Origin of the sequence: Pseudomonas sp. IPO3778, assembly GCF_013386825.1 — a bacterium.
GTDB lineage: Bacteria > Pseudomonadota > Gammaproteobacteria > Pseudomonadales > Pseudomonadaceae > Aquipseudomonas.
Window position 1 is genome coordinate 57,672 of sequence record NZ_JACARC010000011.1, and the last position, 57,671, is coordinate 115,342.

48 protein-coding genes (2 of these 48 cut by a window edge) are annotated in these 57,671 nt (G+C 62.1%); 34 read left to right on the top strand and 14 right to left on the bottom strand.

The window, feature by feature from the left end; translation table 11 throughout:
• The 3 genes from HX855_RS03480 to pgm form a co-directional block, all read left to right on the top strand.
• Nucleotides 1-878, top strand: partial view of a hypothetical protein gene (locus HX855_RS03480; RefSeq protein ID WP_256352975.1) — the 3' portion only. 544 nt of this gene lie to the left of the window's left edge; 878 of the gene's 1,422 nt are visible here — the last part of the coding sequence; its start codon lies beyond the left edge, outside the window; its stop codon occupies nucleotides 876-878.
• Between the two features lie 24 nt (nucleotides 879-902).
• Nucleotides 903-2,309, top strand: coding sequence for a PLP-dependent aminotransferase family protein (locus HX855_RS03485; protein ID WP_177084955.1), 1,407 nt, complete (start codon nucleotides 903-905; stop codon nucleotides 2,307-2,309).
• 119 nt (nucleotides 2,310-2,428) lie between these two features.
• Nucleotides 2,429-4,075, top strand: a complete 1,647-nt coding sequence (gene pgm / locus HX855_RS03490; protein WP_177084957.1) for a phosphoglucomutase (alpha-D-glucose-1,6-bisphosphate-dependent) — start codon at nucleotides 2,429-2,431, stop codon at nucleotides 4,073-4,075.
• Between the two features lie 152 nt (nucleotides 4,076-4,227).
• Here pgm and HX855_RS03495 read toward each other — a convergent pair whose 3' ends face one another.
• Nucleotides 4,228-4,923 carry a pirin family protein gene (locus HX855_RS03495; RefSeq protein ID WP_177084959.1) on the bottom strand — a complete coding sequence of 232 codons (696 nt, stop codon included), beginning with the start codon at nucleotides 4,921-4,923 and terminating at the stop codon, nucleotides 4,228-4,230.
• A 218-nt stretch (nucleotides 4,924-5,141) separates the two neighbouring features.
• Here HX855_RS03495 and HX855_RS03500 point away from each other — a divergent pair, with 218 nt between their 5' ends.
• The gene (locus tag HX855_RS03500) at nucleotides 5,142-7,601 is read left to right on the top strand and encodes a UvrD-helicase domain-containing protein (protein ID WP_177084961.1); all 2,460 of its coding nucleotides are present in this window, start codon (nucleotides 5,142-5,144) and stop codon (nucleotides 7,599-7,601) included.
• 29 nt (nucleotides 7,602-7,630) lie between these two features.
• Here HX855_RS03500 and HX855_RS03505 read toward each other — a convergent pair whose 3' ends face one another.
• Nucleotides 7,631-7,903: a DUF1652 domain-containing protein gene (locus HX855_RS03505; protein WP_003217129.1), complete on the bottom strand. Its 273-nt coding sequence runs from the start codon at nucleotides 7,901-7,903 to the stop codon at nucleotides 7,631-7,633.
• A 262-nt stretch (nucleotides 7,904-8,165) separates the two neighbouring features.
• On the opposite strand from HX855_RS03505, the gene HX855_RS03510 reads away from it, so the two are divergent.
• From HX855_RS03510 to HX855_RS03530, 5 genes are all read left to right on the top strand, one after another.
• On the top strand, nucleotides 8,166-8,981 hold the full coding sequence (locus tag HX855_RS03510) for an AraC family transcriptional regulator (RefSeq protein ID WP_177084963.1): 816 nt from the start codon (nucleotides 8,166-8,168) through the stop codon (nucleotides 8,979-8,981).
• 49 nt (nucleotides 8,982-9,030) lie between these two features.
• On the top strand, nucleotides 9,031-10,437 hold the full coding sequence (locus HX855_RS03515) for an FAD-binding oxidoreductase (RefSeq protein ID WP_177084965.1): 1,407 nt from the start codon (nucleotides 9,031-9,033) through the stop codon (nucleotides 10,435-10,437).
• A gap of 27 nt (nucleotides 10,438-10,464) precedes the next feature.
• Complete coding sequence (locus HX855_RS03520) at nucleotides 10,465-10,806, top strand: cupin domain-containing protein (RefSeq protein ID WP_177084967.1); 342 nt, start codon at nucleotides 10,465-10,467, stop codon at nucleotides 10,804-10,806.
• A gap of 60 nt (nucleotides 10,807-10,866) precedes the next feature.
• Nucleotides 10,867-11,946, top strand: coding sequence for a polyamine ABC transporter substrate-binding protein (locus HX855_RS03525; RefSeq protein ID WP_177084969.1), 1,080 nt, complete (start codon nucleotides 10,867-10,869; stop codon nucleotides 11,944-11,946).
• Nucleotides 11,947-12,260: 314 nt separating this feature from the next.
• Entirely contained in the window at nucleotides 12,261-12,743 is a 483-nt protein-coding gene (locus tag HX855_RS03530; RefSeq protein WP_177084971.1) for a M10 family metallopeptidase C-terminal domain-containing protein, read from the top strand.
• 69 nt (nucleotides 12,744-12,812) lie between these two features.
• Here the strand turns inward: HX855_RS03530 and HX855_RS03535 are convergent, their stop codons facing one another.
• Nucleotides 12,813-13,607 carry a helix-turn-helix transcriptional regulator gene (locus tag HX855_RS03535; protein ID WP_177084973.1) on the bottom strand — a complete coding sequence of 265 codons (795 nt, stop codon included), beginning with the start codon at nucleotides 13,605-13,607 and terminating at the stop codon, nucleotides 12,813-12,815.
• A gap of 196 nt (nucleotides 13,608-13,803) precedes the next feature.
• Here HX855_RS03535 and HX855_RS03540 point away from each other — a divergent pair, with 196 nt between their 5' ends.
• The 10 genes from HX855_RS03540 to HX855_RS03585 all read left to right on the top strand — a co-directional run bounded on the left by HX855_RS03540 (nucleotide 13,804) and on the right by HX855_RS03585 (nucleotide 31,306).
• Entirely contained in the window at nucleotides 13,804-15,168 is a 1,365-nt protein-coding gene (locus tag HX855_RS03540) for an APC family permease (protein ID WP_177084975.1), read from the top strand.
• A gap of 9 nt (nucleotides 15,169-15,177) precedes the next feature.
• Entirely contained in the window at nucleotides 15,178-16,278 is a 1,101-nt protein-coding gene (locus HX855_RS03545; protein WP_177084977.1) for a P1 family peptidase, read from the top strand.
• 364 nt (nucleotides 16,279-16,642) lie between these two features.
• On the top strand, nucleotides 16,643-18,076 hold the full coding sequence (locus HX855_RS03550) for a serralysin family metalloprotease (RefSeq protein ID WP_177084979.1): 1,434 nt from the start codon (nucleotides 16,643-16,645) through the stop codon (nucleotides 18,074-18,076).
• Between the two features lie 74 nt (nucleotides 18,077-18,150).
• Nucleotides 18,151-18,522 (top strand): AprI/Inh family metalloprotease inhibitor, encoded by a 372-nt coding sequence (locus tag HX855_RS03555; protein ID WP_177084981.1) that lies wholly within the window; start codon nucleotides 18,151-18,153, stop codon nucleotides 18,520-18,522.
• A gap of 102 nt (nucleotides 18,523-18,624) precedes the next feature.
• Nucleotides 18,625-20,349: a type I secretion system permease/ATPase gene (locus HX855_RS03560; RefSeq protein ID WP_177084983.1), complete on the top strand. Its 1,725-nt coding sequence runs from the start codon at nucleotides 18,625-18,627 to the stop codon at nucleotides 20,347-20,349.
• A gap of 97 nt (nucleotides 20,350-20,446) precedes the next feature.
• Nucleotides 20,447-21,781: an HlyD family type I secretion periplasmic adaptor subunit gene (locus HX855_RS03565; protein WP_177084985.1), complete on the top strand. Its 1,335-nt coding sequence runs from the start codon at nucleotides 20,447-20,449 to the stop codon at nucleotides 21,779-21,781.
• 2 nt (nucleotides 21,782-21,783) lie between these two features.
• A complete protein-coding gene (locus tag HX855_RS03570) occupies nucleotides 21,784-23,121 on the top strand; it encodes a TolC family outer membrane protein (protein ID WP_177084987.1) in 1,338 nt (445 codons plus the stop codon).
• Between the two features lie 344 nt (nucleotides 23,122-23,465).
• Nucleotides 23,466-26,423: an autotransporter serine protease gene (locus HX855_RS03575; protein WP_177084989.1), complete on the top strand. Its 2,958-nt coding sequence runs from the start codon at nucleotides 23,466-23,468 to the stop codon at nucleotides 26,421-26,423.
• Nucleotides 26,424-26,552: 129 nt separating this feature from the next.
• Nucleotides 26,553-29,663: an autotransporter serine protease gene (locus HX855_RS03580; protein ID WP_177084991.1), complete on the top strand. Its 3,111-nt coding sequence runs from the start codon at nucleotides 26,553-26,555 to the stop codon at nucleotides 29,661-29,663.
• 212 nt (nucleotides 29,664-29,875) lie between these two features.
• Nucleotides 29,876-31,306, top strand: a complete 1,431-nt coding sequence (locus HX855_RS03585; protein ID WP_177084993.1) for a lipase — start codon at nucleotides 29,876-29,878, stop codon at nucleotides 31,304-31,306.
• A 264-nt stretch (nucleotides 31,307-31,570) separates the two neighbouring features.
• Here HX855_RS03585 and HX855_RS03590 read toward each other — a convergent pair whose 3' ends face one another.
• On the bottom strand, nucleotides 31,571-31,855 hold the full coding sequence (locus HX855_RS03590) for a hypothetical protein (RefSeq protein WP_256352976.1): 285 nt from the start codon (nucleotides 31,853-31,855) through the stop codon (nucleotides 31,571-31,573).
• Between the two features lie 195 nt (nucleotides 31,856-32,050).
• Between HX855_RS03590 and HX855_RS03595 the strand changes: the two genes are divergently transcribed.
• Entirely contained in the window at nucleotides 32,051-32,212 is a 162-nt protein-coding gene (locus HX855_RS03595) for a hypothetical protein (protein ID WP_177084997.1), read from the top strand.
• A 188-nt stretch (nucleotides 32,213-32,400) separates the two neighbouring features.
• Here HX855_RS03595 and HX855_RS03600 read toward each other — a convergent pair whose 3' ends face one another.
• The gene (locus HX855_RS03600) at nucleotides 32,401-32,625 is read right to left on the bottom strand and encodes a YgdI/YgdR family lipoprotein (RefSeq protein WP_177085000.1); all 225 of its coding nucleotides are present in this window, start codon (nucleotides 32,623-32,625) and stop codon (nucleotides 32,401-32,403) included.
• 188 nt (nucleotides 32,626-32,813) lie between these two features.
• On the opposite strand from HX855_RS03600, the gene HX855_RS03605 reads away from it, so the two are divergent.
• Nucleotides 32,814-34,463, top strand: coding sequence for a VRR-NUC domain-containing protein (locus tag HX855_RS03605; RefSeq protein ID WP_177085001.1), 1,650 nt, complete (start codon nucleotides 32,814-32,816; stop codon nucleotides 34,461-34,463).
• Complete coding sequence (locus tag HX855_RS03610; protein WP_177085003.1) at nucleotides 34,460-36,748, top strand: ATP-dependent DNA helicase; 2,289 nt, start codon at nucleotides 34,460-34,462, stop codon at nucleotides 36,746-36,748. The genes HX855_RS03605 and HX855_RS03610 overlap by 4 nt, the downstream gene beginning before the upstream one ends.
• On the opposite strand, the gene HX855_RS03615 is transcribed toward HX855_RS03610, so the two are convergent.
• Both HX855_RS03615 and HX855_RS03620 read right to left on the bottom strand, forming a co-directional pair.
• Complete coding sequence (locus HX855_RS03615; RefSeq protein ID WP_177085005.1) at nucleotides 36,708-37,916, bottom strand: serine hydrolase; 1,209 nt, start codon at nucleotides 37,914-37,916, stop codon at nucleotides 36,708-36,710. The genes HX855_RS03610 and HX855_RS03615 overlap by 41 nt on opposite strands.
• A 59-nt stretch (nucleotides 37,917-37,975) precedes the next feature.
• Complete coding sequence (locus HX855_RS03620; protein WP_177085007.1) at nucleotides 37,976-38,935, bottom strand: oxidoreductase; 960 nt, start codon at nucleotides 38,933-38,935, stop codon at nucleotides 37,976-37,978.
• Nucleotides 38,936-39,031: 96 nt separating this feature from the next.
• Here HX855_RS03620 and HX855_RS03625 point away from each other — a divergent pair, with 96 nt between their 5' ends.
• Both HX855_RS03625 and HX855_RS03630 read left to right on the top strand, forming a co-directional pair.
• On the top strand, nucleotides 39,032-39,994 hold the full coding sequence (locus HX855_RS03625) for an AraC family transcriptional regulator (protein ID WP_177085009.1): 963 nt from the start codon (nucleotides 39,032-39,034) through the stop codon (nucleotides 39,992-39,994).
• Entirely contained in the window at nucleotides 39,951-40,892 is a 942-nt protein-coding gene (locus HX855_RS03630) for an alpha/beta fold hydrolase (protein ID WP_177085011.1), read from the top strand. Before HX855_RS03625 ends, HX855_RS03630 begins: the two co-directional genes overlap by 44 nt.
• Here the strand turns inward: HX855_RS03630 and HX855_RS03635 are convergent.
• Nucleotides 40,855-42,321, bottom strand: coding sequence for a HAMP domain-containing sensor histidine kinase (locus HX855_RS03635; RefSeq protein ID WP_177085013.1), 1,467 nt, complete (start codon nucleotides 42,319-42,321; stop codon nucleotides 40,855-40,857). The two genes, HX855_RS03630 and HX855_RS03635, sit on opposite strands and share 38 nt — an antisense overlap.
• A complete protein-coding gene (locus HX855_RS03640; RefSeq protein ID WP_177085015.1) occupies nucleotides 42,318-43,028 on the bottom strand; it encodes a response regulator transcription factor in 711 nt (236 codons plus the stop codon). The genes HX855_RS03635 and HX855_RS03640 overlap by 4 nt, the downstream gene beginning before the upstream one ends.
• A gap of 298 nt (nucleotides 43,029-43,326) precedes the next feature.
• Here HX855_RS03640 and msrB point away from each other — a divergent pair, with 298 nt between their 5' ends.
• The 3 genes from msrB to msrA all read left to right on the top strand — a co-directional run bounded on the left by msrB (nucleotide 43,327) and on the right by msrA (nucleotide 46,469).
• Complete coding sequence (gene msrB, locus HX855_RS03645; protein WP_177085017.1) at nucleotides 43,327-43,839, top strand: peptide-methionine (R)-S-oxide reductase MsrB; 513 nt, start codon at nucleotides 43,327-43,329, stop codon at nucleotides 43,837-43,839.
• 29 nt (nucleotides 43,840-43,868) lie between these two features.
• A complete protein-coding gene (locus tag HX855_RS03650) occupies nucleotides 43,869-45,626 on the top strand; it encodes a cytochrome c biogenesis protein DipZ (RefSeq protein WP_177085019.1) in 1,758 nt (585 codons plus the stop codon).
• A gap of 147 nt (nucleotides 45,627-45,773) precedes the next feature.
• Nucleotides 45,774-46,469, top strand: coding sequence for a peptide-methionine (S)-S-oxide reductase MsrA (msrA, locus tag HX855_RS03655; protein WP_177085021.1), 696 nt, complete (start codon nucleotides 45,774-45,776; stop codon nucleotides 46,467-46,469).
• A 110-nt stretch (nucleotides 46,470-46,579) separates the two neighbouring features.
• Here msrA and HX855_RS03660 read toward each other — a convergent pair whose 3' ends face one another.
• From HX855_RS03660 to HX855_RS03670, 3 genes are all read right to left on the bottom strand, one after another.
• Nucleotides 46,580-47,005 carry a nuclear transport factor 2 family protein gene (locus HX855_RS03660; protein WP_167664290.1) on the bottom strand — a complete coding sequence of 142 codons (426 nt, stop codon included), beginning with the start codon at nucleotides 47,003-47,005 and terminating at the stop codon, nucleotides 46,580-46,582.
• Nucleotides 47,006-47,277: 272 nt separating this feature from the next.
• Nucleotides 47,278-48,228 carry an alpha-E domain-containing protein gene (locus tag HX855_RS03665; protein ID WP_012724311.1) on the bottom strand — a complete coding sequence of 317 codons (951 nt, stop codon included), beginning with the start codon at nucleotides 48,226-48,228 and terminating at the stop codon, nucleotides 47,278-47,280.
• A gap of 2 nt (nucleotides 48,229-48,230) precedes the next feature.
• Nucleotides 48,231-49,640 (bottom strand): circularly permuted type 2 ATP-grasp protein, encoded by a 1,410-nt coding sequence (locus HX855_RS03670; RefSeq protein WP_177085023.1) that lies wholly within the window; start codon nucleotides 49,638-49,640, stop codon nucleotides 48,231-48,233.
• Between the two features lie 422 nt (nucleotides 49,641-50,062).
• On the opposite strand from HX855_RS03670, the gene HX855_RS03675 reads away from it, so the two are divergent.
• The 3 genes from HX855_RS03675 to HX855_RS03685 all read left to right on the top strand — a co-directional run bounded on the left by HX855_RS03675 (nucleotide 50,063) and on the right by HX855_RS03685 (nucleotide 51,061).
• A complete protein-coding gene (locus HX855_RS03675) occupies nucleotides 50,063-50,608 on the top strand; it encodes a hypothetical protein (RefSeq protein WP_177085026.1) in 546 nt (181 codons plus the stop codon).
• Nucleotides 50,609-50,690: 82 nt separating this feature from the next.
• Nucleotides 50,691-50,909 (top strand): hypothetical protein, encoded by a 219-nt coding sequence (locus HX855_RS03680; RefSeq protein ID WP_177085028.1) that lies wholly within the window; start codon nucleotides 50,691-50,693, stop codon nucleotides 50,907-50,909.
• An 11-nt stretch (nucleotides 50,910-50,920) separates the two neighbouring features.
• Complete coding sequence (locus HX855_RS03685; RefSeq protein WP_003217070.1) at nucleotides 50,921-51,061, top strand: hypothetical protein; 141 nt, start codon at nucleotides 50,921-50,923, stop codon at nucleotides 51,059-51,061.
• Between the two features lie 3 nt (nucleotides 51,062-51,064).
• On the opposite strand, the gene HX855_RS03690 is transcribed toward HX855_RS03685, so the two are convergent.
• Nucleotides 51,065-52,411: a sodium:proton antiporter gene (locus HX855_RS03690; RefSeq protein ID WP_177085030.1), complete on the bottom strand. Its 1,347-nt coding sequence runs from the start codon at nucleotides 52,409-52,411 to the stop codon at nucleotides 51,065-51,067.
• A 67-nt stretch (nucleotides 52,412-52,478) separates the two neighbouring features.
• Nucleotides 52,479-53,399 carry a LysR family transcriptional regulator gene (locus HX855_RS03695; protein WP_177085032.1) on the bottom strand — a complete coding sequence of 307 codons (921 nt, stop codon included), beginning with the start codon at nucleotides 53,397-53,399 and terminating at the stop codon, nucleotides 52,479-52,481.
• 112 nt (nucleotides 53,400-53,511) lie between these two features.
• On the opposite strand from HX855_RS03695, the gene HX855_RS03700 reads away from it, so the two are divergent.
• The 4 genes from HX855_RS03700 to HX855_RS03715 all read left to right on the top strand — a co-directional run.
• Entirely contained in the window at nucleotides 53,512-54,495 is a 984-nt protein-coding gene (locus HX855_RS03700; protein ID WP_177085034.1) for an aldo/keto reductase, read from the top strand.
• Between the two features lie 70 nt (nucleotides 54,496-54,565).
• A complete protein-coding gene (locus HX855_RS03705; protein WP_177085036.1) occupies nucleotides 54,566-55,327 on the top strand; it encodes a CDP-diacylglycerol diphosphatase in 762 nt (253 codons plus the stop codon).
• A 167-nt stretch (nucleotides 55,328-55,494) separates the two neighbouring features.
• Nucleotides 55,495-57,489 carry an aminotransferase class I/II-fold pyridoxal phosphate-dependent enzyme gene (locus HX855_RS33630; RefSeq protein ID WP_177085038.1) on the top strand — a complete coding sequence of 665 codons (1,995 nt, stop codon included), beginning with the start codon at nucleotides 55,495-55,497 and terminating at the stop codon, nucleotides 57,487-57,489.
• A 24-nt stretch (nucleotides 57,490-57,513) separates the two neighbouring features.
• Nucleotides 57,514-57,671 carry the 5' end (the start) of a transporter substrate-binding domain-containing protein gene (locus tag HX855_RS03715; RefSeq protein WP_177085040.1) on the top strand. Its footprint extends 679 nt past the window's final position, so 158 of the gene's 837 nt are visible here — the first part of the coding sequence; it begins with the start codon at nucleotides 57,514-57,516; its stop codon lies beyond the right edge, outside the window.

Below are 57,671 nucleotides of genomic sequence, written 5' to 3' on the forward strand. Positions count from 1 at the left end.
TGACCACGTGGCACGGCGGGGTGCACGCACTGGTCAGCGCAGACTCTACCCGCAAGCAGCGCGAGTACCTGGCATGGCTGAAGAAGGCGGCGCTGTCGGCGGGCGCCGCGGTGCCTGCGCGCCAGCCGTTGGTGCTCAGCGGGTTGTTTGCGCGCATGGACGAGTGGAGCGCCGAATATCACAGCGATGTATACGGCGAGCACCACGAGGCGGTTGATCAGTGCGACAAGGACCACCACCGCCACCTGGCCTATATCGGCATTGCCGACCTGCTGGATGCGGTGGAATACGCCAGCGGGCCGCTATTGAGGCAGTTTCTGGGCTATCGACCGGACGAGTTTGGCTTTCATTTCAGCCACCCGGGCTACGTGAACCCGTTGCTGATGGCCCATCTGCGCGGCCTGCAAGCCGAGTGCCTGCGGGAGCTGGATTATGAGGAGGGGGCCTGGGGGTTTACGCAGCAGGCCACGCTGTTTATGCGGCGCAAGCAGATTCCCGAACACCGGATTGAAAAAGCCGCCAGCCCGGAGGGCCGTGCCCTGTCGGCCAGCTACGCCCATGAGCAGTTCGGGCTGGACGAAAACCAACTGAGCTGCCTGATGTTTTCGCCGTTTATCCGTCACGGCGAGCGTCTCGAAAGCTTTTTGCGCCAATGCCATCCGGGCATGCTGGTGGCGCTCCCTGAGCTGCACAAGGCATTACAAGGCAAGCCTGTGGCCGAGATGCTGGTGCAATGGGCGACCGACATCAGCGGTTTGCCCATCAACCTGCTGCAACACCTCTACCGCAAGCGGCCGGCCACCGCGATTGTGCAGATGACCGCCGCGCCGAAGCGAGGTGCACCCGCCCTGGCAACCTGCCAACTGGCCGGGCGTTAAGGGCGTGCCGGCGGGTCAACAGCGATGAACCCCAAGGACGTCAGGCAAACCGACTTTGCCTACCAGGCGGTGTATCGCTACATGATTAATCTCATCAACGAAGTCGGCACCGACGCCCGGGTGAAACTGCCGTCATTGCGCCAGCTGTCGGAGCGTCTGAATGTGTCGATCTCGACCATTCAATACGCCTATTCCTTGCTGGAGAAGGAAGGCCGGGTCTATTCGGTGGCCAAATCAGGCTACTACGCCTGGCCGGTAGTGCATAAACCGGCAGGCAGCAGCGGCGGCGATCTGCTGGAACGGGTGTATGCCAGTGCGCGGCGTCCGGGAGCCCTGGTGCTCAGCGCCGATGAACCGGCACTTGGCGCGTCGCTGGACGGGGCGCTGTTGCTGATGGAGCGTGAGCTGCTGCGTCACTACCCGCGGCATTTGCAGCCCTGGTCGCAGCCCTGCGGGGTCTGGGAGCTGCGTGCGGCGCTTGCGGCGCGTTACACCTCGTCGCCCACTCGCTGCTGGCAAGCGGATGAGGTGTATATCGGCGCCGATCTGCGCGGGGTCCTGGAGATCCTGATTGAGGTGTTGGGGCTCAAGGGCGCTACGATCATCGTGGAATCACCGTGTGACTGGCTGATTCTGCGGTTATTTCAGGGGGAGGGCGTCAGGATCATTGAAGTGCCGTTCACGGCGGACGGAGGCCTGGACCTGACGCTGCTGGAGCAATCCCTCAGCAATGAACCGGTGCAACTGGCGCTGCTGTCGTCGGGCGCCAGCCTGCCATCAGGCAGCGTTATGTCCCACCATGATCGCCTGCAGTTAGTGCGGTTGTTGAACCAGCATGGCTGCTGGCTGTTAGAAAATGACAGCCATGGCGACCTGGGTTTCGAGCACCCGATTACCCCACTGCGGGACGTGGCCAACCCCGAGCGGTTGATGGTGTTTTCCACCTTCGAGAAGACGCTCGGGCCGGAAGCACCCTTTGGCTATTTGCTGTCCCGGCACTTGAGCGGCGAGTTGCAACGCCAGTTCCTGCTGCGCGCGTTCCGCTTGTCGTCCATCCGCCAGCGGGCGATTGCCCGGCTTTATCACAGTGGGCGGATCGACCAGCACCTGCGGGAGTTGCGACCCCAGCTCAAAGAGCAGGCCCGGCTAATGAGCCTGCGCCTGGACGAGCACCTGGGGGACCAGGTGAGCTACCGAATGCCGGCGGCCGGTGCGACCTTCTGGCTACGTTCCAGGCTGGCGGTGGACATGCGCCAGGTGTTCCAGCGCCTGCTCGCGTGCCAGGTGGTGATCGCCCCCGGGGAGTTATTCAGCATCAGCGGCCTGCACCGTCAGCATCTGCGGGTGAGCCATACGTTCGACAGGGCCCACAACCTGGAGGACGCACTGGGCGAGCTGTCCCTCGCCTTAAAGCAGGCGCAGACTGGGTAAGTGACCGGGCGCTGAATGAAATTTCGCTGATTGTTGTAGGATTTATAACGTCGCGGAGCAGTCCAACTCTCAGTAAACTGCACTCTTTTTCCGAATCCTTCTCTTTCAGAGGTTTATGCATGACTCTCAGTCCTTTTGCGGGCAAGCCGGCACCAGCTCAACTGCTGGTAGACATCCCGCGACTGGTAACGGCCTATTACACCGGCCAGCCTGATGCAGCGATCTCCACCCAACGCGTCGCCTTTGGTACCTCCGGGCACCGCGGCAGCTCGTTTGACCTGAGCTTTAATGAATGGCACGTGCTTGCCATCAGCCAGGCCATTTGCCTTTACCGTGAAGCCCAAGGCATCAACGGCCCGCTGTTCGTCGGCCTGGACACCCATGCGCTGTCTACCCCGGCCGGCGCCAGCGCCCTTGAAGTACTGGCCGCCAATGGCGTGCACGTGATGCTTGCCGAAGGCGATGAATACACCCCGACGCCGGCGATTTCCCACGCGATTATTTGCTACAACCGCGGCCGCACCAGCGGCCTGGCCGACGGCATCGTGATCACGCCGTCCCATAACCCGCCACAAAGCGGCGGCTACAAGTACAACCCGCCCAACGGCGGACCGGCCGATACCCATATCACCAAGTGGATCGAAGCCAAGGCCAACGAACTGCTGGCCAATAAACTGGCCGGGGTCAAACGCATCACCCACGCCCAGGCGCTGAAGGCGGACACCACTCATCGTCACGACTACCTCAACACCTACGTGGCCGACCTGGTCAACGTCATCGACTTCGATGCGATCCGCAACGCGGGCCTGCGCCTGGGCGTCGACCCGCTGGGCGGAGCAGGGGTGCGCTACTGGTCGGCCATCGCCGAACATCACCGCCTGAACCTGGACGTGGTGAATACCGACGTGGATTCGACCTTCCGCTTCATGAGCGTCGACTGGGACGGCCAGATCCGCATGGACCCGTCCTCCAGCTACGCCATGCAGGGTTTGATTGGCCTCAAGGACCGCTACGACGTGGCGTTCGCCTGCGACCCGGACCACGACCGCCACGGCATCGTTACGCCGTCCGGTGGTTTGCTGGCGCCGAACAACTACCTCGCGGTGTCCATCGACTATCTGTTCCAGAACCGCCCAGAGTGGCGAGCGGACGCAGCCGTAGGCAAGACCGTGGTCAGCAGTGGCCTGATTGACCGGGTTGCCAAACGCATTGGCCGTCGCCTGTACGAAGTGCCGGTGGGCTTCAAGTGGTTTGCCGACGGGCTGTTCGACGGCTCCCTGGGCTTTGGCGGTGAAGAAAGCGCCGGCGCCTCGTTCCTGCGCAAGGACGGCAGCGTCTGGAGCACTGACAAGGATGGCTTGATTCCCGCCCTGTTGGCTGCAGAAATGACCTCGCGCAAAGGCCAGGACCCGAGCCAGATCTACCGTGGGCTGACGGACGCACTGGGCGAACCGTTTGCCATTCGTGTGGACGCCAAGGCCACGCCGGCGCAGAAAGCCCTGCTGGGCAAGCTGTCGCCGGACCAGGTGACCTCCACGCAGTTGGCGGGGGAAAGCATCCAGCAGATCCTCAGCCACGCGCCGGGCAACGATCAGGCGATTGGCGGGCTGAAAGTCATGACCGAAAACGGCTGGTTCGCGGCGCGGCCATCGGGCACCGAAGACATCTACAAGATCTACGCCGAGAGCTTTATTGGCGAAGATCACCTCAAGCAACTGGTGGAAGAGGCGCAGGTGTTGGTGGACGGGGCGATCTCGTCTAACTGACACCCCAATTGCACCTGTGACTGATTAACCTGTGGCGAGGGAGCTTTTGTGGCGAGGGAGCTTGCTCCCGCTGGAGCGCGTAGCGCTCCCAAGATTTTGGGGCCGCTTCGCACCCCAGCGGGAGCAAGCTCCCTCGCCACATTTAAATTCGGTCAAGCCAGGTCGACCAACACGATCTCGCTGTCTTCAACCGCCGTCACCCGCAACACCTGCTCATCCTCAACCGCCACACCGTCTCGAGCGTGTGCACGCAGGCCATTGACGTCAATCACCCCGGTCGCCGGCACCAGATACGCCCGGCGCCCGCTGTCCAGCCGGTACTCGGCACTTTCACCGGCTTTCAAATTGGCCGCCACCAGGCGGGCATCGGCACGAATGCGCAGGCTTTCGCTGTCTCCGGCCTTGCCACTGGCCAAGGTCACAAAACCTTCGCGCTCACCCTTCGGAAATGGCTTGGCGCCCCACGACGGCGGCAAGCCTGCCTCGTTGGGTATAATCCAGATCTGGAAAATCTTGGTCGGGGTGGCTTCCAGGTTGTATTCGCTGTGGGCGATCCCGGTACCGGCGCTCATCACCTGCACGTCGCCAGCCTCGGTACGGCCCTTGTTGCCCAGGTTGTCGGCATGGCTGATGGCACCTTCACGCACATAGGTGATGATTTCCATGTCACGGTGCGGGTGTTGCGGAAAACCGGTGCCGGGGGCGATGAGATCGTCGTTCCACACCCGCAGGTTGCCCCAATGCATGCGCTTGGGGTCGTGGTATTCAGCGAAGGAAAAGTGGTGGTGAGCGTCCAGCCAACCGTGATTGGCGCCGCCCAGCGTATTGAAAGGTCGAAGTTCAAGCATGATCGTCTCCTGTGGATGGTGGCCATGATCCAACAGGCCAAGATCGATAAAAAGCGTAAAAAATGCAGCAATCCTATCGAATGCTTCGATGCCGATGCTCAGGGCTTATCTTCACTTCATCGCCTAACTGCATGAGCGCAAAGCAATTGGCTGGAACTGAGGGGCGTTTGCGGCGAACATAGGGGCCTTGTCCGAGTTAAAGCATCGCAGGAGTCCGCGTGCCGCAACACACCCCCGATCTGCCTCCCGAACTGCGGCCCCTGGCCGAAATGCCCCTGTTGAAACGGCTCGCCGCCCGATTATTCGGTCACGGCCTGACGCGCCTGCGCGCCCAGCACCGTTTCTCCTGGCTGCACGGCCAGGCTGACGGCTTTCGCAGCGGCCACACGGCGGGGGTGGAGTACGGTTATCAGGAAGGCAAGGCGGATGGCCTCGAGGAAGGCCGCCAGGTCCTGCTGATTCGCGACTTCCGCCCGGATGAACACACCGCGCCGGGGGTTGACGACAGCCTGTTCGATGACTGGCGCCTGCCGCTGACGGCTGAACTGAAAAAACGCATCAAGGCCGACGTGGCGCGCCTGCTGCCGGCACACGCCCAGCCGAGCGCGGCCCAATGGAAGATGATTTTCAGCGATACGCCGTCCACCTCGGTGATTGCTGGCGCCGGCGCCGGCAAATCCACCTCGCTGGTGCTGCGTATCCTGCTGCTGACCCATTACCTGGGCTTTGAGCTGAGCTCGATGACCGTGGTGACCTTCACCCGCGAGTCGCGCAAGGACTTCATCCACAAGCTCATGGAGATTCTCGCCTTGTGGGGCCAACCCCTTGGCATGAAAGAAGCCCAAGCCGTGGTGCGCACCTTTCACTCGCGCATTCTGCCGATGGTGCGCAGCCTGCCGGGGCTTGAGCGGCTGCAAGCCTTCGAGAACCTTAACGCGCGCACCGAGGCAGGCTTTGACGAGGCCGACAGCAACCCCTTCGAACTGCGGATCAACGACGCCCAGCGCCAGCAACTGAATGCCTGCTATCACCAGCTGCATGGCCGTCACGCGCGCTTTCGCGAACTGATTGCCCCGTTGGCGCGTCATGCCCTGCAACTCAGGGAGCTGGAGCGCGACCATCCGGATGTGCAGAAGCGCATGGCGGTGACCGAGCTGGCGGCCAAGCGCGATGAAGAGCTGTGTGATGTGATCGAAGACCTGTGGTTTCGCGCCGGTGCCTGGCCGATCAAGGGCATCGAGCCCAATCGCCAGACCTTTGATATCAACGGCGCGCAGTTTCATTGCCATGGCTACATTGCCGAACTGGACGCCTGGGTCGTACTGGGCTTCGACCCTCGGGAAAACGCCCAGGTCAGCCGTCCCGGCTCGAAGCTGTCGGTGCGTGCCGAGTGGGCCGTCAAGCGTACCCTGTTTCAAGCTTTCTGCCGTAAACCATTGATATGGTTAGAAAGCTACGAATCATCCAAGCGCCTTTTGAGCAGCTTGGCAGGTGACGCAACCGCAGGCCCGGGCTTCGATTACAAGGTCAAGGGCGAGCTGGGTTCAGCGCCGCTGCTGGACAGCTTTGTCGCTGCCGCCGGGTTTATCGAGAACCTGGGGCTGGACGTGCCCACCGCCGTGGGCAAGATGAGTTTTGCCAAGGATGACCCGGACCGTTTCTACTTCGAGGCGCTGAGCATTTTCTGGAAAGCCCTGGAAGACCACTTGCTGGACCAGTCGCCCCCGGTCATGACCTACAACCGGATGTTTTCGCTGTTTGGCGAAAACACCCCGGAAAACCTCAAGCTGCTCAGCGACAGTCTGCTGCGGCCGATGTCGCACCTGATGATCGACGAGTTTCAGGACGTATCGCCGCAGATCGTTTCCTGGATCCGTGCCAGCCTGCGGGAGATTCGCAGCCGTGGTCCGGCCATGCACGTGGGCCGTGGCGCCCAGCGTTCTTCGCTGTTGTGCGTGGGGGATGACTGGCAGTCGATCTATGGCTGGCGGGGCAGTTCGCCCAAGTATTTTATGGCGTTCAACCAGGAATTCCCGTCCCCCACGACCACGCGGGTGATGCTGGGCGAGAACTACCGCAGCCATCAGCACGTTATCGATGCGGCGGAACACATTGTGCGGGCGGCCCCGGCCATCAGCGGCAAGAAGGCCAAGGCCAGCGGCACACCCAAGGCGCTGGTGCCGGTTAGTGTGCGTGATCGTGACGACGCGGCCCTGGGCCAGCAACTGCTGGCGCACTATCAAAAGGGCGATTCGATATTAATGTTGTATCGAAAAAGCAGCGATAAGCTGTTGATTCAGGAACATATTCAGTCTGTAGTTAATCTGGATTCCAGCTTGCCGTACGATGCCCGCCGGCTCAAACAATTGACCTACCACAGTGCCAAGGGCTTGCAGGCAGACGCCGTGTTCCTGCTGGGAGATTGTCAGCACCTGACCAGCTCGCCCTACAAGAACCAGGTTTACCGCATGGCGGGCCTGGGCAAGTACGGTGATACCGAGGCTTACGACAGCGCGCAAAAAGACGAAGTGCTGCGCCTGGCCTATGTCGGGATCACCCGGGCAGTGAGCCATTGCTACTGGTATGTCGAAGCACAGGATGGCCAAGGGGTGAATGTGCCGAAGGCCTCGGACCGGGTGGCCGGGGATAAAGCGTTTTTTGATGATCAGCGAAAATGAAAAAGGGCCACCCCAGGGTGGCCCTTCTTTTATGCCCGCAGCGACAGCGGCGGCACAAATGACTCCAACTCATCCTCGACCGCCTCGATGATCCGCTCCACGTCGGCCGCGTTCATGACGGTGGCGCAGGGGATGCCGGCAATCGCGATCAGGGTTTCTCCGCTGGCGCGGTCGAACAGGCGGGCGATCATGCTGCCGGGAGCGTCCATGCTCGCCTCAAAGCCCATGGGATGAAAATGCCAGCGCATCAGCTGGCAGGCGTTGGGGAACGTTACTTTGTTCATATTGCCCACCTTGTTCATTGAGCGCTTCCTTTAGCTCGCTGCAGGGGCGCCATGACCGTCACTGGTCCTGGCCGTCGTGAGCACTAAAAATAGCATTCGTTCGTATCCGGTATGGGAGTTTTTTTATCCCGTTCGGCAGTTGTTTTCAGGAAGTTTGATGTAGGTCATGTCCTGCACGGCAATGGGCGAAAGGCCACTGGTCGGAAGTGCCAATTGGTCGTTGAGCCTGTGCCTGGAGTTGGGCAAGCTGCTTTTTTTTTAAGTTGGCTTAGAGTTTGCCATGCAAGACATCATTCCGGATGACCACCAGAACACCCAGACCACGGCCAAGTTGGTTCTGCGTCACCACCTGTGTTGGAGGGATAGAGACCTGGATGGGGTGATGTCCTACTACCACCCGGACATCCAGTACCACGATTTCTTCCAGAACCGCGTCGTGGGGGCAGAGGACCTGCGCGAGTATTTGCAAGCCAGCATGCCCCGTGGCGCCGATGAAGCCATCGAACACACCGACCGCATCCGCGCCGACGGCGACACCGCGTTCATCCAGTACCGCATTACCTTGCGCGGCGGCCAGGGCCTGGTGTCGTTTCGCACCAGCGAAGCCATCACCGTGCGTGACGGCCTGATCTGGCGTGTCAACGAATACGCGTCCCTGGTGCACGAACAGTCCGCCAGCCGCAGCGAGACCACACGCCCGACCGTCAGCCGCCTGGGCCTGTCGCCCCAGCAGTTGAGCTACATGGCCAACGACCTGCAACAGTACTTCCAGCGCCAGCAACCCTACCTGGACCCCGAGTTGGACCTGCAACGGGTGGCGAAGGAGTGCGGGTACAGCCGCAACCAGATGTCCTACCTGTTGAACCAGGTGCTGGGCCAAAGCTTTTACCGCTACGTCAACCAGGCGCGCCTGCAGCACCTGCTGGCAGCGCTGGACAACGCCACTCCGCCGATCCGCATCGACGAACTGGCGTTTGCTGCCGGCTTCAATTCAACGTCGGCGTTCTATAGCTGCTTCCGCCAGCACACTGGCCAGTCGCCCAAGGCCTACGTCAAACAAATTTCCCTGCGTGCACGCGCGCAAGACAGCCCCTGAGGCCAGGCTCTAGGATCACTGCCATCGAAGTGTGGTGGTGGAGCTTGGCATGCCTGCATGGCGCAATATCAGTTTATGGATGGACCAGCTGGACGAGCCGCTGGTGGCGCGCCCAGCCCTGGAGCACGACCTGGACGTCAACGTGGCCATTATCGGCGCCGGCTACACCGGGCTCTGGACCGCGTATTACCTGAAGCGCCAGGCCCCCGAGCTGAAGATCGCGATCATCGAAGCGCAAACCGCCGGGTTTGGAGCCTCGGGGCGTAACGGCGGCTGGCTGATGGGCAACCTGCTGGGGGAAGACCGGCTGCTGGCGGGGCTGTCCCCGGAGCAGCGCCGGGCCTCGTTTGACCTGCTGCACGCCATCCCCGATGAAGTGGCCCAGGTGATCGCGCGCGAAGGCATCGACTGCGACTACCGCAAGGGCGGCGTGCTGTATTGCGCCGCACGCTACCCCGAACAGGAAGCGAGCCTGCGGGCCTACCTGGCCAAACTCCACGCCCAGGGCCTGACCGACGACGATTACCGTTGGCTCGGCCCGCAGCAGTTGGCCGAACAGATCCGCATCGCCAAGCCGTATGGCGGTATCTACGCCCCCCACGTCGCCACCATCCACCCGGCCAAGCTGGTGCGGGGCCTGGCGCGGGTGGTGGAGCAGATGGGCGTCACGATCTACGAAAACAGCCCCGTGACCCACTGGCAGTCCGGCAGCCTGCGCACGGCCAACGCGTCGGTGCGCGCCTCATGGGTGGTGCCGGCGGTGGAGGGGTATGCCACGACCCTGGCGCCGCTGGGGCGCTATCAGTTGCCGGTGCAAAGCTTGATTGTCGCCACCGAACCGTTGCCGGCCAGCACCTGGGATGAGATCGGCCTGAACCGGGGCCAGGCGTTCGGCGAAAGCAGCCGGCAAGTCACCTACGGCCAGCGTTCAGCCGATAACCGCCTGGTGTTCGGTGCCCGTGGCGGTTATCAGTTTGCCGGCAAGCTGCGGCACAACTTCGACCTCACCGACAGCGAAATCGAGCTGCGTCGCTACCTGTTTGGCGAACTCTTCCCACAACTCAAGAAAGTTCGCATCACCCACGCCTGGGGCGGCAACCTCGGCATGTCCCGACGCTTCAAGCCCCACATGCTTTGCGATCACGCCGCGGGCATCGCCCTGGCCGGTGGTTATGGCGGTGAGGGCGTAGGGGCCAGCAACCTGGGCGGCCGCACCCTGGCCGACCTGATCCTGGGGCTCGACACGGAGCTGGTGCAGCAGCCGTGGGTGATCCAGCCGGGCCGGTTGGACGGCCTCAAGGCCTGGGAGCCGGAACCGTGCCGCTGGCTGGGCTACAACGCGATCATTCGCAGCTTTGCCCATGAAGACCAGGTGCTGGCCAACCCCAACACCGCGCCGTGGCGCCGTAAGTTGGCCAGCGGGGTTGCCGGGTTCATGGAAGGTTTCATGCACTAAGCCGTTTCAATCACCACAGGTATGAACATGAGCATTACCCAGTTCAAAGACACACTCAGCGCCCATTTGCCGGATTCCTCGCCCGTCGCGGTGCCGCTTGGCACGCCAGTGGCGGTGGCCTCGACCCTGAGCGTGGAGCGCAGCGACGGCGTCGAAACCGGCATCTGGGCATGCACGCCCGGGCGCTGGCGCCGGCAGATCGTGGCTCAGGAGTTTTGCCACTTTATCCAGGGACGTTGCACCTTCACCCCCGACAACGGGGAAATGCTCCACATAGAAGCCGGCGACGCACTGATGTTGCCGGCCAACAGCACGGGTATCTGGGACATCCAGGAAACCGTGCGCAAAACCTATGTATTGATCCTCTGATGCTTTGATCTTTGATCGCCTGCCATAAAAACAGCCCTAAAACCGCCAGGAAATCGAACCATGAGACCCATTGCCCTGTTGCCGCTGGTATTCGTCGCCACCCTCAGCCAAGCCGCCGAGACGGTGAAGATCTACAACTGGTCGGACTACATCGCCCCCGACACCACCAAGAACTTCGAGAAAGAAACCGGGATCGGCTTCACCTACGACGTGTACGACAGCAACGAAACCCTCGACGGCAAGTTGATGACCGGCAAATCCGGCTATGACGTGGTGTTTCCTTCCAACCACTTCATGGCCCGGCAGATCCAGGGCGGGGCGCTGAAGACACTCGACAAGAGCCAGTTGCCCAACTGGAAGAACCTCAACCCGGTGCTGCTCAAGGCCCTGGAAAACAACGACCCGGGCAACGCCCATGGCTTCCCGTACCTGTGGGGCAGCACCGGCATCGGCTACAACATCGACAAGGTCAAGGCCGTGCTGGGGGACAACGCCCCGGTGGATTCCTGGGACCTGATCTTCAAGCCCGAAAACATGAAAAAGCTGCAGAAGTGCGGCGTGGCGATCCTCGACAACGGCCCCGAACTGCTGCCGGCGGCGCTCAACTACCTGGGCCTGCCGCCCCACAGCAAAAAGCCTGAAGACTACAAAAAGGCCGAGGACCTGCTGATGAAAGTGCGGCCGTACGTGGCCTACTTCCACTCCTCGAAATACACCGCAGACCTGGCCAACGGCGACATCTGCGTGGCGGTCGGCTTCTCCGGCGACATCCTCCAGGCCGAAAGCCGCGCCAAGGAAGCCAAGAATGGCGTGAACATCGGCTACAACATTCCCAAGGAAGGCGCCGCCATCTGGTTCGACATGGTCGCCATGCCCGCCGATGCCCCGGATGAAAAATCCGGCTATGCGTTCATGAACTACCTGCTGCGCCCGGAAGTGATGGCCAGCATCACCAACTACGTGCACTACGCCAACGGCAACGCCGCGGCAGACAGCCTGGTGGACCCGGCGATCAAGAGCGACACCAAGGTGTACCCAAGTCCGGAAATGATGGGCAAGTTGTTTGCGCTGGAAGCGATGCCGCTGAACATCGACCGGGTTCGTACGCGGGTGTGGAACACGATTCGTACAGGTCGTTGAGTGGCAATATCTCGTTGATCGTTCCCACGCGCTGCGTGGGAATGCATCCTGTGACGCTCCGCGTCACGATTTAAGAAGGCTGTGCGAGTTCCCACTGTATTGATTCGGAGAGTTTCATTAGTTATTCGTCACACGGTGTTATACAAGCAGGCTGGAAAATACTTTTATTAGCGTGGAAAGTTCGTGACCGAAGTGGGGCGGCAATTACCCTGTTGACTGGCTGCTTTATTGAACTAAGGCAGCCGGTGCTACGCGGTGACTATTGCTCGCTGGCTTCATCAGGAAACTTCACGTTTAGATAAAAGGTAATTCATATGCTCGTAGAAAGTCTTCCCGTAGGCGGAACCTGGACCTACCCCGAACCCTCCAGCACGGCCCGCCCAACCTTGCGTGGTACAGACGCAAGCGAACGACTGGAGGCCAATCGTGGCCAGGATTCCGTCATTATCGGCGGCGGTGGTGGCGACCAACTCGTCGGGCATGTAGGCCGTAACAGTTTCAAGTATGAAAAGCCCACCGACTCACTGGCGAGTGACCCAGACCGGATTTTCAACTTTAATCCCAAAGACGACCGGCTTGATCTTTCGAAGATGCTCAAGAAGTTGAATATAACCCAAATCAAACGAACAGAAGGGCCGCCCCAACAGGTCGGGGATATGCAATTGACGTATTTGCGGCCCCAGGAAGTGGGCGTGCTGACGATTAAAGTAACGCCCGAAGGCGAGCACTTTGCTGTGCATGTCGACGGCGTTCATTTAACGGAAAAAAACATCAAGCTATTTAATAAACCCACGTAGACCCGGACCGTTTGCTGTTAGCGCTCAAGCATGACGTGCCGGGCTGCTCCGGCTTGAGCGCTGACCGGCTCAAGGGTTTTCCAGATCATGCCCCAACGACTGGATAAACAACGAAAACAGCTCCGGTTGTGACGAGATGTCCAGCTTGGCGTACAGATGCCGACGGTGAACCTTGACCGTGTCCGGCGAGATATTCAGCCGCTCGGCCATCGCTTTCGACGAAAACCCGCGCAGCACCAACCGCGCAATTTCCAGCTCCCGCTCCGACAACACCCCACTGCCAAAATGACTCAGCGCATCGCGAATCTGGCTGGCCATGGGGGCGGGTGCCGCTATCCGTTGGGTGCTTTGCTGCCAATGCTGCTGCATCAGCGGCAACACCCAGGCCGACAACGTAGTCATCAACCCCGTTTCCTCGGCGGTAAACAACCGCTGCATGCCCAACGACAGCGACAACGTCCCCGCACCGGGCAATTGCAGAATGAACTGCACCTCGTCTTCCAGCACGTTGTCGTGGAAATAATTGAGGAAGTATTCACTCTGGCGAAAGTGGTCCGGCGCGACTTCTTCCAGCCGGTACACACCACTGGCATAGCCTTCCCGGCAGGCCTGGAAAAACGGGTCGAGCAAGTACAAGCCATTGAGGTACACCAACATCGATGCCGGCTTGCTGCTCGGCTGCGCGTCGTATTCCTCCAGGGCCTGGGGCGGGCCGTCGGTGGGGTAGACGATGGCCAGGGCATTATCGAAAGGCAGGCATTGGTGCAACAACAGCACCAGTTGCTTCCAGAAACGCTCGGTGCCGATCTGCGCCACGGTGCGGCCCAGCCCCGCGTGCATGCCGACTTCCCTGAACAGGCTCATGTGCCGCTCCACACAAAGAATGAGGCCGCAAGGGTTCGACGTTTGCCCCGCGCCGTCAAGGGGAGTACTCCAATAGGGGAATTGGCCGCTCCAGGCACAGCGTTTAAGTTGGCCGTCAGTCAGCGGGGAACATACCCCGCGTCGCTTTGCCTTTTCGTTTCTGCCTCAAACCAAGAACAATCAAGAGGATAACGATATGAGTGCTCCTTCCACGCCCGACGGCGTGCTGAAACCCACCCTCAGCGTATTCGACGTGGTAGCCATCACCGTCTCGGCGGTCACCCCGGCCAGTTCAGTCTTCGTGATCGCACCGTTCGCCATCCAGCAGGCCGGCAGCGGGGTGTTCCTGGCCTTTGTGATGGCCGCGTTACTCGCGCTGATGTTCGCCTTTTGCTACGCCGAACTCGGCCGCGCCCACAACAGTGCCGGCGGTGAGTACGTGTACGCCAAGCGGGTGTTCGGCGGCATGGCCGGTTATGCGACGTTCCTTACGGTGCTGGTGATGTTGCTGTTTATCCCGCCGGTGCTGGCCACCGGCGCGGCAACTTACCTGAACAACGCCCTCGGCACACAATTCGACTCGCAGACCGTGGCCCTGGTGATCGTGGTGTGCAGCTACGCCCTGGGCATCCTGAATATCAAGCTCAATGCCTGGATCACCGGTACCTGCCTGCTGCTGGAAGTGGCGGCGTTGCTGGTGATTGTGTTTATCGGCTTCGGCAACCCGGTGCAGCCGGTCAGCGTGTTGTTGCAACCGCAAATCGTCGAGAACGGCCTGTTGCACCTGGCGCCCTGGGCCCTGGTGATTGGCGCCGTCGGCATTGGCCTGTTCTCCTTCAATGGCTATGGCCCGGCCGTGTTGCTGGCGGAAGACATGAAGTGCGGCGGCAAGGGCGTGCACAAGGCGGTGCTCTGGTCCCTGGGACTGGTGGTGGTGATTGAGCTGGTGCCGATCACCGCACTCTTGATCGGTGCGCCGTCCCTCAGCGCGATGATCAGCAGCCCCGACCCGATCGGCTACCTGTTGACCAGTCACGGCAATGAAACCCTGTCGCGCCTGGTCAGTGCCGGGATCTTCCTGTCGGTGTTCAACGCCATCGTCGCCATCGTGATCCAGATTGGCCGGGTGGTGTTCAGCAGCGGCCGCGATGCGCTGTGGACGCCGACCATCAATAAGCTGTTCACCCGGATTCATCCACGCTGGGATTCACCGTGGTTGGCTACGCTGTTCCTGGCGGTGCCTTCGGCGTTGCTCAGCTTCAGTTCCAACCTGGCGGACCTGACGTCCTTCAGCGTGCTGCTGATCATGCTGGTGTACCTGATCGTCGCGTTGAGCGCGTTGATGAGCCGGGTACTGCTGCGTGACCGTGAGCACCCGTATCGCATGCCGTTGTGGCCGGTGCCGGCCTTGCTGGCGGTGCTGGGCGCCGGCTACCTGTTGGTGACCTTGGCGATTGCTGCCTCGGTTCGCGACATCATGATTATCATCGGCCTGCTGGCGCTGTCGGTGATCCTGTATTGCATCAGTGGCCGGTTGAGTCCGGCGTTTCAGAAATTGTAAGGAGTGGTTATGCGCGCACGTCAATTGGGCATCACGTTGGGGCTGGGCACGCCCGGTGAGTTGAATGCCATCACCGACGTTCCAGGGGTTCGGGTCGGTCACAGCACGATCAAGGCCTGCATCAATGGCAAACAGGTGCGTACCGGTGTGACGGCGATTCAGCCCCGGCCCGGTGCCGCGCGGTATCAGCCGTGTTTCGCCGGCTACCACGTGCTCAACGGCAATGGTGACGCCACCGGCCTTGAGTGGATCAGCGAGTCGGGTTTGTTGACCACGCCGTTGGCAATCACCAACACCCACAGCATCGGCATTGTGCGCGACACGCTGATCGCCCTGGAGCGCGAAAGCCTGGCAGACCCGGCGGTGTACTGGTGCATGCCGGTGGTGATGGAGACCTACGACGGGTTGCTCAACGATATCTGGGGCCAGCACGTCGGCCCGGAGCATGTGCGCGAGGCGTTGGCCAACGCTGAAACCGGGCCGGTGGCGGAGGGCGCCGTGGGCGGTGGCACCGGGATGATCTGCCATGAGTTCAAAGGGGGCATTGGCACCGCGTCGCGGCGGCTGTCGGCGGAGCAGGGCGGCTGGACCGTGGGCGTGCTGGTGCAGGCCAACCATGGCAAACGCCAGGAGTTGCGGGTGGACGGGTACCCGGTAGGCCGGCAGTTGATGGACATCCCGTCACCGTTTGCCGATCGCGGTACACCCGGCATGGGCTCCATCGTGGTGATCATCGCCACCGATGCGCCGTTGTTGCCCCATCAATGCCAGCGCCTGGCACAGCGGGCGTCCATCGGCATTGCACGCACCGGCGGTGGTACTGAGGATTCCAGCGGGGACCTGTTCCTGGCGTTCGCCACCGGCAATCAGGATTTGCCGGTGGCCGATTACGGGCGCAAGGGTTTGCCCCTCAGCACGCGGCTGGACATGGTAAATAACGACCACATTTCGCCGTTGTTTAGCGCGGCGGCGGAGGCCGTGGAGGAAGCGATCATTAATGCGATTCTGGCCGGCGAAGAAATGACCACCGACCACGGTGTGCGGGTACCGGCACTGGACGCGCAAACACTCCTGCAGGCACTGCGCCAAACCGGCTGGCGCTATCAATAAATAGATTAAGTCTTGTCCCGGTAATACGGGACAAGTACTTAGATGGTGGCCATTCAATACTAGCAATGACACGGTGACACTTTCTTAGTGCACCTCAATCAATACTTTGGATCCATTCTTAATAAAATGCCTTTAGGAGTATTTAATATTTAAATAGCTGGATTTTTATAACGGCTTATTTGCCAGTGTTTGCAGGTTTTGTTCGCTTGGCCAACTTTTCCCTTGGATAAAAAGCGCTGGACGAATGATTTCAGGTTGTGTCAGTTTTCTTTCGCCTTCAAAAGGGGCGAGTGATCGGACTTACTCGCCAGAGTGGGTCCTGTCGGACAAAAACTGTTCCACTTGCAAACAAGGAAGTACGTTTATGTCAAAAGTAAAAGACAAAGCTATTGTATCGGCGGCTCAAGCAAGTACTGCCTATACGCAAATCGATAGCTTTAGCCATCAATATGACCGCGGCGGCAACCTCACGGTCAATGGCAAACCGTCCTACACCGTTGACCAGGCAGCCACCCAGTTGCTGCGTGACGGCGCCGCCTACCGTGACTTCGACGGCAACGGCAAGATCGACCTGACCTACACCTTCCTGACCTCGGCCTCCTCGAGCACCATGAACAAACATGGCATCTCCGGGTTCAGCCAATTCAACGCCCAGCAGAAAGCACAGGCCGCACTGGCCATGCAATCCTGGTCGGACGTGGCCAATGTCACCTTCACCGAGAAGGCTTCCGGCGGCGACGCCCACATGACCTTCGGCAACTACAGCGGTGGCCAGGACGGCGCTGCCGCGTTCGCTTACCTGCCAGGCACCGGCGCGGGCTATGACGGCACCTCGTGGTACCTGACCAACAACAGCTACACGCCGAACAAGACCCCGGACCTGAACAACTATGGCCGGCAGACCCTGACCCACGAGATCGGCCACACCCTGGGCCTGGCTCACCCTGGCGACTACAACGCCGGGAACGGCAACCCGACCTACAACGACGCGACCTATGGACAGGACACGCGCGGCTACAGCGTCATGAGCTACTGGAGCGAGAGCAACACCAACCAGAACTTCAGCAAAGGCGGGGTGGAAGCCTATGCGTCCGGCCCGCTGATCGACGACATCGCCGCGATCCAGAAGCTCTACGGCGCCAACTACAACACTCGCGCCGGCGACACCACCTACGGCTTCAACTCCAACACCGGGCGTGATTTCCTCAGCGCCACGTCATCAGCCGACAAGCTGGTGTTCTCGGTGTGGGACGGTGGCGGCAACGACACCCTGGACTTTTCCGGTTTTACCCAAAACCAGAAGATCAACCTCAATGAGGCCTCGTTCTCCGACGTTGGCGGCCTGGTGGGCAACGTTTCCATCGCCAAGGGCGTGACCGTCGAGAACGCGTTCGGCGGATCGGGCAACGACCTGCTGATCGGTAACGCGGCAGCCAACGTCCTCAAGGGCGGTGCCGGCAACGACATCCTCTACGGCGGTGGCGGTGCAGACCAGTTGTGGGGCGGCGCAGGCAACGACACCTTCGTGTTCGGTGCCAGCTCGGACTCCAAGCCAGGTGCGGCCGACAAGATCTTCGACTTCACCTCGGGCTCGGACAAGATCGACCTCACCGGCATCACCAAAGGTGCGGGCTTGACCTTCGTCAATGCCTTCACCGGTCACGCCGGCGATGCGGTGCTGTCCTACGCCTCGGGTACCAACCTGGGCACCTTGGCCGTGGACTTCTCCGGGCACGGCGTGGCGGATTTCCTCGTCACCACCGTTGGCCAGGCAGCGGTCAGCGACATCGTGGCCTGATTCACGGGTAAAGGAGGGCGGCGCACACGCGCTGCCCTCTGCCCTTGCATCCACCCCTTGAACGGGCGAAGGTGATGACGTTATTTCGCAGTACAGTGGCCTGGTGTACCCAGGTGTTGCTTATGTCGGCAGGAGCCACAGCAATGGCAAGCAGTCTGGTTTTACCTACGTCGGCGCAGTTGGCCGGGCATTGGGCGTTGCACCAGCAAGAGCAGGTGTGTGCGCTGGATTTGATTGAACAGGCCAACGCGCTCGGCGGTGATGTAGCGTGCGCCGGACAATGGCTGGGGGAAGCGCCCGTTAGTTGGACGCCGACTCCCGACGGTATCTGGTTGATGAATGCCGAGGGCACGGGCATTACCCATTTGAATCGCCAGAAAGAAGGCGAGTATCAGGGGCACGCCAAATCCGGTGCCGTGTTGTTATTACAGCGCGCACCCGAGTAGTGGGTTATATCGATATAACTTAAGTTTTAATGTTTGCCCGTCCCTTAATGGGGCGCTTGGCAAACTATTGCGCGTCATTCGGCTCAGGGAAGATCAGGCAACATGGCGAAGACCACTCCCGTTGCACCCTTGTTCAAAGCACTCGGCGACTACAAAAGTATTCTGATCAGTATTGGCTGCTTCACGGCATTGATTAACGTATTAATGCTGGTGCCCTCGATTTATATGTTGCAAGTCTACGACCGCGTGCTGTCTTCACAGAACGAAACCACCCTGGTGATGTTGACGCTGATGGTGGTGGGCTTCTTCGCGTTTATCGGTGTGCTGGAAGTGATCCGCAGTTTTATCGTGATCCGCATTGGCAGCCAGTTGGAGCGGCGTTTCAACCTGCGGGTGTACAAGGCCGCCTTCGAACGCAACCTGCAACGGGGTGAAGGTCACGGCGGGCAATCCCTGGGGGACTTGACCCACATCCGCCAGTTCATCACCGGGCCTGCGCTGTTCGCGTTTTTCGACGCGCCGTGGTTTCCGATTTACCTGTTTGTGATCTTCCTGTTCAACGTGTGGCTGGGGGTGTTGGCCAGCGCCGGGGCGGTGCTGCTGATCGGGCTGGCGTGCCTCAACGAGTACCTGACCAAAAAGCCCCTGGGTGAAGCCAGCGGGTATTCCCAGCAATCCACTCAATTGGCCACCAGCCACCTGCACAACGCCGAAACCATCCAGGCGATGGGCATGCTCGGTGCGTTGCGCAAGCGCTGGTTCAAGGTGCATTCGCAGTTCCTGGGCTTGCAGAACAAGGCCAGCGACACCGGTTCGATCATCAGTTCCCTGAGTAAATCCCTGCGCCTGTGCTTGCAATCGCTGGTGCTGGGCCTGGGCGCGTTGCTGGTGATCAAGGGCGACATGACGGCGGGGATGATGATCGCCGGCTCGATCCTGATGGGCCGGGTGTTGAGCCCCATCGACCAGTTGATCGCCGTGTGGAAACAATGGAGTTCGGCCAAGCTGGCCTATCAGCGTCTGGACAGCCTGATGCGTGAGTTCCCGCCCCAGGGCGAACAGATGGCCTTGCCGGCGCCCAAGGGCCAGGTAAGTTTCGAGCAGGTCAGCGCCGGCCCGCCCGGGCGGCGTGTGCCGACCTTGCATCAGGTCAGCTTCAACCTGGCGGCCGGTGATGTGCTCGGCGTACTGGGTGCATCCGGCTCCGGCAAGTCGACCCTGGCCCGTGTGCTGGTGGGCGTGTGGCCCACCCTGGCGGGCACCGTGCGCCTGGACGGTGCTGACATCCATCGCTGGGACCGTGACGACCTCGGCCCGCATATCGGCTACTTGCCCCAGGACATCGAACTGTTCAGCGGCAGCATCGCCGACAACATTGCACGCTTTCGCGAAGCCGACCCCCAGTTAGTGGTGCAGGCTGCCCAGCAAGCCGGCGTGCACGAACTGATCCTGCGGCTGCCCCATGGCTACGACACCGTGCTCGGCGACGAAGGCAGTGGCCTGTCCGGTGGCCAGAAACAACGGGTCGCCCTGGCCCGTGCGTTGTATGGCGGCCCGCGGCTGATCGTACTGGATGAGCCCAACTCCAACCTCGACACCGTGGGCGAAGCCGCCCTCGCCAGCGCGATCATGCAGATGAAGGCCCAGGGCAGCACGGTGGTGCTGGTGACTCACCGTTCTTCAGCGCTGGCCCAGGCCGACAAACTGCTGGTGCTTAACGAAGGCCGCTTGCAGGCCTTCGGCCCCAGCCAGGACGTGCTGCGGGCACTGTCCGGCCAGCGAGAACAGCCTAACGGTAGGAGCGAGCTTGCTCGCGAAAGTCGTTAACGATGACGTGGGCATCCTGAATCAACGCGGCGCCCTCAGGTTCTTCGCGAGCAAGCTCGCTCCTACAGTTTTTCATCAAGCCGCAAGGATCAGGCGCATGAGCAGCGACAGCAGCATTCAAATCAATCGCGATTACGAACAGACTCACCCCGAACACGACGCCCGTTTCTTTGCCCGCATGGGCTGGCTGCTGACGGTGGTCGGTGCGGGTGGTTTCTTCCTGTGGGCCAGCCTGGCGCCGCTGGACCAGGGCATTCCGGTACAAGGCACGGTGGTGGTCTCGGGCAAGCGCAAGGCGGTGCAAACCCTGAGCCCCGGCGTGGTCAGCCGGATTTTGGTGCGTGAAGGCGAGGCGGTGAAGCAGGGCCAGCCGCTGTTCCGCCTCGACCAGACACAAAACCAGGCCGACGTGCAGTCCCTGCAAGCCCAGTACCGCATGGCCTGGGCCAGCGTGGCGCGCTGGCAGAGCGAGCGTGATAACCAATCGACCATCACTTTCCCGGCGGAGCTGAGCGGTAACCCGGATCAAGCCTTGGCATTGGTCCTGGAAGGCCAGCGCCAACTGTTCAGCAGCCGCCGCGAAGCCTTTGCCCGGGAACAGGCCGGGATTCGCGCCAACATCGAAGGCGCCACCGCCCAACTCAACGGCATGCGCCGCGCCCGCAGCGACCTGACCGCCCAGGCCCAATCCCTGCGGGACCAGTTGAGCAACCTGCAACCCCTGGCCGACAACGGCTACATCCCGCGCAACCGGCTGATGGAGTACCAGCGGCAACTGTCCCAGGTGCAACAGGACCTGGCGCAGAACACCGGCGAAAGCGGCCGGGTGGAGCAGGGCATCCTTGAGTCACGCCTCAAGTTGCAACAGCACAGCGAGGAGTACCAGAAGGAAGTCCGCAGCCAGTTGGCCGACGCCCAACTGCGCAGCCTGACCCTGGAGCAGCAGCTGACCTCCGCGGGTTTCGACCTGCAGCACAGCGAGATCAATGCGCCGGCGGATGGCATCGCCGTCAATTTGGGCGTGCACACCGAAGGCGCCGTGGTGCGTTCCGGTGAAACCCTGCTGGAAATCGTGCCCCAGGGCACGCGCCTGGAGGTGGAAGGGCATTTGCCGGTGCACCTGGTGGACAAGGTCGGCACCCACTTGCCGGTGGACATCCTCTTCACCGCCTTCAACCAGAGCCGCACGCCCCGGGTGCCGGGGGAGGTGAGCCTGATCTCCGCCGACCAGATGCTCGATGAAAAAACCGGCATGCCTTACTACGTGCTGCGCACCACCGTCAGCAGCAGCGCCCTGGAGAAACTCCATGGCCTGGTGATCAAGCCGGGGATGCCCGCCGAGATGTTTATCCGCACCGGCGAGCGCTCCTTGCTTAACTACCTGTTCAAGCCGCTGCTGGACCGCGCCGGCTCGGCGTTGACCGAGGAATGAACATGAAACCGATGTTCATCGCCTTGCTACTCGCCTGCAGCAGCGCCCAGGCCGCCATGGGGCCGTTCGATGTCTACGAACAGGCCCTGCGCAACGACCCGGTGTTCCTCGGCGCCATCAAGGAGCGTGATGCCGGCCTGGAAAACCGCACCATTGGCCGCGCCGGCCTGCTGCCCAAGCTGTCGTACAACTACAACAAGGGCCGCAACAACTCCCAGGCCACGTTGCCGGACGGCCGTGGCGGCAATTATCACGATGACCGCAACTACAACAGCTACGGCTCCACCTTCACCCTGCAACAGCCGCTGTTCGACTACGAGGCCTATGCCAACTACCGCAAGGGCGTGGCCCAGGCGCTGTTTGCCGACGAGAGTTTTCGCGACAAGAGCCAGGCGCTGCTGGTGCGGGTACTGAGCTATTACACCCAGGCATTGTTTGCCCAGGACCAGATCGAGATTGCCCGCGCCAAAAAGAAGGCATACGAGCAGCAGTTCCAGCAGAACCAGCACCTGTTCCAACAGGGCGAAGGCACCCGCACCGATATCCTGGAAGCGGAATCCCGCTACGAGTTGGCCACCGCCGAGGAAATCCAGGCGCTGGATGAGCAGGACGCCTCGCTGCGGGAGCTGGGTGCGCTGATCGGCGTGCAAAGCGTCAACATCCACGACCTGGCCCCGCTGAACCCGGGGTTTGCCGCCTTCACCCTGACGCCGGCCAACTACGACACCTGGCACGAACTCGCCCTGACCAACAACCCGACCCTGGCCTCACAACGCCAGTCCCTGGAAGTGGCGCGCTATGAAGTGGAGCGCAACCGTGCCGGGCACTTGCCGCGGGTGACGGCCTACGCCAGTTCGCGGCAGCAGGAATCCGACAGCGGCAACACCTACAACCAGCGCTACGACACCAACACCATCGGCGTGGAGATCAGCATGCCGCTGTACGCCGGTGGCGGCGTCTCGGCGTCCACCCGCCAAGCCAGTCGTGCGATGGAGCAGGCCGAGTACGAGCTGGAGGGCAAGACCCGGGAAACCCTGATTGAACTGCGTCGCCAGTTCAGTGCCTGCCTGTCGGGCGTCAGCAAGCTGCGCGCCTACCAAAAGGCCCTGACTTCGGCGGAAGCGCTGGTGGTGTCCACCAAGCAAAGCATCCTCGGCGGGGAGCGGGTCAACCTCGATGCATTGAACGCCGAGCAGCAGCTGTACAGCACCCGTCGCGACCTGGCCCAGGCGCGGTACGACTACCTGATGGCCTGGACCAAATTGCATTACTACGCAGGCAACTTGCGCGACACCGACCTGGCCAAGGTGGATGAGGCGTTTGGCCCTATGAGCCGCTGATGCCTGGATGAGTATTGCTGGGTGCAAGGGGGCTTTTGGGGTGGGGGAGCTTGTTGTGGTGGAGGGAGCTTGCTGTGGTGGAGGGAGCTTGCTGTGGTGGGGGAGCTTGCTGTGGTGAGGGAGCTTGCTGTGGTGAGGGAGCTTGCTGTGGTGAGGGAGCTTGCTGTGGTGGGGGAGCTTGCTGTGGCGAGGGAGCTTGCTCCCGCTGGAGTGCGTAGCGCTCCCGCTTTTTTTGGGGCCGCTACGCAGCCCAGCGGGAGCAAGCTCCCTCGCCACAGCAAGCTCCCTCGCCACAGGTGGCAGCCTCGCTACAGGTATTTCAACAATAAGAAAAAGGACTTTTCATGATCACTGATTCACCTCGTTTCAAACCCTTCACCGCAGGCTCCTTGCTGCTGCTGTCCGTGGCGGCCCACGGGCAGTACCTCGAAACCGGCAAACCGGGCGATCCCGCCAGTTGGCGTTCGGCCGAGTTCCAGAGCGACTGGGGCCTGGAGCGTATGAAAGCCAACGAGGCCTACGCCAGCGGTATCACCGGCAGTGGTGTGAAGATCGGCGCGCTGGACTCGGGTTTTGACCCCAACCATCCTGAAGCCTCAAAAGACCGTTATCACGCGGTCACCGCCAGCGGCACCTACGTCGATGGCAGCCCGTTCAGCACCACCGGTGCCCTCAACCCCAACAACGATTCCCACGGCACCCACGTGACCGGCACCATGGGCGCGGCCCGTGATGGCGTGGGCATGCACGGCGTGGCGTACAACGCGCAGATCTACGTCGGCAACACCAACGCCAACGACAGTTTTCTGTTTGGTCCCACACCGGACCCCAAGTATTTCAAGGCGGTGTACAGCGCCCTGGTGGATTCCGGCGTGCGCGCGATCAATAACAGCTGGGGCAGCCAGCCCAAGGACGTCAGTTACCAGACCCTGGGCGACCTGCACGCGGCCTATGCCCAGCATTACAACCAGAACACTTGGCTCGACGCCGCCGCCGAGGTGGCCAAGGCCGGGGTGATCAACGTGTTCAGCGCCGGCAACAGCGGCTATGCCAACGCCAGCGTGCGTTCGGCCTTGCCGTATTTCCAGCCGGAACTGGAAGGCCACTGGCTGGCGGTGTCGGGCCTGGACAAGGCGAATAACCAGAAATACAACCAGTGTGGCATCGCCAAGTACTGGTGCATTTCCACGCCGGGGGCGTTGATCAATAGCACCATCCCGGAGGGCGGTTATGGGGTGAAATCCGGCACGTCGATGTCGGCGCCCCACGCGACGGGCGCATTGGCGCTGGTGATGGAACGCTACCCGTACCTGAACAACGAACAGGCCTTGCAAGTGTTGTTGACCACCGCCACACAGCTCAACGGCGCGGTCACTGACGCACCCACCGCCCAGGTCGGCTGGGGCGTGCCGGACCTTGGCCGGGCCATGCACGGGCCCGGGCAATTGCTGGGGCAGATGAATGTGACGTTGGCAGCCGGGCAGGGCGACGTGTGGAGTAACGGAATCTCCGACAAGGCGCTGATCCAGCGTCAGGCCGAAGACAGCGCCGAAACCCTGGCCTGGCAGCAAACCTTGCGGGACAAGGGCTGGGAAAACGGCGTGGGAGCCGGTGCGAGTCAGCAGGACCAGACCGACTATGCCGTTGGCACTGCCCGTGCGGCGGCAGCGGCCCAGCGTATCTATGAAGGCAGCCTGATCAAATCCGGCGCGGGCAGCCTGCTCCTGACGGGTGATAACACCTACCGTGGCCCGACCACCGTGAATGGCGGTCGTCTGTCGGTGAACGGCTCACTCACCTCTGCGGTAACGGTCAATGACAGCGGCACGTTGGGCGGCTCCGGGCGTATCGCGTCGTTGCAGGTGAATAACGGCGGCACCGTGGCGCCGGGCAATTCCGTGGGCACCTTGCAGGTGGCCGGGGATGTGACCCTCGCCGCCGGCTCCACCTACGCAGTCGAACTCACCCCTACCAGCAGCGACCAGATCGTCGCCACCGGCAAGGCCACCCTCGGCGGCGGCACCGTCACCCTGGCCCTGGAAAACAGCCCGACCCTGCTCAGCCAGCAACAGGCCGAGAGCCTGGTGGGGCGCCAGTACACCATCCTGCAGGCGGCGGGCGGAATCCAGGGCCAGTTCGGAGCCGTGCTGCCCAACTACGTGTTCCTGGGCGGCACGCTGGACTATGCTGCCAACGGCGTGCAACTGGCCATTGCCCGCAGTGACGCGAGTTTCGCCAGCGTCGGTGCCACTCGTAACCAGCGTTCGGTGGCGGCCGCTGCCGAGCAACTGGGCGCCGGCAACCCGGTGTATGAAAGCATCCTGCGTTCGGACTCACTGGCCACGGCGCAACAGGGCTTCCAGCAACTGTCCGGGGAAATCTACCCGGCCATCGGCACGATGTTGATCAATGACAGCCGCCAGGTGCGCGACGCCGTGGGCGAGCGCCTGCGCCATACGCCGGTGACCGGTGAAAGCAATGTGTGGGTCAAGGCGCTCGGCAGCTGGGGCAAGACCGACAGCCGCAGCGAAACCGCGGGCTACACCAGCTCCCTGGGCGGCATGCTGGCCGGTGTCGACGGCGCCCTGGACGAGCAGACCCGGGCCGGGCTGGTGGCCGGTTACAGCGACAGCTCCCTGAACATGGGCAGCGGCACCCACTCCTCGGGGTCCATCGACAGTTACCACCTTGGTGCCTATGCCGGCCATGAGCTCGGCAACTGGCGCCTGAGCCTCGGTGGCGCCTACAGCTGGCATCGCGGTGACGTGAAACGCGACTTGCAGTACGGCGAGGTCAGCGGCAAGCAGAAGGCCAAGCTGGATGCACGCAGCGCCCAGGTATTTACCGAGGCGGCCAACCGTTTGAACCTGCCAGCGGTGGCGCTGGAGCCGTTCGCCAACCTGGCGTACGTGCACCTGGACAACGAACGCTTTCACGAGAAAGGCGACGCCGCGGCGCTGGCGCGTGGCAGTGACAGCCGCGACGCGGTGCTCAGCACCCTGGGCCTGCGGGCGTCGAAAACCATGCCCCTCAATGACCGGCAGCAACTGGACGTTTCCGGTTCGTTGGGCTGGCAGCACAGCCTGAGCGCCGTTGAATCCGAGGAGCACCTGGCGTTTGTCGCCGGTGGGCCCTCGTTCGCGGTGCAAAGCTCGCCGTTGATGCGCGATGCCGCACTGGTGGGGGTGCAGGCCAGCCTGGCGTTGAGCAAAACCACGCGGGTCAACCTCGACTACACGGGCCAATTGGCGGGCAGGGAGAAAATCCAGGGCGTGGGGTTGAGCCTGAACTGGCAGTTCTAAACGGTACGCCACCTTCATGCAGGAGCGAGCTTGCTCGCGAAAAACCTGAAGGCAGCACAGTTATCCAGAAAGCCCGAGTCATCGTTAACGACCATCGCGAGCAAGCTCGCTCCTACAAGGAAGTCCACCGTGAAAACACCAAAACGAGGGTTTCAATCCGCCATCCCAACAGGCCCGGGCTACCCGCTCAAGGCCCTGAGTGGCGTGCCATACGGCGCGTTGCTGTGTTGCCTGGCCAGCCTGGGTACCGCCCAGGCCGCACCCTACGTGGAAACCGGGAAGCTGGGGGACGCTGCCAGTTGGCGCAGCAATGAATTCAAGGCCGATTGGGGCCTGGGCGCCGTGCATGCAGACGCTGCCTACGCCGCCGGCTACACCGGCAAGGGCGTGAAGCTGGGGATTTTCGACCAGCCGGTGTATGCCCAGCATCCGGAATTCGCCAGCCCCGGCAAAGTGGTCACGATCGTGACCGAAGGCATTCGCCAATACACCGACCCGTACATTCCGGTGAAGGCCGGGGATGTCTTTCGCTACGACGGCACGCCGTCCCTGGGCTCCAACGGCAAGCTGGGCAATCATGGCACCCACGTCGGCGGCATTGCGGCGGGCAATCGCGATGGCGGGCCGATGCATGGCGTGGCGTTCGATGCGCAAATCATCAGCGCCGAAAACGGTGACCCGGGCCCTGAAGACGGGATCATCCTGGGCAACGACGGCGCGGTGTACAAAGCCGGTTGGGATGCGCTGGTGGCCAGCGGCGCGCGCATCATCAACAACAGCTGGGGCATCGGGATTGGTGACCAGTACGCCAAGGGCGGCCGAGATCCGGCGTTCCCCAACTTCACGGTCAATGAGGCGCAGGCCCAGTTCAATAACATCCGGCCGATCCTCGGCACGATCGCAGGCGGCGCTTATCAGGGCGCGATCGATGCAGCCCGCAGCGGCGTGCTGACGATCTTCGCCGCCGGTAACGACTACAACCGCAACAACCCGGATGCGATTTCGGGCCTGGCCTACTTCGTGCCCGAGATCGCCCCCAACTGGTTGTCGGTGGCGGCCTTGCAGCAGAACCCCGACACCGCCAGCGCCGATCCTTACGTGATCAGCACCTTCTCCTCACGCTGCGGTTATGCCGCGAGCTTTTGCGTTGCGGCGCCTGGCACCAGGATCTACAGCTCGGTGATCAACGGCACCACCCTGGAGAACCTGACCACCGACTACGCCAACTTCAACGGCACCTCCATGGCCGCGCCCCATGTGGCCGGCAGCGCGGCAGTGCTGATGGAGCGCTTCCCTTACATGAGTGGCGACCAGATTTCCACACTGCTCAAAACCACCGCCACCGACCTCGGCGCACCGGGCATCGACTCGCTGTACGGCTGGGGCATGATCAACCTGGGCAAGGCCATTAACGGCCCGGGGATGTTTGTGACGGCTGAGGATATTCCGGCCGAGTTTCGTATCGACGGCGCCTACGGCTCCGGCCAATTCGTCGCGGACCTGCCAGGGATGGGCGCCGTGGTGGATGCCGGTAAACCGACCCAGCGTACCTGTACCGACGTGCATTGCGGGCTGGACGTGTGGAGCAACGACATTTCCGGGCATGGCGGCCTGACCAAGCAGGGCATGGGTGCATTGGTGCTGACCGGTACCAACACCTACAGCGGCCCGACCCTGGTCAATCAAGGGTTGCTGGCAATCAATGGTTCGATCACCTCCGACGTCACCGTGGGCAGCAGCGGGGTGGTGGGCGGTTCCGGGCACATCGGTTCACTCACGGCCAACAGCGGCGGTACCGTGGCGCCGGGCAATTCCATTGGCACGCTGAACGTGGCAGGGGATGTGAGCTTTGCAGCCGGCTCCACCTATGCGGTGGAGCTGTCGGCCACCAACAGCGATCGCATCGTCGCCGGTGGCAAGGCCACCCTCGGCGGCGGCACGGTGACCCTGGCCCTGGAAAACAGCCCGACACTGCTGACCCAGACCCAGGCTGAAAGCCTGATCGGGCGCCAATACAACATCCTTCAGGCCGCCGGCGGCATTACCGGCAGCTTCGGTTCGGTGCTGCCCAACTACCTGTTTCTCGGCGGCACCCTGAACTATGCCGCCAACGGCGTGCAACTGGATGTGGCGCGCAACGCCAACACCTTCGCCAGCGTGGCGGCCACCCCGAATCAACGCTCGGTTGCTGCAGCTGCCGAGCAGTTGGGTGCCGGTAACGCTGTGTATGAAAGCCTGTTGTCGGCGCCGAACGCGACCTCGGCCCAAGGCGCGTTCCAACAGCTGTCCGGGGAAATCTACCCGGCGCTGGAAACCGCGCTGGTCAATGACAACCGCTACCTGCGCGAAGCCGTGGGCGAGCGTTTGCAGCAAGGGGAAATGGGGGCGTCGACCCAGACTGTCGACAGCCGCGGCAACGTCTGGGTCAAGGCCCTCGGCGCCTGGGGCAAGACCGACAGCCGCAGCGACACCGCAGGCTACACCACCTCCATCGGCGGCATGCTGGCGGGTGTGGACGGCGCGCTGGATGAAGACACCCGTTTGGGGTTGGTGGCGGGTTACAGCGACACGTCGCTGAATATGGGCTCAGACACCCATTCCCGGGCGTCGGTCGACAGCTATCACCTGGGCGCCTATGCCGGGCATGAGATGGGTGCCCTGCGTTTGAGCGGTGGTGCGACCTACAGCTGGCACCGCGCCGATGTGAAGCGCGAACTGCAATACGGTGAAGTCACCGGCAAGCAGAAAGCCAAGGTGGATGCCCGTAGCACCCAAGTGTTCACCGAAGCGGCGTATCGCTTGAACCTGCAACCCCTGGCCCTGGAACCGTTCGCCAACCTGGCCTATGTGCATCTGGATGCTGACGGGTTTACCGAGAAGGGTGATGCGGCGGCGTTGAAGGGCGGGGATGACAGCCGGGATCTGGTGTTGAGCACCCTGGGTGTAAGGGCGCTGAAAACCTTGAATGTGTCCGATCACCAGACATTGGAGCTTTCCGGCACGTTGGGCTGGCAGCACAACCTGAGCAGTGTTGACTCCGAACGCCACCTGGCATTTGCGTCGGGGAGCCCGTCGTTCTCCGTGGAGAGTTCGCCTATGGTGCGCGATGCGGCCTTGGTAGGCGCGCGGGTCAGCCTGGCCTTGAGCAAGGATGCGAAGGTGAATCTGGATTACAACGGCCTGCTGGCCAGCAAGGAGAAAGTCCATGGTGTGGGTTTGAGCCTGGACTGGGCTTTCTAAACACCGCAGGTCGAAATGTGGGAGTGGGTTTGCTGTGGTGAGCGGGCTTGCCCCGCGTTGGGCTGCGAAGCAGCCCCATCAATCTGTGGTGAACCCGACGGGGGACAAGCCCCCTCACCACAGCAAGCCCGCTCCCACATTGATCCAGCTCCAATCGTCAATTTGTGCAGATTCGGCTTTCTCGACAATTCCAACAAAAGAGAGGCAATACCATGGGTGTCTTTGACTATAAGAACCTCGGGACCGAGGGCTCCAAAGCGTTGTTCGCCGATGCCATGGCGATCACGTTGTATTCCTACCACAACCTGGATAACGGCTTTGCCGTGGGCTACCAGCACAACGGGTTTGGCCTGGGGCTGCCGGCGACCCTGGTGGGTGCGTTGCTGGGCAGCACCGATTCCCAAGGGGTGATTCCGGGGATTCCCTGGAACCCTGACTCGGAAAAGGCCGCCCTCGATGCGGTGCACAAGGCCGGCTGGTCACCCATCAGCGCCAGCACCCTGGGTTACAGCGGCAAGGTGGATGCCCGGGGTACGTTTTTCGGCGAAAAAGCCGGCTATACCACCGCTCAGGTGGAAGTGCTGGGCAAGTACGATGGCGATGGCAAGCTGCTGGAAATCGGCATTGGTTTTCGCGGCACGTCCGGGCCCAGGGAAACCTTGATCAGCGATTCCATCGGTGATTTGGTCAGCGACCTGCTGGCGGCGCTGGGGCCGAAGGATTACGCGAAGAACTACGCGGGCGAAGCCTTTGGCACCTTGCTCAAGGATGTCGCGGCCTATGCCGGCAGTCATGGCCTGACGGGCAAGGACGTGGTGGTCAGCGGCCATAGCCTGGGCGGCCTGGCGGTCAACAGCATGGCCGACTTGAGCGGCCATAAATGGTCGGGGTTCTACACCGATTCCAACTACGTGGCCTACGCTTCGCCAACCCAGAGCAGCGGCGACAAGGTGCTGAACATCGGCTACGAAAACGACCCGGTATTTCGCGCCCTGGATGGCTCGTCGTTCAATTTCTCGTCCCTGGGTGTGCACGACAAACCCCATGAATCGACCACCGACAATATCGTGAGCTTTAACGACCACTACGCGTCGACGTTGTGGAATGTCCTGCCGTTTTCCATCGTCAATGTGCCGACCTGGATTTCCCATCTGCCCACGGCGTATGGGGACGGCATGACCCGCGTCCTCGACTCGGCGTTCTACGACCTGACCAGCCGGGACTCGACGATTATCGTGGCCAACCTGTCTGACCCGGCCCGGGCCAACACTTGGGTGCAGGACCTCAACCGCAACGCCGAGCCTCACAAGGGCAATACGTTCATCATCGGCAGCGACGGCAATGACCTGATTCAGGGGGGCAAGGGCGTGGATTTCATCGAGGGCGGCAAGGGCAATGACACGATCCGCGATAACAGCGGGCATAACACCTTTCTGTTCAGCGGGCAGTTTGGGCAGGACCGGGTGATTGGCTATCAGCCCACCGACAAGCTGGTGTTCCGGGACGTGGAGGGCAGTGCCGACTGGCGTGAGCACGCCAAGGGGGTGGGGGGCGATACGGTGCTGAGTTTCGGCGCGGAGTCGGTGACGTTGGTGGGGGTTGGATTGGCCGGGATTTGGGGCGATGGGATTTCCATCAGCTAAGTAACGCTGCTGTTGTGGCGAGGGAGCTTGCTCCCGCTGGACTGCGTAGCAGGCCCATTTTTGGGGCTGCTTCGCGCCCCAGCGGGAGCAAGCTCCCTCACCACAGGGTTAGTCAGTGTTTCCATCAGCTGATTTTGGTGCTGTTTTTGTGGCGAGGGAGCTTGCTCTCGCTGGACTGCGTAGCAGGCCCATTTTTGGGGCCGCTTCGCGCCCCAGCGGGAGCAAGCTCCCTCGCCACAGGGTTAGTCAGCGTCTGGGGAGGGGTTATCTCCAGTAGTGGCCGTGGTTCCAGTACGGGCGGTGGGGTTGGCCGTAGCCATAGCCGTAGTAATGACCTTGCGGCCAGTAGCCTCGCGGGCCGTAGCCGTAGCCGTAACCCCAATGGCCGTAATAGCGCGGGCCGGGAGGAGGTTGCACGATCACCACGCGCGCTGGCGCCTGGCGGATGATGAGGGTGTCGGCAAACACCGGCGTACTCGCCAATGCAGCCCACATCACGGGAATGAGTAGCAGAGCGCGCACCGCTCGGGACATGAATGCCATGGCCATGGTTCTCCGTCGTACCGCTTTCGAAGGTGAAGGCGGTTGATCGGTTAAACGCGGGGGCGGGGGAAATCCTTCGGTAAAACTTTGTTTATTTTTGTGCAGGCCGATGGTCGGCGGCGGTGGCTGAAAAACCCGGTATCGCGACGGATTCCCGGGACCCGGCACGTTCAAGGGTTACCCACCCTTGAGGAGTCGATCATGTCGCGCCTTGGATTGATGCTGTGTGCCGTGCTGCTGCTGGGCTTGAGCGGTTGCGTGGTGTCGCCTGGCTATTGCTGCTACCGGCCTTATTACCACGCGTACTCCCCGTACTATCACCCGTATTACCATGCCTACTACCGGCCGTATTACCGGTACTGATCAGCCAGGAAGGTGAGAGTTGGATCGTTCCCGCGCTCTGCGTGGGAATGCCGCCCCGGACGCTTTGCGTCCAACGGGCAACGCGCGGTTCACGTCTTGCGCGGTGGTGACGCGGAGCGTCACAGGATGCATTCCCACGTAGAACGTGGGAACGATTGCAAAAAAAACCGCGCTATTGCGCGGTTTTTTTATTTCTCCTTGATCACGGTGGCGACGTCACCGGCCTTGACCCGTACGTGCTTGCCGGCGATGTCGGTGAACTCGTAGAACCCGTCGGCGGTTTTTGCGTTCGGTACGTCCTTGGTCAAGTATTGGGTGCCATTCTGCAAGGTCACCACGGTCTGCGTGGAGCAACCGGCCAATACCAGTAACGTGAACATACCCAGTGCCAGACCCAAATTCTTCATACTCATAACCTTACCTTGACCCTTCGAAAACCCCGCGCCTGAGCGGTCGGGGGGAAACAAAATTAATCTGACTGACAGCCATCTGATCATTATTACGCAAAAAGTTGCGTGTGCCTTTGATCTATTACTGATTGCAACAGCCGGTCGGGGACGGCACTCTGTATGCATAACCAGTGTTTGATTCAGTGCCTGAAATGCCCAATCCCCTTGAAGATCCGCTCTATTACCTGCATAACTTCCGCCAAGTGCTCGACTGGCTGGGGCAGCGTTATGCCGATTTACTGGCCCCGGACGAAGCGCATTTCATTCAGCAATTTGACAGCTTGCCCCAGGCGTCCCAGGCCTTGCTGGTGCGCATGGTGATGCGCAAGGGCGCGCATTTTCGCGCGGGCAAACTCAACTATGTCGAGATTGGCGCAGCCCAGGCAGCGGTCGTGCCGTTGTTGGAACAGGGCTGGGTGACCGACCGGTGCCTGGTGTCGTTTGAAGCGCTGTTCGGCCTGTTGCAGAAAAGCGAAATCCTCACGGTGTTCAAACCCTGGATCGAGCAGCCCAAGGCCAAAAAGGCTGACTGGCTCGAGGCGCTCGCCCCGCAGTTCTGCGAGGAACGCTGCTTTCTGGATTGGTGCCCGGACCTGGCCGATCAGCTCTACAGCCTCACCGTGATGGACCTGTGCGACCGCTTGCGGCTGATGTTTTTTGGCAACCTCTATCAGGACTGGTCGGAGTTTGTGCTGGCGGACCTGGGGATTTTTACTTACGAGAAAGTCGAGTTCTGCCTCGAGTCCCGCGGTTTGCGAAGCCGTGACGATGTGCTCGGCTTGCTGTTTCTGCACCAGTGCCAGCAGGCGTTTGAAGCGGGTGAAGGGCTGGACCGGGTGCTGCAAGACATTGCCACCCTGCACACCGACAACCCGTGGCTGGAAAAGCGTCGGGCCAAACTCCTGTTTCAAGTCGGCCAATACTGCGAGCGCTGTGCCGAATTGGCCTTGGCCGAAACCATCTACCGCCGTTGCACCTATCCCGGCGCCCGGGCGCGGCTGATCCGGGTACTGGAGCGCCAGGAAGACTTCGCCCAGGCGATGCAACTGGCCCGGGAGGCGCAGTCGGCACCCGAGAGCGCCGCCGAGCAGCAGCATCTGCTGCGTGTGGTTCCCCGGCTGCGCCGCAAGCTGGGCGAACCGGCGATGCCCAAGGTAAAACCCCGCGACATCGTGCGCCTGGACCTTGAGCTACCGGCCCCGGAACCACTGATGTCGGTGGAGTATTGCGTGCAGGCGCACTTGAGCGACGACCGTGCACCAGTGCATTACGTCGAGAACAGCCTGATCAATTCGTTGTTTGGCCTGCTGTGCTGGCCGGCGATTTTTGCGCCGCTGCCAGGGTCGTTTTTTCACCCGTTCCAGCGCGGGCCGGTGGACCTGCACAGTGAGGACTTTCATCAGCGGCGTGCCGAGCTGTTTGCCGAATGCCTGGACCAACTGGGCGATGAGCGCTACAAGACCACCATCCGCCAGCGCTACGCAGACAAATGGGGCATCCAGTCGCCCTTTGTGTTCTGGAACGTACTCAGCGAAGACCTGCTGGACCAGGCCCTCGACTGCCTGCCCGCCGCGCACCTGCGCCACTGGTTCGAGCGCCTGCTGCTGGATATCCGCGCCAACCGCGCCGGCATGCCCGACCTGATCCAGTTCTGGCCCGAAGAAAAAACCTACCGCATGATCGAGGTCAAAGGCCCCGGTGATCGCCTGCAGGACAACCAACTGCGCTGGCTGGAGTTCTGCGGCGAGCACCAGATGCCCGTGACCGTGTGTTATGTGCGCTGGGCGGGGCAGGAGGCTTGAGCTACAGCGTCGCGGTGCGGGCGTTGTGCGAATTCACCGCCAAGGTCGGTGACCTCGACCTGCGTTTTACCCCGTCCCCCAGTGCCCAGGAAGGGATTGTCGGGCACCGCACCGTGGCTTCACGGCGCAGCGCCCACTACCAGAACGAAGTCGCGCTGGAGGGCGAGTACCAACAGTTGAAAGTCCGGGGCAGGGCGGATGGCTACGACCCGGACCGCAATCAGCTGGAAGAGGTGAAAACCTATCGCGGCGACCTGGACAAGCAGCCGGCCAACCACCGCCAGTTGCACTGGGCCCAGGTCAAGGTCTACGGCTGGCTGATGTGCCAGAAGCTCGGGTTGTCGGAGATTGTGTTGGCGCTGGTGTACTTCGACATTATCGGTGAGCACGAGACCCTGCTCAGCCAACGTTTTCAGGCTGCTGACCTGCATGAGTTCTTCAATCAGCAATGCGCCCTGTTCCTCGGTTGGGCCGAACAGGAAATGCACCAGCGCGAAGCCCGCAACATTGCAGCGGTTGCCCTGGGCTTTCCCCATGCGGCGTTTCGCCCAGGCCAGCGCGCCCTGGCGGAGACGGTCTACAAGGCGGTCAGCACCGGCCGCTGCCTGATGGCCCAGGCGCCCACCGGCATCGGCAAGACCGTCGGCACGATTTTCCCGATGCTCAAGGCCCTGGCGCCGCAACAGTTGGACAAGGTGTTCTTCCTGACGGCCAAGACCCCCGGCCGAAAATTGGCGCTGGACGCCGCGCAAGTGCTGTATGACAGCAGCCCCGGCCTGCCCCTGCGGGTGCTGGAGCTGGTGGCGCGGGACAAGGCCTGCGAACACCTGGACAAAGCCTGCCACGGCGATTCCTGCCCGCTGGCCAAGGGGTTTTATGACCGCTTGCCGGCCGCTCGCCAAGCCGCGTCCGGCGTGCGCCTGCTGGACCAGCGCAACCTGCGGGAAGTCGCCCTGGCCCACGATGTGTGTCCCTATTACCTGAGCCAGGAAATGGCGCGCTGGACCGACGTGGTGGTCGCCGACTACAACTACTACTTCGACTTCGGCGCCATGTTGTTCGGCCTGGCCCAGCTCAACCAGTGGCGGGTCGCGGTGCTGGTGGACGAGGCCCATAACCTGGTGGAGCGCGGCCGTTCGATGTACAGCGCCGCCCTGGACCAATACACCCTCAAAACCCTGCGCGAGATAGCCCCCGAGCCACTGAAAAAGCCTTTGCAGCGCCTGAACCGTGAGTGGAATGCCCTGCACAAGGCGCAAATGGCGCCGTATCAGGCCTATGCCCACAAGCCCGAAAAGCTGCTGCAAGCCCTGAGCCTGTGCACCAGCGCCATGGGCGAGTACTTCAACGACCATCCCGAAGCGCTCAATGGCGAGCTGCAAGCCTTCTACTTCGAGGCCTTGCAGTTTGCCAAGGTGGCCGAGCTGTTCAACGAACACTTTATCTTCGACATCAGCAAGCGCGAACTCAGCGGCAAACGCAACTCATCGACCCTGTGCCTGCGCAACGTGGTACCCGCCGAGTTCATTCGTCCACGGCTGACGGCGGCGCGTAGCAGCGTGCTGTTTTCCGCGACCTTGAGCCCGCGGCACTACTACGCGGATTTGCTGGGGATGCCGCCCGATACGGCCTGGGTCGATGTGGAGTCGCCGTTCAAGGCCGAGCAGTTGCAGGTGCATATCGTCGACCGGATCTCCACCCGGTTCGTCCACCGGCAGGCCTCCCTTGAACCGATCGTCGAGCTGATTGCCACCCAATTTGCCCAGGCGCCGGGCAACTACCTGGCGTTTTTCAGCAGCTTCGATTACCTGCAGCAGGTGGCGCAGTTGCTGGCCGAGCGGCACCCGCACATCCCGCTGTGGCAGCAGTCACGGGGCATGGCCGAGGCCGAGCGCCAGGGGTTTCTCGACCAGTTCACCCAGCACAGCCAGGGCATCGGTTTTGCCGTGCTCGGCGGTGCATTCGGCGAAGGCATCGACCTGCCGGGAACGCGACTGATCGGTGCATTTATCGCCACCTTGGGCCTGGCGCAACTGAACCCGGTGAATGAGCAGCTCAAACTGCGGATGGGCGCGATTTTCGGTGCCGGTTACGACTACACCTACCTGTACCCGGGCATCCAGAAAGTGGTGCAGGCCGCGGGCAGAGTGATCCGCAGCCAACAGGACCGGGGCGTGGTAATGCTGATCGATGATCGTTTTGGCGAGGCACGGGTGCGGCAGTTATTGCCGCGCTGGTGGTCGATCACTGCGGCGGATACACCGCGTCCCGCAACTGGTGGGTGAACCGGCCGGACATGCCTTCGTAGGCGGTATTGGTCAGCGCAACCACCGTGAGTTTTTGCTGCGGGTCGACAAACCAGCTGTGACCGTAGGCGCCGCCCCATTCCAGGGTGCCCCGGGATTGGGGGGTGCCCGTCAGCGCGGGGTCATTCAACACCGCCCAGCCGTAGCCGAACCCCCAACCCGGGTCCTGGGTTTGCGCCATGGCGCCGACCTGATCGGTGACCATCAACTGCACGCTGTGCGCAGACAGGATCGGCGCACCGCCCCGGCGAATGGTTTCCAGGAACCGCGCAATATCACCTGCCGTCCCGGCCATGCCGGCGCCACCGGAAGGGTAGGCCTGGGGATCGAGAATCCGCCGCACATCAAACAGTGCCGTGCTGTTGCCCGAGGTGATGGTGGCCTTGTCGACCATGCGCAACGGCTGCGGTGATCCATCCTGATACGCGGCGGCCAGCCGCGTGAGGTCGGTCACGGCAAACCCGGTATCGCGCAGACCCAGAGGCCCGGTCACCGACTCGTGGATCAATTCCGGCAAGCGCAGGCCCGACGCCTTTTCCAGCACCGCACCCAGCACATCGGTGGCCATCGAATACTGCCAGCGGGTACCCGGCGGGTAACTCAGGGGCACGCTGGCGATGCGCTTCAGGTTCTCGGCAAAGCTGATTTGCGGTTCGCCCAAACCATCGGAAACCCCGGCCGTGCGGTAAGGGCCTCGGGGGCTTTCCAGAAACCCGTAGCTCAAACCGGCGGTGTGGTTAAGCAACTGGCTGACGGTGATCACCGGGGTGGTGCCGTCCGCCAGCTTGGGAGTGAAGTCGGGCAGCCAGCGGCTGACCGGATCGTCCAGGCCCAGGCGGCCTTGCTCCACCAGGTGCATCGCGGCGGCAGAAACCAGCGGCTTGGTGACCGATGCCAGGCGAAAGATCGTGTCCTCGGTCATCGGCCGCCCGGCTTCCCGGTCCGCCAACCCCGCAGCACGGTGGTAAACCAGCTGCCCGTCCCGCAACACCAGCACCACTGTGCCCACCAGACGCTTGTCGGCAATGGCGCTGTCGACCACTGCATCCACTCGCTGGGCGAGTTGCGGGTCGTGGTTGTTGGCGCAGGCGAGGGTGGTGCAAAGCGAGGTGGCGAAGGCCACAAGGTGTCTGGTAGACGGCTGCATGGGTCAGGCTCTCTCATCGGCAGTGCATGACCAACAAATATGAACACAAGGGCCCCAGACTACAACGAGACACTGCACAGTTGCTGACTCAGTCCCCACAAACGTTCGGCTTGCTCCGGGTCGACGGCCCAGGTCCGTACTCCGTTACGCCGGGAGTCATCCTGCGACGGCGCAGCCACATCGCAATCTTCGCAGTAGACTCCGCCCAGACCCTCTAGTTGCGGGCTGACGGCGCACCATACCGACGTTGCGGCGCCTTGCTCGGGGCTCTTGTAGTGACTGGCGCGACGGATATTGCCTTGGTCATCCAGGGCACCGACGAACGCCAGGTCGTCCTTGTTCAGATAGCGGATCAAGTCAGTGAGAATTTCCCCTGGATGCACGGAGAATGCGCGCACACCATCAGCTATACCGCGTCGGTCGAGCGCTACCGCGAACAGCGCGTTGGCGGTTTTTGATTGGCCATAGGCGAGCCACTTGTCATAGAGTCGGCGCTCAAATTGCGGGTCATCGAAGTGCACAGGGCTGAGCCGATGGCCGAGGGACGACACCGAAACCACCCGTGCCCCGCGGGCCTGGCACAGCGCCGGCCACAGCCTTGCGGTGAGCTGGAAGTGGCCCAGGTGGTTGGTAGCGAACTGAGCTTCGAGGCCTCGTGCATCCCGTTGCAGTGGCGTGGCCATGATTCCGGCGCTATTGATCAGCAGGTCCAATGCCCGCCCGCTGGATAGAAAGTTTTCGGCAAAGCGATCAATTGAGGCCGGGTCGAGTAAATCGAGGCAGGTATGTTCAACGCCGATAATGCCCGAAAGATTGCGTTCGGCCTTTTGAGGGTCCCGTGCGGGAACGATCACCTGTGCACCGGCGTCGGACAGCACGCGAACAGTTTCCAGGCCAATGCCGGAATAGCCGCCAGTGACGATCACCGTCTTGCCACGCAAGTCACGGGCCGCCAAGGCTTGCAGGGCGGTAGTGCAGGCGTCGAAGCCGCTGCCAACCGGGATTTGTTTTTCAGTCATGAAAGATCTCCTTAAGGGAGGCCTAGGTTCCCCGCTGGAGCCCGGACGCGGAATGCCCTAGAGTCCGTGTTTCTGTCGCGTTCGTCCGGAGCTTTTATGGATACCCTTTCCGATGTGCTGGCACTGTTAAAAAGCCATCGCTCGACCTTCGCCGGCCTGAAGGCCGGAGGCACATGGGCCATTAACTTTGCGGCGCCGGACGGTATCAAGTTCAACGCGGTGGTGGAGGGCAGTTGCTGGCTGGAGGTGGAAGGGCTGGTGGTGCCGATGCGCTTGTATGAGGGTGATTGTTTCCTGTTGACCCAGGCACGCCCTTGGAGGCTGTCCAGTCATCTGTCGGGTGAAGGCGTTGACGCACGGGAGGTGTATGCCGAGGCGGTGGGCGGCATCGCCACACTGGGGGACACGGTGGATCTGTTTTTGATCGCCGGGCGCTTTATCTACGGGGATGACGCGCGACTGTTGCTGGACAGCCTGCCGCCGGTGCTGCGGGTGAGCGCCCACTCCGAACAGGCCGCCGTATTGCGCTGGTGCCTGGACCGCCTGGCCCGGGAATACGCCAGCCCGTTGCAAGGCGCGGCGTTGATGACCGAGCATTTGGCGCAAATGATGCTGGTGCAAATCCTGCGTCTCTATCAATCTTCCTTGGGTGCCAGTACCACCGGCTGGCTGGGAGCCTTGACCGATCCAAGGCTGGCTCCGGTGCTGCGGGAAATTCACGCGGCACCTGCCCGGCGCTGGACACTCAGTGAAATGGCCGGCGTGGCGAGTCAATCCCGCTCCACCTTCGCCTTGCACTTCAAGCAACGGGTAGGGCTGGCACCGCAGGAATACCTGACCCGCTGGCGCATGCACCTGGCGGTACAGGCCCTGAAAGCCAGCGACAACAGCGTGTCCACGATCGGCCAGTCCCTGGGTTATCAGTCAGACAGCGCTTTCAGCAGTGCTTTCAAGCGAGTGATGGCTTGTTCTCCCCGGGAATACCGCGAGCGAACCCCACACAAGGACCCCAGTGATGAGCGACATCCAGCAGCAGAAGGTCAAGGTCAACGGCATTGAATTGAACGTGCACATCGCAGGGTCCGAGAGCGGCCCGCCGGTGTGGCTGCTGCATGGCTTTCCCGAGTGCTGGCACTCCTGGCGCGAACAGATTCCGGCGCTTGTCGGCCAAGGTTACCGGGTATTTGTGCCGGAAATGCGCGGTTATGGGCAATCCAGCGCGCCGCCGGAAGTGGCCGACTATGACCTGCTGACCTTGTGTGCCGATATTCAGGGCGCCATGGACCTGTTCGGGCATCGCCAGGTCGCTATGGTCGGGCATGACTGGGGCGCGGTGGTGGCCTGGCACCTGGCGTTGCTGGAGCCTGAGCGAGTCACCCGGCTGGTGACGATGTCGGTGCCGTTCGCCGGGCGTTCGCGCAGGCCGGTGATCGAGATCATGCGTGAGCTGTACGCCGATCGCTTCAATTACATCCTGTACTTCCAGGCGCCGGGCGTGGCCGAACAGGAGTTGGGCGCCGACATCGAGCGGACCTTGCGCCTGTTCATGCAGGACCAGGACGTGTTCCTGCAGCAGAAACCTGCCAGTGCCACGCTGCTGGAAGGCGTTGCGCTGCCGGGCAAACTCCCGGCCTGGTGCAGCCAGCAGGACCTCGACGTGTATGTGCAAACCTTCGCCGGCGACGGCTTTCGCGGCCCATTGAACTGGTACCGCAACTTCGAGCGCAACTGGCAGCGCACCGAATTCCTGGCTGGCAAGCAGGTGCTGCAACCGACCTTGTTCCTGATCGGCGACCGCGACCCGGTGGGGGTGTTCGAGGCCCATACCCTCAAGCGCATGCCTGATTCAGTGCCGAACCTGCAACAAGCCGTGCTTGCCAACTGCGGCCACTGGATTCAGAACGAGCAGGGGCCCAAGGTCAACGAACTGCTGCTCGGGTTTCTAGGGCGAAGGTGAACGTCGCACCGCGCCCTGGCACGTCGATCAGGCGAATTTCCTGACCGTGCAATTGCAGGATGCGGTGCACGATGCGCAAGCCCAGGCCGCCATCGCGGCGGGCGCCGCCAATGGTGAAGGCGCGCAGGAACAGGCCTTCGCGCAGATCCGCCGCAATCCCCGGGCCGCTGTCGCTCACCGTCACTTCAACAACGCCGGCCCTGGGCGCCAGGGTCACTTCAACTTCGCCATTGAGCGGCGTGTGGCGCAAGGCGTTATCCAGCAGGTTGGTGAGCACCCGTTCGATCAGGCCCAGGTCCGCCAATACCGTCGGCACTACTGGCGGCAGGGTGGCGGTGAGGGTCACGGTGCGGGCTTCGGCGGTCAGTTCGAACTTCTGGAAGATGTCCTGCACCAGGTCGGGCAACGAAAAGCCTTCGATGACCGGCTGCACAAAGCCGTGTTCCAGGCGCACCAACTCCAGCAGCGATTGGGCCAGGCCGCCCACTTTGCGACTCTGGTCCAGGGCAATGCCCAGGTAGCGCCGGCGTTCCTGCGGGGTCAGGCTGGCGTCTTTGAGGGACAGGGTTTCCAGGTAGCCATGCAAGGAGGCCAGCGGTGTGCGCAGGTCATGGGATATATTCGCCACCATTTCCCGACGCTCTTGCTCTTGATGGGTAATGGCGCGCCACTGCTCACCCAGGCGGTTCTCCATCTGCACGAACGCATGGTCGAGCACGGCGATTTCATCCTGGCTCGCCACCTCGGGAGCCACGGCCTGCGGGACTTTCGGTGCGCCGTTGATATCGAACTGGCCGACCTTTTCGGTCAGTTGCCGCAGGGGCCGGGTGATCCAGGCAAACGCAGTCAAGCCCGCCAACAGGCACAGCAACGCCACCAGGGCGATGGACCACAGGGCGATGTTCAGTGCCATGCCGGTGGCGTCTCGGGCGTCGAACACATCGTGGGCTTCGCCCAACAACACCACATACAGGAAGCCTGTCTGCTGGCCGTTGACCTGCAACGGTGCGGCGCTGAATACCTTGAGGCCGTCGACGCTGCGCGGGTCGTCGCCAAGAATCGGCAGCATCGCGCCACTGAGGAAACGGCGCACCGGTTCCAGGTTGACCTGGTCGCGGCGCAGGTGGCCGCTGGGCGCGGCGTTGCCCACCACGCGGCCGTTGATGTCCAGCAGGTACACCTCGACACTCGGGTTCACCAGCATCAACTGGCCGAACAGGTTGCGCACCGCGTCCGGCTTGAGGCCGTCGGCGTCCATCAGTTGGGTATCGCGGGCGATGTGTGCGGCCAGGTCCCGGGACAGGCCTTGCACCACTTCCAGTTCATGCATGTGGTTGGAGCGCACTTGCAACCACGCCGAGGTGCCGCTGCAAATCAGCAGCAGCAGGGCGAACACCAGGGACAGGCGCTGGGTAAGGGTCAGCCTCATACAGATTGCTCGGCGAATTTGTAGCCACGGCCCCACACCGTGAGGATGCGTGCCGGGTTGGCCGGGTCGGTCTCGACCTTGGCCCGCAGGCGGTTGATATGGGTGTTGACCGTGTGTTCATAGCCTTCGTGGCTGTAGCCCCACACGGCGTTGAGCAGGTCCATGCGCGAAAACACCTTGCCCGGTTGGCGGGCGAAAAAGTACAGCAGGTCGAATTCCCGGGGCGTGAGGTCCAGCCGCTGGCCTTGCAGGGTGGCGTCGCGGGTCAGCGGGTTGATGAACAACTGGCCCAGGTCGAGGCTGCCGGCGTCCATCTTCAGGTTGCGGGCCATGGCGTCGACCCGGCGCAACAGGGCCTTGACCCGGGCCACCAGCTCCGGCATGGAAAACGGCTTGGCCAGGTAGTCATCGGCCCCCAGCTCCAGGCCGAGGATGCGGTGCAGCTCGCTGGAGCGCGCGCTGGTAATGATGATCGGCGTGTAGCGTGTCATCGCCCGGGCCCGCCGGCAGATTTCCAGGCCGTCGACACCGGGCAGCATCAGGTCAAGGATCAGCGCATCCCAGCCGCCTTGCTCCAGCAGGCGCAGGCCTTCGTCGCCGTCGGCACTGTGGACCACCTCGAACTGCTCGTCCCGCAAGTGCAGGCAGATCAAATCGGCAATATGGGCATCGTCCTCGACCACCAGGACACGTTTGGGCTGATCCATTGATAGAAACCTGTCTTCGTAATTCGCGCATTGTGCGGCTTTTGCAACAGTGTAGTTATCACGAATTGTTTAACTCTGCGTGAGGATTCCGCGACCACCCAAGGCCTAACCTTCACTCATCGCAATGGCCAAAAAAGCACGCAACCCCATTGTGGCGAGGGAGCTTGCTCCCGCTGGGTCGCGTAGCGGCCCCAAAAACTGGGAGCGCTACGCACTCCAGCGGGAGCAAGCTCCCTCGCCACAGTTTCAGCCACAGGGTTATTTGCCGGCCATAAGAGTTGGAGTTAAGGAGAAGGTCATGTATTCACGTCGACAGATATTGCTGGCCAGCGGCGGCCTCGGGCTCGCGGTCATCGCCGGTGGCCTGCTGCAGAAAATCAACGCCGGCCCCAGCCTGATCGCCGAAGCCGAGGCCGCCGAAAACTTTGAGGTCAGCCACACCGACGCCGAATGGCGCACCCTGCTGACCGCCGAGCAATACGGGATCCTGCGCGAGGAGGGCACCGAGCGCCCTTACAGCAGCGCCCTCAATGACGAACACCGCACCGGCACCTTCGCCTGCGCCGGTTGCGCATTGCCCCTGTATGCCTCCGCCACCAAATTCGACAGCCACACCGGCTGGCCCAGCTTCTGGCAACCCCTGGAAAACGCCGTGGCCAGCCACGTCGACACCTCCTTTGGCGTGGTACGCAAGGAAATCCACTGCCGGCGCTGCGGCGGTCACCAGGGCCATGTGTTCGATGACGGCCCGGCCCCCACCGGCCTGCGCTACTGCATGAACGGCGCAGCCATGACGTTCACTGCGGCTTAATTCAATGTCTTCTTATAAGGGAATTCCCCATGTGGCTTTTAGTTCTCGCCTATCTGGGCGGCGTGTTGACGATTGTCAGCCCGTGCATCCTGCCGGTTCTGCCTTTTGTCTTCGCTCGCACCGGCCAGCCGTTTTTGCGCAGTGGCTTGCCGCTGTTGCTGGGGATGGCGATGACCTTCGCCCTGGTCGCGTCGCTCGCGGCAGTGGGCGGCGGTTGGGTGGTGCAAGTCAATCAGTACGGTCGCTGGCTCGCGTTGCTGTTTGTTGCGCTATTCGGGTTGACGTTGCTGCTGCCAAGCCTGTCCGAGCGCCTGACCCGGCCACTGGTGGCGGCGGGCAGTCGCCTGTCGGAAGCCGCCGGGGCCGATTCGCGGCCGCGTCCGGGCGCATCGTTCCTCATCGGCGTGGCCACCGGGTTGCTGTGGGCACCCTGCGCCGGGCCCATCCTGGGGTTGGTGCTGACGGGCGCCGCGCTGCAGGGCGCCAGTATCGGCACTACCTTGCTCTTGCTGGCCTACGCGGCCGGCGCTGCCACCTCCCTGGCCTTGGCGCTGCTGGTCGGCGGTAAAGTCTTTGGTTTCATGAAGCGCTCCCTGGGTGCCGGTGAATGGCTGCGTCGTGGTCTTGGCGCGCTGATGCTGGCGGGTGTGGCGGCGATTGCCCTGGGCCTGGACACCGGGATCCTCGCACGCTTGTCGACCGCATCCACCGGTGGCCTGGAACAAAGCCTGGTGGAAAAACTCAGCGCCAAGCCTGAACAGAAGAGCGGGGCGATGATGGCGGGCGGCGCGATGATGGCTGCGAACCACAGCGACACGCTGCCGGTGGAAGGCCAGTTGCCGCCGCTGGACGGTGCCGTGCAATGGCTCAACTCCAAGCCACTGACTGCCGAGGCGTTGAAAGGCAAAGTGGTGCTGGTGGATTTCTGGACTTACTCCTGCATCAACTGCCTGCGCACCTTGCCGTACGTCAAGGCCTGGGCCGAGAAGTACCGCGACCAGGGCCTGGTGGTGATCGGTGTGCACGCGCCGGAATTCGCCTTCGAACGGGACGTCAACAACGTCACCAAGGCCATGAAAGACCTGGGCATCACTTACCCGGTGGCCATCGACAACGACTACAAGATCTGGCGCGCCTTCAACAACCAGTACTGGCCGGCGCATTACTTTGCCGACGCCAAGGGCCAGATTCGCTACCACCATTTTGGCGAGGGTGATTACGCCGAGTCCGAGCGGGTTATCCAGCAACTGCTGCGTGAAGCGGGCGCAACCAAAGTGGCGAGCGGCTTGATCGAGGCCGACGCCAAGGGCATCCAGGCCGCACCGGACATGAACGAAGTACAGTCGCCGGAAACCTACCTGGGCTTCCAGCGCGCCGAGAACTTCGTGTCCACCGGCACCCTGGCCACTGACAAGGTCGCCAACTACCCGGCAGCCGGCAATCTCGCGCTGAACAACTGGACCCTGGAAGGCCAGTGGAACGTCGGTGGGCAGCAAGCCACCCTCGCGGCGGCCAACGGCAAGATCGTCTACCGCTTCCACGCCCGTGACTTGCACCTGGTGCTGGGCCCTGGCGCCGACGGCAAGCCGGTGCGCTTCAAGGTCACCGTCGACGGCCAGGCGCCGGGTGATGCCCATGGCACCGACGTCGCACCGGACGGCAGCGGCACCGTGACCGAACAACGCTTGTACCAGCTTGTTCGTCAGCCGGGCGCGGTCAAGGACCGGACCTTCACCATCGAGTTTCTAGACCCGCAAGTGGCGGCCTACGCCTTCACCTTCGGCTAACCCGGCGACGTAACGCTTGAACTGAAAACCCAATCAATGTGGGAGCTGGCTTGCCTGCGATAGCGATGTTGAATTCACCACCGCCATCGCAGGCAAGCCAGCTCCCACCGTTGACCGTGTTTATTCTGATGTCTTGGAGTGAATGAGATGAAACTGCTTAATTACTTACCGGCCCTCGCGTTTGCTGCCTTCGTCGGCCACGCCTCGGCGTTCTCTTTCGGCCCGTCCGACGACGCGGTGGCCATCGCACCACCGGCCATGGACCTGCCGGCAGACGCCGGCAACCTGCAAACCGCGGTCTTCGCCGGCGGCTGTTTCTGGGGCGTGCAGGGTGTGTTCCAGCATGTACAGGGGGTGAAAAACGCCGTGTCCGGCTATGACGGCGGCGCAGCGGGCACCGCCCAGTACGACAGCGTCAGCGGCGGCGATACCGGCCACGCCGAATCCGTCTCGGTGACCTACGACCCGAGCAAGGTCAGCTACGGCAAGTTGCTGCAGATCTACTTCTCGGTGGCCCACAACCCCACGGAACTCAACCGCCAGGGCCCGGACAGCGGCACCCAGTACCGCTCGGCGATCTTTGCCCAGAACGCTGAACAGCAAAAAGTCGCCCAGGCCTACATCGCCCAGCTCGACGCCGCCAAGTCCTTTGATAAGCCGATCGTGACCAAAATCGAAATGGGCAAGGCGTTCTACCCGGCAGAGTCCTACCACCAGGACTTCCTGACCGAGAATCCGTCGTACCCGTACATCGTGATCAACGACCTGCCCAAGGTGGCCCAGCTGAAAAAACTGTTCCCCGACCAATACCGGGCAGAACCGGTGCTGGTGAAGAACCAGTAGGAGCACGCTTGCTCGCGAAGGTCGTTAACGATAACGCTGGCTGGCTGGCTGGCTGGATGGCTGTCTGGAGGGGAGCGGCGCCTTCAAGTTTTTCGCGAGCAAGCTCGCTCCTACAATTTTGCCAGGTAAGGCGCCAGGCGCCGGCCCATCTCTTCACCCAGGGCTTGCAGCCCGCTCAAGGGGCGGATCATCACTTCAAACTCGATGATCTGCCCTTGCTCGTTAAAGCGAATCAGGTCGATGCCCTTGAGTTGCTTGTCACCCACCCGGGCGCTGAACTCCAGCACCACGCTTTGGCCGTCGGCGGTGGCCAGTTCTCGGTGGTAGGTAAAGTCTTCAAACACGTTGAACACCGTGTTGAGGATCATCGACACCACCGGCGCGCCGGGGTAGGGCGTGTGGGCCATGGGCGAGCGGAAGACGGCATCGGGGGCGAGCAATTCAGGCAGGGCTTTCAAATCACCGGCCACCAGCATGGCGTGCCAACGCTTGAGGCTGTGGGCGGCTTGGGGAGATAGCTTCAATTCGTCGGACATGTCGGGCACCTGTTCTTATGATGGGCGGGGCGTTGCACCCCACCAACATAAGAGCGGCACCAACGCCGATCAATGATCCAAATTGACAGTTATATGATTGAGCCGCACACCACACCTGCCACGATCGACGACGATCGTTCCCACGCTCTGCGTGGGAACGCCGCCCTGGACGCTCTGCGTCCGCTCTTGACGTCGTGACGCAGAGCGTCACCGGATGCATTCCCACGCGGAGCGTGGGAACGATCAACGCGGAGCGTGAGAACGATCAATCATCAGACCACTTCCAGGTACGAGCTATGAATCGCCCGCGCCAACTCGCGCACGGTGTCGATAAATTCCGTCAGCCGGCTGTGCAGCCCGTCCTCCAGGATCTCGTCAATTCCGGTATACCGGAGCCGGGCCTCAAACTCCGCAGCCAAACGCTGGGCCGTGCGCCCGTAACTGCCCGGCAAGTCCGCCAGGATGTGGCTCAACTCCTCGATACACGCATGCAACGAGCGGGGCACATCACTGCGCAACAGCAACAGCTCCGACACCGACCGCGCATTCAACGCATTCGGGTACAGCTCGGTGTACGCCTCAAACGATGACAACGCCCGCAGCAACGCACTCCACTGGTAATACCCGCGTGCCGACAGGTCGCTGACCTCTTCAGACTCTTCGCCAAACATCTCATAGCGTGCATCCAGCAGGCGCAGGGTGTTATCCGCCCGTTCGACAAAGGTGCCCAGCCGGATAAACCGGTACGCGTCATTGCGCATGATCGTCCCGGACGTCGCCCCACGAAACAGGTGCGAACGCTGTTTCACCCAGTCACAGAAGTGGCTGATGCCATGGCGCGCCAAGCCGCCAGCCGCGATGCTGCGCATTTCCAGCCAGGTGGCGTTGAGGTTTTCCCACATGTCGGCCGTGATCCGCCCGCGCACCGCATGGGCGTTGCCCCGTGCGGCCCGCAGGCAGTTATAGATGCTCGCCGGGTTTTCCTCGTCCAGGGCGAAGAAGTGCAACATGCGCTCGGCGTCCAACTGCTTGTGGCGTTCGAGGTAACTGTCCAGGGTGCCGCTGCTGAGCAGCGACATGGCCAACTCATCCAGCCCGTCACTGCGCCCGGCCTGGGGCATCAGCGACAGCGAATAACTGACTTCCAGCATGCGCGCCAGGTTCTCGGCGCGCTCCAGGTAACGGGACATCCAATACAAATCTGCGGCGGTTCTACTCAGCATACTCAGCCCTCCACCACCCAGGTGTCCTTGGTTCCGCCGCCTTGCGACGAGTTGACGATCAATGAGCCTTCCCGCAGTGCCACCCGGGTCAAGCCACCGGGCACCAGGCGGGTTTCCTTGCCCGAGAGCACAAACGGTCGCAGGTCGATATGCCGTGGCGCGATGCCGTTTTCGACAAAGGTCGGGCAGGTGGACAGGCTCAAGGTCGGTTGGGCGATGTAGGCGTGGGGACGGGCCTTGATGCGTTGCCGGAAGTCCTCGATCTCGGCAGCGGTAGACGCGGGGCCCACCAGCATGCCGTAGCCGCCGGAGCCCTGGGTTTCCTTGACCACCAGTTCCGGCAGGTGCGCCAGTACGTGGGACAGTTCATCGGGCTTGCGGCACTGGAAGGTCGGCACGTTTTGCAGGATCGGTTCTTCATCCAGGTAGAACCGGATCATTTCCGGCACATAGGGGTAGATCGACTTGTCGTCCGCCACGCCGGTGCCGATGGCATTCGCCAGCACCACGTTGCCCGCGCAGTAGGCCGCCACCAGGCCGGGTACGCCGAGCATCGAGTCGGGGTTGAAGGCCTGCGGGTCGAGGAACGCGTCGTCGATACGGCGGTAAATCACATCCACGGCCTTCGGGCCGTCGGTGGTGCGCATGAATACCTTGAGGTCGTGCACAAACAGATCGGCGCCTTCCACCAGCTCCACGCCCATTTCCCGGGCCAGGAACGCATGCTCGAAAAACGCGCTGTTAAAGCGGCCCGGCGTCAGTACCACCACATTCGGGTTGTCCAGGCGGCTGGAGCTTTTCAGGGTCTTGAGCAGCAGGTTGGGGTAGTGGTCCACCGGGGCGATACGCTGTTTGGCAAACACCTCGGGGAACAGGCGCATCATCATCTTGCGGTCTTCGAGCATGTAGCTCACACCGCTGGGGGTGCGCAGGTTGTCTTCGAGCACGTAGTACGTGCCGTCGCCATCGCGTACCAGGTCAACCCCGGAAATGTGCGAGTAGATATCGCGGTGCAAGTCCAGGCCGACCATGGCCTTCTGGTAACCCTCGTTGCCGAGGACCTGCTCGGCGGGGATGATCCCGGCCTTGATGATGCGTTGGTCGTGGTAGATATCGGCGAGGAACATGTTCAGTGCATTCACCCGCTGGATACAGCCGCGTTCGATGACGCTCCATTCACTGGCGGGGATGCTGCGGGGGATGATGTCGAAGGGAATCAGGCGCTCGGTGTCTTGCTCGTCGCCATACAGGGTGAAGGTGATCCCGGCGCGGTGAAACAGCAGGTCGGCTTCACGGCGGCGCTGGGCCAGCAGTTCTGGCGGCGTATTGGCCAGCCAGCGGGAGAAATCCTGATAGTGCGCACGGCACACGCCGTTTGCATCATTCATTTCATCAAAGAAAGATCGAGCCATTCCAGTACCTTGTCAGTGCCCGGGGAACTACTCATGGGTGGCACTGCCGCTTTAGAAAACGCATTTTTTTATGAGCCCGTGGCTGATGGTGCCAGCAGGCCTGGTCCTTACTTTCTTTTGGGGTGGGCTCTGGGTCGGGGGGTAACGAATGCTCCTGTAATCAGGCGGGGCAGGTGGGTGATTGAAGGAGTAAAGCAATGCCTGTGCCATCGACCCGTAGCGACTCCCCTGTGGCGAGGGAGCTTGCTCCCGCTGGGGTGCGAAGCGCCCCCAGGAAGCAGGCCTGCTACGCAGTCTAACGGGAGCAAGCTCCCTCGCCACATAGAGCGCTCGATTGCCTCAAAACGGTGCATCAATTACTTGAACTTTGCACCAGCGCAGTTCTTCTAACGGGCTTCAAATACCTGCGTGGAGCACTGATCGTGCCCAGAATCATTTCCCCACAGAACCCCGAGTCGGCCCTGACCGACCACAGCGAGCACTCCGCGAAGATTTTCGGTTCACCCAAGGACCGTCTCGACTTCTACCGGCGCGAGATCCAGTACGAAACCAGCATCCTGGCCAACCGCACCGATGCCTACCTCACCGCCCAGTCATTCCTGGTGATCGCCTTTGTGTCCGGCATGGGCAACCTCAACCCGGAATGGGGCAAGCTGTTCACCCTGGTGGTGCCGGTGTTTCTGGCGATGCTGGGCATTCTCAGCTCCCTCAACGCCTGGCCGGGCATTCGGGCGGCCTACGACATCATCGATCACTGGCACTACAAACAAAGCGAACTGCTGCGCAGCGAACCGGTGATGGGCCTGGCGTACGACGAGTCGCCGCTGTTCAGCGAGACGGAGTCGTCCCATAAGGGCTATCGCAAATCGCTGCTGTTCTCGATGCGTGCACCCTGGTTGTTCATGGTGTTCTGGGTGATCCTGGGGGCCTACGCGTTCTATATCCAGGTCGACAACCCAGGCTCCTAGCCAATCGGAATGAACTTCCGCCCGGCGTTCAGCACCTTACGTTTACGCAGGGCCAGTTTTCCCAATCTGCGAAGAGGTGACCATGAACGCAACCGATAAAGACGATCCGCAAGTCAGCGGCCGCAATGATCCCGCCATCGACGGCGGCGAGCCCGCGCCGGGCACTGCTGCCGACGCGCCAAAAGACCCGACACCCGACGCCGACCCAAAGGCCAAAGAAAACGACTACAGTCCAGACTTCAAGCCCGAGCGCGAGCCCAAGCCTGAAACCGATGCCGATATCGATACCCAAGGCGGTTAGAGGAGACGGTCATGTCAGTTGAAATAGACGAAGACGATGAACTCAATGACCCGGGCAATGAAGACCCGGGCTCACTGATGGATGATGCCGAAGTACCGCTTAACGACCTGGATGATGCGGCCGACGTCGGCAACACTGAAAACCAGGAATAAGCCTCATGTGTGCACCTGGGCACGCCGTTCATACCACACCAGCATGGGCTGCGTGCTAAGGCCATGAACGACGATGCTCAGGGCTATCACCGATAGCGTCAGGTTCACCGCCACGGCGCTGCTGGTGCCCACCAGCCCATGGTTGATGGCGTAGAACAGGTAGTAAATACTGCCGATCCCGCGAATCCCGAACCAGCCCACCAGCCCCCGTTGATGGCGATCCAGCAGGCTGCCCCAAGGCATCGACAGCACACTGAGCGGGCGAATCACGCAAAACAGCAACGCACCCACCACCAGCGCCCGCCAGTCCCAGTGGCTGACCAGCACCACCCCCAGCAGGGTCACCAGAAACACCTCCATGGAACGTTCCACCAGGCTGCCAAAGGCGAGCATGTCGCCCATCATCACGCCTGCGGCGATCTGGGTGTCTTGCAACTCCCCGACGTCACCGTGCAATGCCTGCTCGGGTTCCACCTCCATATGGCCCACCAACGGTTTTGCCAGATGCTCGGCAGGGATTTGCGAATTGCCCGTGGACTTGAACTCTGCCTGGCGCAGCCCGAGGCCGGCGGCAAATACCGACAGAAACCCATAGCCGCCGATGGCCTCGGCCACCACGTAGGCCAGGGCAATCAAGGCCAGCGTCAGGTAATCATTCGGCGACAGGGTGCTGTCGGCATTGGTGATGCGCATCTTGAGGGTCAGCCGACCGATGCCCCGGCCCATCCAGTAGCCGGTCAACAGGCCGGCCGGTACCGCCCAGATCAGGTTCTTCAAGACCCAGCCGCCGAGCCAGTCACCGTCAAACCCGCCGTGTTGCATGAACATCAGCCCGAAGATCACGAACGGGAAGGCGGTGCCGTCGTTCAGGCCCGCTTCGCCGGACAGGCCGAACCGCAATGAGTCATAGTCCTGGGCATTGTTGACCTGCACCAGGCCCGCGAGCACCGGGTCGGTGGGCGCAAGAATCGCCCCCACCAACAGCGAAACGCCCCACGACAACCCCAGCAGCCCGTGCAGCACCAGGCACGTGCCGAGTATGGTCAGGAGCATGACCGGGCCGGCCATGCCAAACGCGATGCGCCAGGTCCGATGCTGGAGGGGCAGCCGCAGTTTCAGCCCGCTGACAAACAACGAGAACAGCACCGCGACTTCCGTCAGGTGCTCCATCCAGCGGGCGGAGGCCTTGATGTCCAGGTGCAGCAGGTCCATGCCCAGCGGGCCGATACCCACGCCCAGCAACAGGCACACCGCCGAGGTGGTGACTGGCATCCAGCGCAGGTAGGAGGAGGTGAGGGCGAGAATCAGCAAGACACTGCCGAGCACTGCCATCCATAAAATAAAGGTCATCAAAGGCTCCTGGACGCTGGGTCCTGAGACGTTTGAGGCGGGCCAATCGCAGCAGGTTCAAAAGGATTCACTCCAGCAGCACAGAACCGGTGGTGCGCAGGCGAATCATGTCGATCAACTGCCGCAACCCCGGCTGTGACTGGCGCCGGCTGGGGTAATACATGCACAGTGGCGCGCCGATGCAGGCCCAGTCGGGTAGCACTTCCACCAGGCGGCCGTCTGCCAGTTGCGGGAGCACGCGGTTTTCCAGGCAGTAGGCAATGCCCACGCCTTGCAGCGCCGCGTCGACGATGGTTTGGGTGTCGGCCGCGCTGAAGTGGCCGGGTACGTCGAGGCGCTGTTGGCGGGCGCCGTTGCCCAGTTCCCACTTGTAGGGGGTCTTGTCCCCCAGGTACATGCGCACACACGAGTGCGCGAGCAAGTCCTTGGGTACCTTAGGCGTGCCGGCCGTTGCCAGGTAGTCAGGGGAGGCGACCATGATCCAGCGCAGCTCGCCGGTCAACGGCACTGCCACCATGTCCTGGGGTACGGTGGCGCCATAGCGGATGCCGGCGTCGTAGCCCTCGGCGACGATGTCGAGCATGCGGTCTTCGATCATCACGTCCAGGCGCAGTTGCGGGTAGGTGCGGGTGAACTCGCCCAGCAGCGGCGAGATCAGCAACACGGCGGCGTCCTGGGGTACGTTCAGGCGCAGCCGGCCAATCGGTGCTTCGCGGTACAGCTCCAGGGTGTCGAGGCCGTCCTGAATCGTCGCAAAGCCGACACTGAGCTTTTCCGCCAGCACCATACCGGCGTCGGTGGGCTCCACTGCACGGCTGGTGCGGTAGAGCAACTTGACCCCCAGGCGCGTTTCCAGGTTACGCATGGTGTGGCTCAGGGCCGAGGTGGTCACCCCCAGTTCATGGGCCGCATGCCGGAAGCTGCGGCGCCGGATGATTGCCATGAACACATTAAGGTCGGCCAACTCGGAGCGGTTGAACGCAGCCATATCAAGCACCTTTTATAGGGTTTGGGTTGCACACGGCGTTGAGCCCGATTCAACCACGGATGATCTAGAGTAATCGTTTTTTTACTGTATGTTTCTGGCGGAGGCTTTTTTCATGAGTATCGAAACCATCAAGATCCCGGGCATCGACAAGGCCGTCTCGCGGATTGCGCTGGGCACCTGGTCCATGGGCGGTTCGATGTGGGGCGGTGCGGATAATGAGGTGTCGATCAAGACCATTCGCCATGCGCTGGCCAGCGGCATCAATTTTATCGACAGTGCACCGGTCTACGGCCTCGGGTTATCTGAAGAACTGATCGGCCGGGCCCTGCGCGGTGTGCGCCACACCGCCGTGATCGCCACCAAGGCCGGCCTGCAATGGGACGATGGCACCGTGCGCCGCAACGCCACGGCCCGGCGCATCCGCAAGGAAATCGAAGACTCCCTGCAACGCCTCGAAACCGACTACATCGACCTCTACCAGATTCACTGGCCCGACCCCCTGGTGGCCCAGGAAGAAACCGCCGGCGAGCTGGAAAAACTGCGCCGCGAAGGCAAGATCCTCGCCGTGGGCGTGAGCAATTATTCGCCGGCGCAAATGGACGACTTCCGCCAATACACTCACCTGGACACCGTGCAGCCGCCCTACAACCTGTTCGAGCGGGCGATCGACAGCGACATCCTGCCGTACGCCAAACAAAACGCCCTGGTGGTCTTGGCTTACGGCTCGATGTGCCGGGGCCTGCTGACCGGCAGCATGCACGCCGCCACGCGTTTCAACGGTGATGATGTGCGCAAGCTCGACCCGAAATTCAAGGCGCCACGCTTTGAGCAATACCTGGCGGCCGTCGCTGCGCTGGATGTATACGCCCGCGAATGCCACAGCAAGTCGGTGCTGGCCCTGGCCTTGCGCTGGGTGCTGGACCAGGGCCCGACGATTGCCCTGTGGGGTGCCCGTCGCCCGGAGCAACTCAAAGGCATCGAGGATGCATTCGGCTGGCAGCTCTCGGCCGATGACCTGCAACATATCGACCGTATTCTGGCCAGCACGATAAAAGATCCGGTAGGGCCGGAATTTATGGCCCCTGCCAAACGTTAGCCTTCACGACAGGGATGTCTTGCAGTTGCAAAACAACAAAAGACATCCCTTTGGCGTTGAGGTTTTTGGCATGAAGCGCGGTACCGTATTCAAGATCTTCGGTGGTTTGTTGTGTGTGGTGGCGGTGGCAGGCGCGTGGAAGTGGCGGGGTAATCCCGATGTGTTGTGGCAGATCGTCAGCCGCCAATGTGTACCCGACCAAAGCCAGCACCAAAACCCCAGCCCGTGCCTCACCGTTGACCCGGACAAAGGCTTTGCCTTGCTCAAGGACATCAACGGGCCTTATCAGGACCTGCTGATCCCCACCGATAAAGTCACCGGCATCGAAGACGTCGCGCTGACACGGGACCTGCTGCCCCATTACTTTGCCCAGGCCTGGAAACACCACGACGCGCTGTCCAGCGGCCTGGCCACGCCGATTGACGACCGCTATGTATCCCTGGCGATCAACTCCCGCTACGGCCGTTCGCAAAACCAGCTGCATATCCACATCGCCTGCCTGCGACCTGACGTGTTCAAAACCCTCAACGACAGCGCCGCGTCCCTCAATGAGCAATGGCAAACCCTGCCGGTGAAACTGCTGGGGCATACCTACAGCGCCCGTACCCTGTCGGCGGCGGACTTCGACCTGCGTGACCCGCTGGCGATATTGAATGAGTACGTACGCGCCCAGGGCGACGCCATGGCCAGCTACAGCCTGCTGCTGGCGCCAGAGGCCGACGGCAACTTCGTGCTGTTGACCACCCGGTTGACGCTCAAGGAGTGGAACCTGGCGTCCGCCGAAGAGCTGCAAGACCACCAGTGCAACCTGATGACCCAGGCTGCCCGCTGAATTCACGCCCACCTGGAGGTATCCACCACAACGACCTGTTTCCACTGTTTACGACATCCGCGACGCTATCCGTTGAACGAGTGTTCAGTTTCAATTATGTTGGCTGCAACCCCCCGCCGGGCAACCGGCGGGCTTGCGCTTTTTCTGATTGAACGAGAGGCACTGGCATGCGGTTTTCACCCTTTGTTGAGCGAATTGCAGGGCAGGGCGTCGCTGCCTGGGACATTCACCACGCCGCCTTCCAGGCCAGCAGCAAGGGCGAAGACATCATCATCCTGAGTGTGGGCGACCCGGATTTCGCCACACCGGCGTTCATCACCGACGCCGCCGTCGAGGCCCTGCGCCAGGGCGACACCCACTACACCGAAATCCCCGGCCGCCCGGCACTGCGGGACGCCATCGCCGCACGTTACCGCCAGTCCCTGGCTCGCCCACTGGATGCTGAAAACGTCATCACCGTGGCCGGGGCGCAGAACGCCTTGTTCGTCACCTCGCTGTGCCTGTTGCAGGCCGGTGATGAAGTGATCGTGCTCGACCCGATGTACGTCACCTACGAAGCCACGCTCAAGGCCAGCGGCGCCACGCTGGTGCGGGTACCGTGTTCCGCCGACCGGGGCTTTCGCCTCGAGCCGGCCCTGCTGGCCGCGGCCATCACGCCCCGCACCCGGGCGATATTTTTTTCCAATCCCAACAACCCCACCGGCGTGGTGCTCAACCCTCAGGAGTTGCAAGCGATTGCCGACCTGGCGATCGAACATGAGTTGTGGGTGGTGGTGGACGAGGTCTATGAAAGCCTGGTGTTCGACGGTGAATACCACAGCCTGGCCGCGCTGCCGGGCATGGCCGAACGCTGCATCGTAATTGGCAGCCTGTCCAAATCCCACGCCATGACCGGCTGGCGCATCGGCTGGATCGTCGCCACGCCGGCCATGGTTGCCCACGCCGAAACCCTGGTGTTAAGCATGCTGTATGGCTTGCCGGGGTTTGTGATGGAGGCCGCCACCGCCGCCATATTGGCCCACGATGAAGTCACCCAGGGCATGCGCGAAACCTACCGACGTCGGCGCGACCTGGTGGTCGCGGGCCTCAGCGGCTGCCCGGGCATTCACGTGCGCGCCCCGCAAGCGGGCATGTTTGTGTTGGTGGACGTGCGGGACACCGGCCTCAGCTCCCTGGATTTCGCCTGGCGCCTGTTCCGCGAAGCCGGGGTTTCCGTGCTGGATGCCGCCGCGTTCGGCGAACCGGCCCAGGGCTTCGTGCGCCTGTCGTTCACCCTGGGTGAAACGCGCCTGGCCGAGGCCTGCGCGCGCATCAGCGGCTTCGTCGCCAAGCTGGCCGGCGAACCCCGGATAGCACCTGCGGCCGCCATCATCAGCGTGCAGCCGATAGCGGCGAAGAAGATGATCGAGGTGCTCGACCTGCACAAACGCTTCGGCAATATCGAGGTGCTTAAAGGCATCTCCCTGACCGCCCACGAAGGCGAAGTGATCTCGTTGATCGGCGCCAGTGGTTCGGGCAAAAGCACCTTGCTGCGTTGTATCAACATGCTGGAAGTGCCGGACCAGGGCAGCATTCACGTTGACGGCGAAAGCATCAAACTCAACTACGGCCGCCCCGGCGCACCGCTGGTGGCCGATGCCAAACAGTTGGTGCGGATTCGCTCCACCCTCGGCATGGTGTTCCAGAACTTCAACCTGTGGCCCCACCGCACGGTGCTGGAGAACCTCATCGAAGCGCCGATCCAGGTGCTGCGGGAAAGCCGTGCCGAAGCCATCGAGCGTGCCGAAGCCTTGCTCGACCGGGTGGGCCTGGCGGCCAAGCGCAATGAATACCCGGCGTTCCTCTCCGGTGGCCAGCAACAGCGGGTAGCCATTGCCCGCGCCCTGGCCATGCGCCCCAAAGTCATGTTGTTCGACGAACCCACCTCAGCCCTCGACCCCGAACTGGTGGGCGAAGTGCTGCGGGTGATTCGTTCCCTGGCCGAAGAAGGCCGCACCATGATCCTGGTGACCCATGAAATGGCGTTCGCCCGGGATGTGTCATCCAAAGTCGCTTTTTTGCATCAAGGCCTGATCGAGGAAACCGGCTCGCCGGACTCGGTGTTTATCGACCCACGCAGTGAGCGTTGCCGGCAGTTCGTCAACGCGCATCAGACTCGCTAACTCCAGAAAAGACGGGGCAAGATCATGAAATCCAAACGATTGGCAAAGTGGTTGAGCAGTGCAGTATTGATGCTGGCGGCAGGTTCGGCGCTTGCAGCGGAAAAACCCATCGTGTTCGCGGTGGCGGCAGAACCCTACCCGCCGTTCACGGTGAAGGGCGGCAATGGGGAATGGACGGGCTT

Excerpts from the sequence above, each read along its gene's own strand:
- msrB (WP_177085017.1), top strand. The coding sequence starts at position 43,327 with ATGTATTCACGTCGACAGATATTGCTGGCCAGCGGCGGCCTCGGGCTC.
- HX855_RS03555 (WP_177084981.1), top strand. The coding sequence starts at position 18,151 with ATGACGTTATTTCGCAGTACAGTGGCCTGGTGTACCCAGGTGTTGCTT.
- HX855_RS03690 (WP_177085030.1), bottom strand. The coding sequence starts at position 52,411 with ATGACCTTTATTTTATGGATGGCAGTGCTCGGCAGTGTCTTGCTGATT.
- HX855_RS03495 (WP_177084959.1), bottom strand. The coding sequence starts at position 4,923 with ATGCTTGAACTTCGACCTTTCAATACGCTGGGCGGCGCCAATCACGGT.
- HX855_RS03600 (WP_177085000.1), bottom strand. The coding sequence starts at position 32,625 with ATGAGTATGAAGAATTTGGGTCTGGCACTGGGTATGTTCACGTTACTG.
- HX855_RS03680 (WP_177085028.1), top strand. The coding sequence starts at position 50,691 with ATGAACGCAACCGATAAAGACGATCCGCAAGTCAGCGGCCGCAATGAT.
- HX855_RS03705 (WP_177085036.1), top strand. The coding sequence starts at position 54,566 with ATGAAGCGCGGTACCGTATTCAAGATCTTCGGTGGTTTGTTGTGTGTG.
- HX855_RS03590 (WP_256352976.1), bottom strand. The coding sequence starts at position 31,855 with ATGGCCATGGCATTCATGTCCCGAGCGGTGCGCGCTCTGCTACTCATT.
- HX855_RS03685 (WP_003217070.1), top strand. The coding sequence starts at position 50,921 with ATGTCAGTTGAAATAGACGAAGACGATGAACTCAATGACCCGGGCAAT.
- HX855_RS03630 (WP_177085011.1), top strand. The coding sequence starts at position 39,951 with ATGAGCGACATCCAGCAGCAGAAGGTCAAGGTCAACGGCATTGAATTG.
- HX855_RS03635 (WP_177085013.1), bottom strand. The coding sequence starts at position 42,321 with ATGAGGCTGACCCTTACCCAGCGCCTGTCCCTGGTGTTCGCCCTGCTG.
- HX855_RS03510 (WP_177084963.1), top strand. The coding sequence starts at position 8,166 with ATGCAAGACATCATTCCGGATGACCACCAGAACACCCAGACCACGGCC.
- HX855_RS03575 (WP_177084989.1), top strand. The coding sequence starts at position 23,466 with ATGATCACTGATTCACCTCGTTTCAAACCCTTCACCGCAGGCTCCTTG.
- HX855_RS03585 (WP_177084993.1), top strand. The coding sequence starts at position 29,876 with ATGGGTGTCTTTGACTATAAGAACCTCGGGACCGAGGGCTCCAAAGCG.
- HX855_RS03525 (WP_177084969.1), top strand. The coding sequence starts at position 10,867 with ATGAGACCCATTGCCCTGTTGCCGCTGGTATTCGTCGCCACCCTCAGC.
- HX855_RS03660 (WP_167664290.1), bottom strand. The coding sequence starts at position 47,005 with ATGTCCGACGAATTGAAGCTATCTCCCCAAGCCGCCCACAGCCTCAAG.
- msrA (WP_177085021.1), top strand. The coding sequence starts at position 45,774 with ATGAAACTGCTTAATTACTTACCGGCCCTCGCGTTTGCTGCCTTCGTC.
- HX855_RS03615 (WP_177085005.1), bottom strand. The coding sequence starts at position 37,916 with ATGCAGCCGTCTACCAGACACCTTGTGGCCTTCGCCACCTCGCTTTGC.
- HX855_RS03700 (WP_177085034.1), top strand. The coding sequence starts at position 53,512 with ATGAGTATCGAAACCATCAAGATCCCGGGCATCGACAAGGCCGTCTCG.
- HX855_RS03560 (WP_177084983.1), top strand. The coding sequence starts at position 18,625 with ATGGCGAAGACCACTCCCGTTGCACCCTTGTTCAAAGCACTCGGCGAC.
- HX855_RS03565 (WP_177084985.1), top strand. The coding sequence starts at position 20,447 with ATGAGCAGCGACAGCAGCATTCAAATCAATCGCGATTACGAACAGACT.
- HX855_RS03535 (WP_177084973.1), bottom strand. The coding sequence starts at position 13,607 with ATGAGCCTGTTCAGGGAAGTCGGCATGCACGCGGGGCTGGGCCGCACC.
- HX855_RS03620 (WP_177085007.1), bottom strand. The coding sequence starts at position 38,935 with ATGACTGAAAAACAAATCCCGGTTGGCAGCGGCTTCGACGCCTGCACT.
- HX855_RS03570 (WP_177084987.1), top strand. The coding sequence starts at position 21,784 with ATGAAACCGATGTTCATCGCCTTGCTACTCGCCTGCAGCAGCGCCCAG.
- HX855_RS03625 (WP_177085009.1), top strand. The coding sequence starts at position 39,032 with ATGGATACCCTTTCCGATGTGCTGGCACTGTTAAAAAGCCATCGCTCG.
- HX855_RS03485 (WP_177084955.1), top strand. The coding sequence starts at position 903 with ATGAACCCCAAGGACGTCAGGCAAACCGACTTTGCCTACCAGGCGGTG.
- HX855_RS03540 (WP_177084975.1), top strand. The coding sequence starts at position 13,804 with ATGAGTGCTCCTTCCACGCCCGACGGCGTGCTGAAACCCACCCTCAGC.
- HX855_RS03530 (WP_177084971.1), top strand. The coding sequence starts at position 12,261 with ATGCTCGTAGAAAGTCTTCCCGTAGGCGGAACCTGGACCTACCCCGAA.
- HX855_RS03640 (WP_177085015.1), bottom strand. The coding sequence starts at position 43,028 with ATGGATCAGCCCAAACGTGTCCTGGTGGTCGAGGACGATGCCCATATT.
- HX855_RS03605 (WP_177085001.1), top strand. The coding sequence starts at position 32,814 with ATGCCCAATCCCCTTGAAGATCCGCTCTATTACCTGCATAACTTCCGC.
- HX855_RS33630 (WP_177085038.1), top strand. The coding sequence starts at position 55,495 with ATGCGGTTTTCACCCTTTGTTGAGCGAATTGCAGGGCAGGGCGTCGCT.
- HX855_RS03515 (WP_177084965.1), top strand. The coding sequence starts at position 9,031 with ATGCCTGCATGGCGCAATATCAGTTTATGGATGGACCAGCTGGACGAG.
- HX855_RS03595 (WP_177084997.1), top strand. The coding sequence starts at position 32,051 with ATGTCGCGCCTTGGATTGATGCTGTGTGCCGTGCTGCTGCTGGGCTTG.
- HX855_RS03550 (WP_177084979.1), top strand. The coding sequence starts at position 16,643 with ATGTCAAAAGTAAAAGACAAAGCTATTGTATCGGCGGCTCAAGCAAGT.
- pgm (WP_177084957.1), top strand. The coding sequence starts at position 2,429 with ATGACTCTCAGTCCTTTTGCGGGCAAGCCGGCACCAGCTCAACTGCTG.
- HX855_RS03650 (WP_177085019.1), top strand. The coding sequence starts at position 43,869 with ATGTGGCTTTTAGTTCTCGCCTATCTGGGCGGCGTGTTGACGATTGTC.
- HX855_RS03520 (WP_177084967.1), top strand. The coding sequence starts at position 10,465 with ATGAGCATTACCCAGTTCAAAGACACACTCAGCGCCCATTTGCCGGAT.
- HX855_RS03545 (WP_177084977.1), top strand. The coding sequence starts at position 15,178 with ATGCGCGCACGTCAATTGGGCATCACGTTGGGGCTGGGCACGCCCGGT.
- HX855_RS03505 (WP_003217129.1), bottom strand. The coding sequence starts at position 7,903 with ATGAACAAGGTGGGCAATATGAACAAAGTAACGTTCCCCAACGCCTGC.
- HX855_RS03695 (WP_177085032.1), bottom strand. The coding sequence starts at position 53,399 with ATGGCTGCGTTCAACCGCTCCGAGTTGGCCGACCTTAATGTGTTCATG.
- HX855_RS03665 (WP_012724311.1), bottom strand. The coding sequence starts at position 48,228 with ATGCTGAGTAGAACCGCCGCAGATTTGTATTGGATGTCCCGTTACCTG.
- HX855_RS03670 (WP_177085023.1), bottom strand. The coding sequence starts at position 49,640 with ATGGCTCGATCTTTCTTTGATGAAATGAATGATGCAAACGGCGTGTGC.